Origin of the sequence: Lewinella sp. IMCC34183 (assembly GCF_003390915.1) — a bacterium.
GTDB lineage: Bacteria > Bacteroidota > Bacteroidia > Chitinophagales > Saprospiraceae > Neolewinella.
On the sequence record NZ_QMEM01000006.1, the window covers coordinates 57,488 to 115,158 of the forward strand.

Genomic DNA, 57,671 nt, shown 5'->3' on the forward strand with positions numbered 1-57,671 from the left:
CTCGACTTTTCCTACGGCGACGGGCCGCGGCATGCGGTCCTCCACCCCGACGGCGACCACCTCATTGTGAACTGCGAACACCGGGGCCGGGTGGCCCTGGTAGACCTGCGCGGCGACCGGCCCCGCGAGGTGGCCAACGTGCCCTCCCTGCCCGAACGCGCCGTGGAAAACGCCAGCGGCGCGGCCGTGCGAATTGGCGGCGGGGGGCGCCACGTCTACGTCAGCGAACGCAACTATAGCGTGATCACCGACCTGCGCGTCGAGACCGACCGGCAGGAACTTCGCCTGCGCGACACCGTCCCCTCCGGCGGCGAGCGGCCGCGCGATATCCTGCTTTCTCCCGACGGACAGTGGCTGCTGGCGGGCAACCTGACGAACCACAGCATCGGTGTATTCCGGGTAGGGCCCGGCGGCGGCCTGCGACTCAACCACGTCGTACGCAAGGTGCCCAGCCCCACCAGCCTATGCTGGATGCCGGGGGTATAACGTGGTTGCCTAGGCGATCCGGCGCATACGCAGCGTAAGGGTATAGCCCGAGCGGTCGTCGATCGTCAGCTCCGCGCGCAGCCGCTGGGCGCGCATCCGCATATTATCCTTTCCCTGCCCCTTTTTCGGCGTGAACCGCGTACTCGAGTAGACCGGGTACTCGTCGCTCTCCTTGCCCTTGCCGTTGTCACGGATAAACATCTCGAACGTCTGGGCATACTGCTCGAGCTCGATCTCCACGTAGGTAGCATTGCTGTGGCGGGCGACGTTGTTGATCGCTTCCTTGTAGATGAAGTACAGGTCTTGGCGGACGTTACCCGCCAGCTCCCGCTCGTTGATGAATCCCTTGGCGGTAAAGTCGTAGCGGATGTCGAGGGGCAGCAGCACCTCGTCCGCGTGTTCCTGCATGCGCTGCAGCAGGTTGCCGATGTTGTCGCGCCGGCTGTCGATGCTCCAGATCACGTCGCTCATTTTGGACATCGCGTTGCGGCCGGCCTCGCCCACCGTCTGTAGGCGGGTGCGTAATTTCTCGTCGTCGGTCCGGTGCTGCAGAAGCTCCGCCTGGAGCGTGATGCCGGCAAGCAGGCCGCTCACCTCGTCGTGAATGTCGCTGCTCAGCTGGGTACGCAGTTGCTCGTTCCGGAGGCGCTCGCGCAGCTTAGCCTGAAGGATCAGGAAAAACAGGCCCACGATCACCGTGGCGATCAGGAACTGAAACCACGTACGTTCAATAAGGTACTGCCGCACCCGGATGTTGAGGGTACGCATCTGTTGCCCGTAGTTGCCGTTGGCACCGGCGGCCTGTACGAGGAGGCGGTAGTTGCCGGAGGGAAGGTTATTGTAGCGTACCGTACGCTCGTTGCGCAATTCGCGCCACTCCTCGTTAAATCCTTCCAGCTTGACGCGTAATTGCGTGCGGCTCGGCCGTTGGCCTACGGGCAGCGCAAAGGATATAGCGATGCTTTTTTCATTGGCGTACACCTCGATGTGCGTCATCGTGTCCAGGTTCCGCGTATAGGGCCTGCTGTTGTTCCGGCCGTAGATGACCACCTGGGTAAGCATGACGTCGGAGCCAGCCTTTTCAGCGCTCAGGTCGCTGTCGCGGAATACCGACAGGCCCGACTCACCCCCGAAATAGTACCGCCCGCTATGGTCGCGGTGAAAGGCGTAGCGGTTGAAGGCATCGCTGGCCAGCCCGTCCTCGGTGTAGTACCGCCGCAGGGTGCCCTTGCGGATCTCGGCGGGCAGGTGGACCAGCCCGTTTTTAGTGGACAACCAGAAGCCACCCGTAGAGTCAGGTACGATCCCCACGACGTAGTTATTGCTTAGGCCGTCCTGTCGGGTATAGCTGACCGTGGTGCTGTCGGCGGGGTTGATCTGCCAAAGCCCGGCCTCGGTGCCGATCCACCAGTTATCGGCCACATCCTCGTAGATCACCTTCACTTTTAGGGCATTCAGCTCCACCGGGCTGTCGCCCATGGGGTCGGTCCGGCTGTGCATCTTCACCTCCCGCGTACGCGGATCGAAGCTGAGGAGGCCGAGGCGCTCGGTACCGATCAGCAGGGTGCCCGTTCGGGAGTAGTACAGGTAGTTCACGAGCACGCTGCGGCCGAAGGGGCGGTTGAGCGGCGCGTCGAAGAGCTCGGTAAAGGAGCCGGTCTCGGCGTTGAAGGAGAGGATCCCCATCCGGTCGGGGATCGCCGCACCCACGTAAATGTCGCCCTGCGGGTCCATCGTCAGGCAGTTGAGCGAGTAGGCCGAGCGGTACGCCTCCGTGGTGCCCGTGGCCACGTTGTACCGCAGCAGCAGCCCGCCGCGGTTGCGGCCGCCCGGGTGCCCGACGGCCCACACGGCGTTGCGGATCGGATCGAACATCAGCTGCTCGGGCCGGCGGATCGTTACCCTGGTGCTGTCGATGTCGCGCAGCACCATTTTCTCCGGTTCCAAGGCCGTCCGGGGCATGCGGTAGAAGCTACCGTCCTGGGTGGCCACGTACACCGTTCCGGCCGTGTCCTCGGCGATCCCCTTCACCGAGGAGCCGTCGCCGGTGATATCCGCTTCGGTCAGGTAAGTAGCGATGGGCTTGACGTTCCGTTCGATCACACCCAGACCCTCCCGCAGCGCGAGGTAGCAGGTTTCGTTGAAGTTGACCGCGGCTACCTCCGACACCAGCCGGTTCGTAGGCAATTCGCGGTCGAAGAGTTTCAGGGTACCGGAGGTGTCGATCAGGTAGTATTCATCGGGATAGCGCTTGCCCAGGAAATCCTCGGTGCCGAGCAGCAGCAGCTGGCCCAGCTTGTCCTTGAAGATCTGCGTGTACCGCAGCCCGTCGTCGGGGTTGGGCACGGGACTCGGATCGCTGCCGGATCCCACCCTCCAGCGGTAAAGCGGGTATCCGCCGCGAAAGCTCAGGTAAACGTAATTGTCGGGCCCCTCGATCATCTTGTACAGGTACCGCCCCTTGCGGGCGATGCTGTTGAAACTGCCCAGCAGTTCGCCGTTGGCCGACAGCCGCCGGAAGCCGTGCTGTTCGTCGTAGAGGAGAAACTGTCCGTTGCTGAGCGGCAACAGGTCGATGCGGGGGGCAATGGTCGTCCACCCCTCGTCCGCTGCCTGGAAGATCCGCTTGAACCCCTCCGGGGTGTATTCGTACAGGTTGGTGGTGTCCTTCCAGACGGTCACCACGAAAGTGCGGCCCACCGTATCGGTCTCGATCGCGCGGGGATACCCGTTCACGCCGTTGCTGGGCACCATGGCTACTTGCTCGCTGCGAAAGCTCCGCGGATTGAACCGATCAAAGTAGCCGGAAAAATCGACGAAGGTGAGCACCAGGTTACCCTCGATGTCAGCGTTGATGGTTTCGATGCCCCCCCGGCTCAGCCCCGGGCCGTCGGTAGGGTCGTTGTACCCGAAAGTCAGAAAGGAATGGCCGTCGAAGCGGTTGAGCCCGTCCAGCGTCCCGACCCACAGGTAACCGTCGTCGCCGATGTGCAGATCCGTGATCTCGCGGGTGCTCAGTCCGTCGTTGACCGTAAAGTACTCGATGCGCATGGCCTGCCCGCCCAGGGACAGGGAGCACAGAAAAAGGGATAAGATAGAATAGAACTTCACGGGAGGGCCGCAGGTGGTTTACCTAAGGTAAGGTGTTTCAAGAGAGACGGTTACGCTAAGGTACGCCTCCCGCCGCTTCCCGACCAAGCGGGTGCGCGGCTAGAACGTCAGCGTCAACCCCAGCCCGTCAGCCGTGACGCCGAGCAGGGGGGCGTAAGCCTCCGTCCGCCCCGCCGCAATGAAGTAGTTGACCAGGTCGAAGGCCAGCAGAAAACCACCCTGCAGCGCCACGCTTCTGCCGTAGCCGCGCAGGCGGTCGTTGTCGGCCTCGGGGCGTCGGGCGCGTTCCAGCAGGTAAAGGCCCCCGGCGATGTAGCCCACGTCAAGGCCGGCATTGAACAGCAGGACCTTTTGTAACCCGAAGTTTTCCTGCAGGCTTTCGAAGGCCCCCAGCGCGCCGGGTTCCTGCCGCAGCACCGACACCAGCCCGATACCGGCGATGCCGAGGTTTACCGTGTTCCAGATCGCGTTCATCTCGTGGAATCGCCGCAGAGCACCGGTAGTCCGCGACCGCAGCGTCAGCCCCAGTCCGATATTCGCCACCGCCCAGCCGCCAAGAAGGTACATGGCCGTCCGCTGGTGGTGCAGGCGGGCGGTTTCCAGCTCCAGCGGTGCTTGTGGGGTGGCCGTTGTTTGCGCCGGCGCGCAGGTGCAGCAGAACAGGACAAGGAGTAGAGCAAGCGGGTTCTTCATCTCCTGCAAAACTCCGTCGCCGGCAGATGGTTCTCCCGGTACCCCACGCCAGCTATTTGCCAATGTTTACCCGACTTACCGGTCACTACGAAACCATTGTCCCCCATCTCCTCGACCGCCCGACGATTAATTACCGCCGCGAGCGGGTCGATACGCCCGACGGTGATTTTCTGGACCTGGACTGGTACGACCACCCCACCGATGCCCGTCGCCTTGTCATCCTCAGCCACGGGCTCGAGGGCAGCAGCCAGGGAGCGTACATCGTCAGCGCGGCCCGCTACTTCGCACGCCACGGCTGGCACGCGCTGGCCTGGAACTGCCGCAGCTGCTCCGGGGAGATCAACCGAACCCGTAAGCTCTACAGCCACGGACAGAGCGAGGACCTGGAACACGTCGTTAACCACGCGCTGGCCACGGGGCGCTACGACCGGATCGTCCTTGTCGGCTACAGCATGGGTGGCAACCTGACGCTGAAGTACCTCGGCACCGCCGGGCGCGACGTACCCGCCGAGGTGACCCACGGGGTAGCCTTTTCGGCGCCCTGCTTCATCGAGCACAGCGTCGACAGCCTCGAGCGCCCCGACAACTGGATCTACAAGCGGAAGTTCTACCGGGCCCTAGCGGCCAAAGTGCGGGCCAAGGAGGCCCAGTTCCCCGGCCTGGTCGACCTCACCGCCCTGGACCGCATCGGGGTGTGGCGCGACTTCGACCGGGCCTTCTCCAGCGTCATCGGAGGCTACGATGACCTGGAGGAATACTACGCCTATCTCTCTTCGGGAAATTACGTCGGAGATACCGCCGTGCCGGTGCTCATCGTCAACGCCCTGAACGATCCCATCGTTCCGGAAGCCTGTACGCCCTGTGCTCTCGGAAAGACCCACCCCCTCATCACCGTCGAGCAGCCGCGGCGGGGCGGTCACGTGGGCTTTCCGCTGCGGGGCCGGCCGCACAACGGAATGGACGAGCGCGCGCTGGCTTTTGTTTCCCGACGCTAACTATTTTGGGGGGTGTTACGCTTCTCCCTTCTCCTGCTCTTCCTGCATCCGCTGCCCCTCCGGGCCCAGTTCGTTGCCCCACCGGCCAGTCAGGCCGCCGTCGCCGCGGTGACCGTGGGCTACACCGATCTGGGGATCGACTACCACCGCCCCTCGGTACACGGACGTATCGTTTTTGGCGAACTACAACCCTTCGGAACGGTCTGGCGCGCGGGGGCCAACGAGAACACCCTGCTGCGCACGTCCCGGGACGTTTGGGTAGACAATCATCGCGTTCCGGCGGGGACGTATTCCGTCTACCTTATGCCGCGGGAGAATGCACCCTGGACCTGGATACTCAACTCCGACACGACCCACTGGGGGGCCACCGCTTACGATCCCCGGTACGATGTTCTCCGCTACGATGCCCCCACCGCACGCCTGATGGAGCGTACCGAGACGCTGGAGTACCGCTGGATGGACCTCCGCCACGACCGGGCCACCCTGGCACTGGAGTGGGAATGGTACCGGGTTCGACTTCCGTTCACGCTGGCCACCCACGCCCAGCTGGCGGAAGCAGCCGAACGGCTATTGTCTCCCGCCACCCATTCCGATGATTACTATGAGGTCGCGCGCTACTACCTGGAAAGCGACAGCGTCGCCCGGGCCAAGGAATGGATAGACCGGTGGGCGGCCGCGGCACCCCCGCAGTTTGGTCGCACGCGGCGTCGCGCACTCATCGAGTGGGAACTTGGAAACGAGTCCCTGGCCCGTTCCCTGCTTGATACCAGCCTGCAACTGGCCCGCTCGGCCGGTAACGATCATTACGTTCGCCTCAATGAGCAGACACTCCGCGACTGGACCCGCACCCCCCTACCCCTGCCGGCCGACAGTTTATTGGCGGCCAGCATTGCCTACCACGACCCCGAGAGTCGCTGGTTGACGGAGCCGCACGCATTGCGGATCTCCGAGAGCCGCCCCGGCGGCGGTGACCGCTACACCCGGCTACTGCTGAACCCGGGTGGCGGTCCCTTCACCGTGGAACGCACCGGCGGGGGCGGGCAGGTGACGCTGGAGATCCGGCAGGACGGCTATGCCTTCACCGCCGATGGGCAATCCGTAACCGACGACTCCCTGCAAATGGCACTCAACCTGACCCCCGACCGGGTAAAGGTCCTCCGCGACTATTATGGCTACCTGTGGGGCCTACCCATGAAGTTGCGCGATCCAGGCACCCTGATCAGCCCCACCGTGTACCAAGTGTACTACCACGGGCAGCGGGCACTGGAGATCGAGGTGCGCTACCGACCCGAGACGGGCGGAGACGTATGGCATTTTCTCTTTGACCCGGATACCTTTGCGCTTATCGGGTACCGCTTTTACCATGACCGTGATGGCGACGGACCCGGGACCGGAGAATACATTCTCCTGGAGGACGAGGTCCTGCAGGACGGCATCCGGTTTCCCGCCCGCCGCCACTGGTACCGTACGGCGGATAAGCTGTTTTTGGGAACCGACACATTGCTTCTTCCGGGTAAAAACTGAACACAATGCGCGGCAATCTCTTTAGACAGTATAAAACCCGTGTAAATACATCAAATTATGGCTGCCAAGATTCTCATTACCTTCTACTCCACCTACGGACACACCTTCAAGCTGGCCCAGGCCGTACAGCGCGGCGCGGAAACGGCCGGTGCGGAAGTACGCCTGCGGCGCGTCGCCGAGCTGCCACAGGCGGCTGAGGCCATGAAAAACGACGAAAACTACCAGGCCGCCCAGCAATCCATGTCCCACCTGGAAGAAGTCACCCACGACGATCTTCGCTGGGCCGACGGTATCGCCTGGGGTACCCCTACCCGCTACGGAAACATGGCCGCCCAGGTCAAGCAATTCATCGATACCACCAGCCCCCTGTGGTCGAAGGGCGAGCTGGAAGACAAGGCATCCGGTGTCTTTGTCTCCACGGCTACCCAGCACGGCGGGCAGGAGTCGACGATCCTCTCTTTTCACATCCCGCTGCTCCACCTGGGTATGATCCTCGTCGGCAGCCCCTACGGCCAGAACCCTACTCTCTTCAACGTCGAGAACATCCACGGCGGCAGCCCCTACGGCCCCAGCACGATCGCCGGTGGCGACGGATCGCTGCAGCCCAAGGAAGGCGACCTGGAAATGTCGATCAAGTTGGGTACCCGCCTGGCGAAGGTATCGGAGCGGCTTGCTTCCCTGCGCGGCTAATTACCAGCCGGCTACCGTGCGAAGCCGGGAATCGACTATAAAAGCTTCCCCGTCACCCGATGTCGTGATCAGGCGGGTACCGTCGGGCTTCCACGCCAATCCCCATAAATAACGGTCCCGCAGTCCATGCCGAATTTGCTCGCCACCGGGCGTCCACAGACGAATCCCGTCGCTGGCGCTGGCGAGTAAATTCCCCGTGGGGCTCCACGCCAGGTTGCGAATTTCCACCCGGCTCGAAGAGTCACGACCTATCAATTTTCCATCCGCCGACCAGTACTGTAGGTAGGGTGGCCTTTTTTTGTCTGGTTGCCCGTAATCACCGGTCGCGTAAAGCGCTCCTTCGGGATGCCAGGCTACGCTTAGCATTAGCACCTCCTGCTCCCGGGCGGGGCGGTGGGTATACCTGTCGTTGGCAAGTTCGTAGCGGGCGATCCCCGACCCTACCGTCAGAATAATCTGACCGTCGGGGTGCCAGGACAGCGCCGTGATTCCCTTCGGTTCAACTTTCCTCCTCCGCTGCAAACGTCCTTCGTAGTCGTAGAGGAGAAGATAACCGTCATTATCGCCCACCGCGAGTAGTTCTCCGTCCGGGCTCCACCCCAGACCACGAGCCCCAGCGGCGGAGATACTATCCAGGTAGCGTTTTTCTCCACTCCGCAGGTCAAAGAGAAAGGACCCCTCCTCTCCGGCTTGCAGGGTCACGGCCAACCGTTCCTTCCCAGGGTGCCAGGCTACGCCGGTAACGGTGTTACTTGTGGGTATGGTGGAAGTGATCGCATTCCCAAGTGGCGAATAGATGCGGACGTCGGGGGAATTTCCGCCGGTGACAATCTCGTTTCGCGGGCCGCCCCAGTCGGCGGTCCAGAGAATGTCTTCGTAGTCGTAGGATTTTAAGGCCACCGTACGGCAGCCACCGGAGACCACTCCGAGCAGGAGAATCAGAAACAGCGGACCGGAAATGGTTTGCCTCATTGACGGGAAGGTTTTTTCGTTTCCCAGCACCCCGGCAACGACGAGCGGATCACCCCGCAGTTGCAGGCTTAGTTCTCACCGCTTCCTGTCTTCTTCACGAATACGTTCGTCGAGATCGCACCGAGCGTTACTTCTCCACTCATGGTATCAGTTGCGCGTCCATCGGAGTCTACGCGATCCCCATCGACGACCTGTCGCCACTCCCCCTCGGGCAGCGTATGCCGGTGGCGAGTCTGGTAACCGTTGAGTACGACGTATATATCGGTCCAGTCGTCGCCGGGGGCGTTCTGCAGCCGGTAGGCAATCAACTGGTCGTCACCCGCGTCGGTAAAGGTGAGGTGGCGGGCGATCAGTGCGGTTTCACCGATCCGGAAGGCGGGGTGTGCCTTACGCAGGGCGATCAGGTCCCTGACGTAGGCGACCGTGCGCGCGTGCTGTCCTTTCTTCTCCCACTTGATGGCGTTGACCGCATCACTACTCTGGTAGCTGTTCTCGTCACCACCCTTTGACCGCAGCATTTCCGTACCGGCGTGCACAAAGGGAATGCCCTGGCTGGTGAGCACCGTGGCCAGGGCCAGACGCTGCATGCTTTCCCGCACCCGGGGAGGATCGCCGGGGTTGCTGAGTTGCAGGCGGTCCCACAGGGTATGGTTATCGTGGCAGCTCACGTAGTTGACGCACTGCGCGGGTTGCCTGGCCCAGGGGGCGTGGCTGTAATTCACGCTATCGTAGCTGATCTGGGGATGGGCGGTTGCCCCTACGATGCCGAACCGAACGGATTCCGCCACGTCGGTGGCCCCGCTCACGAATCCCCGTTCTTCGGCGTCAAACACGCTGCCCTTGAGGGCGTCGCGCACGTCGTCGCTGAAGGCCGCGATGTTGATCAGCTGCGGGGTATGCACTTTCGTGGCCTGCTGGCTCTCCGGCAGCGGACTGTCGCCCGCCGTCCACCCCTCTCCGTACAGCAGAATGGAGGGGTCGATCCCGTGCAGCGTCTCGCTGATGTCGTTCATCGTGGCAATATCGTGGATGCCCATCAGGTCGAAGCGGAAGCCGTCGACGTGGTACTCGTCCGCCCAGTATTCGACGGACTCACGGATGAACTTCCGGACCATGGGCCGCTGGCTCGCGATCTCGTTGCCGCATCCGCTGGCGTTGCTGAACGTACCGTCGGCATTGAACCGGTAGAAGTAGTCGGGCACGAGCAACTGAAAGGAGCTGTTCTCCGTACGGCCGGTATGATTATATACCACGTCCATCACCACCCGGATGCCGGCCGCGTGCAGTGCCTGGACCATCTGCTTGAACTCGCGGATACGGACCTTGCCGTCGGATGGATCGGTGGAGTAGCTTCCCTCGGGTACGTTATAGTTCTGCGGGTCGTACCCCCAGTTGTACTGAGTGGAGTCGGAGCGTGCCTCATCAACGCTTAGAAAGTCAAAGCTCGGCAGCAGGTGGACGTGAGTAACGCCCATTTCAATAAGGTGATCCAGCCCGGTGGTATCGCCGGTCGGTGTGGTGGTTCCGCGCTCCGTCAGGCCCAGGAACTTACCCTTGTGGGTGATGCCGGAGTTGGGATCCATGCTCAGGTCGCGTACGTGTAATTCGTAGATGACCGCGTCGGTGGGCTTGCCCATTACCGGACGGCGGTCGTTCTCCCACCCCGGGGGATCGGTGGCAAAGAGGTCCACTACCTGTCCCCGCAGGCCGTTGGTACCGGCGGCACGGGCGTAGGGGTCGGTGGCTTCCGCCAGCCAGCGGCCGTCGCGCTTGATCTGGTAGGTATAATAGGTACCGTCGAGGTCTCCGGAGACGGAAACCGCCCAGGCCCCGTCGCGGGCCTCCATGTCGAGCGACTCTCGCGGTTCCGTACCTGGCCGGTCGTCGGCGTAGAGGTGGACGCGGGCCGCTTGGGCGGCGGGCGACCAGAGCTTAAAGGTCGTGGAGGCGGAGGTATACGTGGCGCCCAGGTCGGCGTAGGGGTATACGGGGTAGTCTTCCAGCGTATCGTACTGGGGCCGGGGGTCGGAGCAGGTCACGAAAAACAGCGTTGAGCAAACGAGAAGTAGGACTCTCAAGTAATTAGGAAGTTGACGGTCGGGCTTAGTCGGCGACCCGTAGGACCGTTTCGGTGAACCGGGGGTCTAAGATAACACCGCGGTGGCCCGACTCGGGCAGTTCGATCAATTCAACGCGCCCGGGGGCGGCCTCGTATATTTCCTCGGACATGGAATACGGTATTAGCTCGTCGCGCCGACCGTGCAGTACCGTTACCGGGCAGCGGGCCGCGGCCACGTTGTCCAGGGTGTTGAGGGGATACTTGAGGATGAAGTCCGGGACCATCCAAAACCACAGGTTCTTCATGGCGGTAATGCTGACGTAGGGGGCCGCGAGCACCAGGTGGCGGGGGGTATTGTGGGCGGCCAGGTAGGCCCCCATGCCCGTACCCAGGGAGTAGGCGGCGATCACGATGTTTGACTCCGCGTAGCGATCGAGCAATACGTCGTACACCGCCTGGGCGTCGGCGAAGAGCACCTCTTCCGAAGCGATGCTGCCCCCGCTTTTCCCGTAGCCGCGGTAGTCGAAGAGGTAGACGTCGTTTGGCCCCCGGAGGAGCCCTTCCGTCTGCCGGAGGCTGCGCCGGTTGCTTCCGCGGTTACCGTGCAGAAACAGGATGGCCCCGCGGGCACCGGGCTTCCGGAACGCCAGGACGTTCAGGGGCGTCCCGTCCGCGGCATCGACGGTCAGTTCCTCCCCGGTCCCGAAAGCGTAATCGGCGGGAAGTTCCCGGGGATGAAAGATCAGCCGCTCCTGGAAGACGTACAGCAGCAGGCACAGCACCACGTACGTGCCGGCCAGAAAAATAGCAATACGCTTGATCCACTTCATGAGGTCAGGTTGGGGCGGGTGCTAGTCCGGCACCGACCGCAGCAGCCCCATACCCGTGATAAAGAAGATCCCGCCGACGATGGCCACGCCCCAGGCGTTCTGCCCGAGCGCGAGCTGGCCGGGGTTGAAAATGGCCAGCACGCCCGCGGCCAGGGCAACGGCACCCACGATGGTAAAGACAAGGGCCAGGGTACGCTTCATGCGGAAAATTTTTCCAAAGATAGCACGGTCGCCATTCGCGGGCTCCCGGAGCGTCGGTACCGATTGAGTATCTTGCTGACCGCCAAAACTACCCGAACCCAGTGCCCCACCTGAACCGTCGCCAGTTTCTTACCCTCGCCGGCCTGCCGGTGGTGTTCGCTGCCCGGCTGCCCGCCGGAATCTCGCTACTGGGCCTGCCGGACCCTCCCGAAGGCCTGCCCGGCAAGGACCCCGGACTCATCGTACTCAACGACCGGCCCGTCAACGCCGAGACCCCCGCCCACCTGCTCAACCCGCGGGTGACCCCCGCCGACCGCTTTTTCGTCCGCAACAACGGACTGGTGCCCCGGTCGATCCTGGACGGCGAAGCCGTCGATCCGGCCGCCTGGACGCTGACCATCGGCGGAGAGGCGATGCCGCGGGAGGTAACCTTTACCCTGGCCGAGCTGCGCGACCGGTTCCGCCACCATGAATACCACCTCACCCTGGAATGCGGCGGCAACGGCCGCAAGGAGTTTAACCCACCCGCCTCCGGCAACCAGTGGGGTACCGGTGCGGTGGGCTGTGCGAAATGGACCGGCGTACGCCTGAAGGACGTGCTCGAAGCGGCCGGCTACGACCGGGAGAAAGCCGTCTACATCGGCTACTACGGCAAGGACACCCACCTGAGTGGTGACCCCGACAAGGTCGTCATTTCCCGGGGGGTACCCATCGCCAAGGCGCTCGAGGACGAGAGCCTCATCGCGTGGGCCATGAACGACGAACCCCTGCCGCCCCTCAACGGCTACCCGCTGCGGCTGGTCTTCTCGGGCTACCCGGCGAGTTGCTCCGGCAAGTGGCTCTCGCGGATCGTCGTCCGCGACCGGGTGCACGACGGAGAGAAAATGGGGGGCGCCTCCTACCGCGTACCCTGCAAGCCGGTCGCGCCCGGTGCCGAGGTGGCCGACGCCGATATGTGCATCATCGAGGAAATGCCGGTCAAGTCACTGATCACCAGCCCGAAGACGGGAGCCATCGTGGAGAGCGGTCGCAGCCTGTCCCTGGCCGGGCACGCGTGGTGCGGTGCGGGCAAGGTCGCCCGCATGGAGTACAGCATCGACTTCGGAAGCAACTGGGAATCCTGTACGCTTACCGCCCCGGTAAACCGCTACGCCTGGCAACATTTCGCGGCGGACGTGACCTTTCCCGAGACGGGCTACTACGAAATCTGGGCCCGGGCCACCGACGACCGCGGCAACGCCCAGCCCATGGTCATCCCCGCCTGGAATCCCCGCGGATACCTCAACAATGCCTGTCACCGCATCTCCATCAAAATCGTCTAATATATGCCGGCCCCTTTCCGCTATTCGCTGATCCTGCTTGGCTTCGTCCTAAGTGCACTCGGGCTATCCACCTGCCGGGACGACTCCGCCGGTGAGCCAAGCACGGCACCCGCGGCCCCGCCCCCCGGGGTGGTGGGTGGCGTGGATACGCTGACCGGCCTGATCGCCGAAGGAGACTACCTACTGGTGAAGGGAAACTGCCTGGCCTGCCACAGCGCCAAGCTGATCACCCAGAACCGGGCCGATCGCCAGGGATGGTTGGACATGATCCACTGGATGCAGGAGACCCAGGGCCTGCAGGATCTCGGACCCCACGAGGGCCCCATCGTGGACTACCTCGCGACGTACTACGCCCCCGAGGAAACGGGCCGGCGCCCGCCCCTCGGAGACGTAGAGTGGTACATTCTGGAGCAGCCTACCGATTGATGACGTTCTTGAAGCGGGGGCGGCGGGGAGTGACGTCTCCGCGTTCGGCCTTCTTGGTGGCCTCGTACTGGGAGTAGTTGCCTTCGAAAAAACGGATATTGCCCTCGTCCTCGAAACTGAGGATATGGGTGGCGAGGCGGTCGATGAACCAGCGGTCGTGACTGATGACCAGCACGCAGCCGGCGAAGCTGTCCAGCGCGTCCTCCAGGGCGCGGAGGGTATTGATGTCGATGTCGTTCGTCGGCTCGTCGAGCAGTAGCACGTTGCCGCCCTCGCGGAGGGTCATGGCCAGTTGAAGCCGGTTGCGCTCCCCCCCGGAGAGTACGCCGACCTTCTTCTGCTGGTCGGCCCCGGCGAAGTTGAAGCGGCTGAGGTAGGCGCGGGCATTGACGGAGGTGTTACCCACCTCGATCATATCGTGGCCCTGGCTGACGACATCGTAGATCGTCTTGTTGCCGTCCTGTAACTGGGTATGGGCCTGGTCAACGTAGCTGATCTCGACCGTTTCTCCGATGTTGATGTCGCCGGCGTCGGGCTCCTGCTCGTGGACCAGCAGGCGGAAGAAAGTGGACTTACCCACCCCGTTCGGCCCGAGGATGCCGACGATGGCGTTCTTGGGGATGGTGAAGGTGGCATCGTCGAAGAGTACGCGGTCGCCGAAGCCCTTCTTGAGGTGCTGCACTTCGATGACGACGTCGCCGAGGCGCGGTCCGGGCGGAATGTAGATCTCGAGGTTCTTTTCGCGTTCACGGCCTTCTTCGCCGACCAGCTTGTCGTATGCGTTGAGGCGGGCCTTGCCCTTGCTTTGCTTGGCTTTCGGGGCCATGCGGATCCACTCCAGCTCCCGCTTGAGTGTCTTCTGCCGCTTGGACTCCTGCTTCTCCTCCTGGGCGAGGCGCTGCGACTTCTGCTCCAGCCAACTGGAGTAGTTGCCTTCCCAGGGGATGCCTTCGCCGCGGTCGAGTTCGAGGATCCAGCCGGCCACGTTGTCGAGGAAGTAGCGGTCGTGCGTCACGGCGATGACCGTACCGGGGAAGCTCTGCAGGTACTGCTCGAGCCAGTCGACGGATTCGGCGTCGAGGTGGTTGGTGGGCTCGTCGAGGAGGAGGATATCGGGGTTGCTGAGCAGCAGGCGGGCCAGGGCGGTACGGCGGCGTTCACCACCGGAAAGTACGTCGACCTTTGCGTCGTCGGGCGGGCAGCGGAGCGCTTCCAGGGCGGTATCGATGCGGTTCTCGAGTTCCCAGGCGTTGCGGTTCTCGAGCTCCTCCATAAGCTCGCCCTGCCGCTCGATGAGCTTGTTCATCTCGTCGTCGCCCATGGGCTCGCTGAACTTGAGGTTGACGGCCTCGTACTCCTTCATCAGGTCGACCGTTTCCTGTACGCCTTCCTCGACGATCTCGCGGACCGTCTTGTTGGGGTCGAGGGTCGGTTCCTGCTCGAGGTAGCCGATCTTGTAGCTGCCGTCGAAGACGACGTTGCCTTCGTAGTTTTTATCGACGCCGGCAATGATCTTCAGCAGAGTCGATTTGCCGCTGCCGTTGAGACCGAGTACGCCGATCTTGGCGCCGTAGAAGAAACTGAGCCAAATGTTGTTGAGGACTTTCTTATTCGCTCCGGGGAAGGTCTTGGAGACCCGCTCCATGGAAAAAATGATCTTGTTATCGGCCATAGTGGGTGAGTTGTAGGTGAGAAATTACTCGCGGTCGTCGTCCTGCTCGGTGGCCCGCTCCCACGACTGCTCGCTGATGAGCAGCTCGAGGCGGTCCAGGAAGCGCTTGAGGGCGGGGGGGGCACCGCCGTAGACCTTGATGGAGCGGGGGTTGCCCTCGAGATCCGGCAGGGTGACCAGGCGGTAGGGAATATCGGTGGGTATGGGTGCTTCCTCGGGATAGACCGGGGCGAGGTCGAGCCCGCGCAGGCTGTCGATGGAGTTGTTTAGGCGGTCGTAGTCGATGGAGTACAGTTGCCGGTTGTAGAGCCCCTCGGCGATCGCGCCCTGGTCGACGCGCAGCGAGGAAAGCCCGCCCGTACGCAGGTCGAAGGTGTAGGCTTCGCAGTCGCCGTAGCAGTTCGATTTCTGGAAGGTCATCAGAGGAGCCCCCCCGGAGGATTCCGTCTTGGGCAGCGCGCTACCGCTCAGGTCGGCCTCCCCTACCGCCCCCTGGTTTTCGATGCGGGCCGTCTCGTTCTCGGCTAGGTCGGTACCCGCGGGTACGGCGGCGGGTGTCGTGGTGCGTCGCGTATTGCGCAGCGCCTTCACGTCAGCGGGTTGGGGCACCGCGGTACTGCGTTCCGGAGTTTCCATCACCCGCTGGCTGGCGTCGGGCCGTTCGGCCATGGCCTGCTCGGTGCGGGGGTCGGGCGTCGCCGCGTCGGATTCGGTGGGCGGCGCGATGACGGTATTCGAGGAGCCGGTGATGCCCACCGGCTGACGGGTGCAGGAGAGGATAAGGGCGAAGCTCAGGAGCAGCCCGGTAACTAAGGGTTTCATGACGAGGACTTGAACTAATCAAAAGCGATTCGGCCCCGTAGGTTGACTCCGGCGGGTCGGTCGGTCGGCTTATTTGCCTTTCTTGGACTGGGCGGCGGCCTGTGCCCGTTGCTGCTCCTTGAGCGCCTCCTGCAGGCGGGCGCTGAAGCCCGATTTTTTCTTCGGCTTTTTCTTGTTCTCCTCTAGCTTGGCGCGCAGCTTGTCCTGGTCGATGATCAGGTTCTTGGTCACCAGTGTCTGTGTGATGTTGATCACGTTACTGAAGAACAGGTAGCAGGTGAGGCCGGCGGCGAAACTGTTGAAGAAGCCCAGGAAGGCCAGGGGCATGATGTACTGAAAGTACTTCATCATGGGCTGGGCGCTGTAGTCCATGTGCTGGCTATTGTAGAAGGCGTAGATGACGGTCGTAACGGCCCACAGCACGGCAAACAGGCTCAGGTGGCCCTGCATGAAGGGAATCCACTCCGGCAGGCGGAGGATGCTGTCGTAAGTACTCAGGTCGTTGGCCCACAGGAAATTCTCCTGCCGGAAACTGATCGAGGCCGGGAAGAAGCGATAAAGGGCGAACCAGATGGGCATCTGCAGGACCATCGGCAAACATCCGCCGAGCGGGCTTGCCCCGTACTCCTGGTAGAGCTTCATGGTTTCCATCTGGGCGGCCTGCGCGTCGTCCTTGTGCTTGGCCTTCAGTTTGTCGATCTCGGGCTTCAGCACCTGCATCTTCGACTGGCTGACCAGCATCTTGTAGGTGAGCGGGTACACCAGCAATTTCACCAGTAGGGTAAGGACGAGGATGGCGATACCCATATTGCCAATGAAGCTCGACAGGAAATTAAAGACTGGTCGGATGATCCACCGGTTGATCGATCCGAAAATGGAGGAGCCGAAGCTGATCACGTCGGACAGGTCGTAACCGATCGCCCGCAGGCGCTCGAATTCGTTGGGGCCAACGTAGAGCGACATGCCGAAGGTCTCCGAGGGGGACGTGCCTACCGGCAGCTGCAGGTCGCTGATGAGCACCTTGAGCTGGTCGTCGGGCAGGCGGTCGCGGTCGGCCACGGTGGTGAGGACCCCGCCACTGAAGCGATCGTCGGCGATGAGCGCGGAAGTAAAGAACTGCTGGCTGCCGGCTACCCACTTGAGCGATTGCCCCTGCAGTTCCTCGGTATCGTCGCTGGTGCACGAGCAGTAATCGGTGTCGTCGTCGACCGGCTTGTAGTAGAGGGTCGAGTAGCGCGATTCGTAATCGCTGTTCCGCTCGATCTTGTCCAGGTGGTTCTCCCAGTGCAGGCGCACGGTGCCCTCGGTATTGGCCAGCACGGTGTTGAGGCCCTCGAAGCGTACGTCGTAGTCGATGAGGTAGGTATCGTCGGGGAGCGTATATTTCTGTTCGAAGTAGCCGGAACCGCCGCTGATCGGAGCCCGCAGGATCACGGTATTACCCTCCACCGTGGGAGTAAAGTAGAGGTCGCTGGTCTTGACGCCTTCGCCGGAAACGCCGTTCACGGGCAGGGTGTACTCGAATTTGTTGCGCTCGTCCTCCAGGAGCAAAAGCGGCAGGTGTACCTCCTCGTCGTCGTCCTGCTCCACGACCTTGTCGTAGTTTTTCAGCTCGGCCTGGCGGATCGTCCCCCCCTTGGTGGACAGGGTCACGCGCATCACGTTGTTTTCGAGCACCACGTCCTCGGCGGTTCCGGTTGCCGCGGCGGCGAAAGCACCGAAGCGGCCGCCGTACTGGGCTACGCGGGCGGAGTCCGTGAGGGAAGCGTCGTTGTCCGGGGCATCCTGCGGAAGCAGGTCGTCACCGGCCCGCAGTTCCGTTTCGCTGAGGGCGGCGATCGAATCCTGGTAACGCTGTTCCATTTCGATCTCCGCGGGGCTCGGCGCAGCCACGTACTGCCACGCGACGAAGAGCAGCATGATGAGGACGATACCAATGATGGAAGTTCTGTCCATCTCCATAGCAGAGTCTTTATTGTTGTAAGCAGAAAACCCGACGCTCCGCGCCCGGTTCCTTTGGGGCCGCAAAGGTACGCAGCAAAGTGTTATGCCGAACCCGCCCTCCGATCAATCAGCTTCCTTACCCGACGAACGGCTGGCCGCCGCCTACCGCAACGCCCGCTATGTCTTCAATGGGTTTGCCCTGCAAATAGATGTCCCCCACCCCGATTTTGACCGTTGGCTGGCACACGAAGGCTACCACGACTACGCCTTCCTCACGGCCTGCAACCCCCGCTCCAAGCCGTTGTCCGCCACCAGAAACCTCGCCCGGCATGGCCGCCTGCTGGCATTGACCGGCTCCCTAACCCACCGCGGGGCCACCGGCACAGATCCGGATGGCCGCTGGCCGGACGAGCCGGGTCTTCTGCTCCTCGACGCGCCGCGTGAGAAGGTCCGCGACCTGGGTCGGCGGTTCGGTCAGTACGCAATCGTGGAGGGAGAGGCCGGCGGCAGTCCGCGATTGTACTGGCTATAATCGGTCGTGAATCGCCTGAATCACGGCCACTACGGTACGCCCCTCGGCTCCGGTGGTGGCCACTTCCGCGCGCCCGTTGCGCACTTCCACCACGTTATCGATCACGAAGTGGTGATTGGCCGCGGAGCCCTGGTACGGTCCGTAGTTGTTGGCGGGGGGGCTTTGCGGGAGCGCGGGTGGGGTGACGTTCCGGGCGTGGCAATAGCGCACTTCGTTCATGTACTGGCCTCCGAGTTTAACCGTACCCTCCTCCGCAATGACCGTAAGGGTGGACTCGAAGTTCTGGTCCCAGACCACCGTGCTGAAGTTGAGGCTGCCCAGGATTCCCCCCGGCAGGTCAAATTGCACCTGCCCCGTATCGGCAAAGGGGTAAAGCTCCCCGCCGTGTTGCCGCGCCAAGCGCCCTCCGGCGACCCGCGGCGCCCCGAATACCCAGCACAGCAGATCTATGAAATGGGCAAACTGGGTGAAGAGTACGCCACCGTCCAGCTCCGCGTCGCCGTGCCAGGGGTGGGGCCGGCCGCTTCCGTCGCGGTAGTAGCGCGCGTCGCGGTTCCAGAAGCAGTCCAGGTGTACCTGCCGGATCCGGCCGAGGAGACCGGCATCGACAATGTCCTTGAGCCAGGCGGACGCCGGGCTGTACCGGTTTTGCATGACGCCGAAGACCCGGCGGCCGGCACGGTCCGCGGCGGCGAGGATAGCGTCGCAGTCGGCTACCGTCAACGCCAGCGGCTTTTCCACGACGACGTCCAGCCCGGCATTCAGGCAGCGGATGGCCTGGTCGGCGTGGTGTCCGTTGGGCGTACAGATACAGGCCACCTCGACGGGAACGGTGGAGAGCAAATCAGCGAGTGAGGGAAAAAGGGGGAGGTGGGGGGCGACACCGGTGGGCCAATCCAGGGCGGCACGCGGGCGAGTGTCGCAGACAGCCGCCAGTTCCGCGCCGGGGTGAGCGGCGATCAGGGAGGCGTGGCGGCGGCCGATGTGGCCCAGCCCGATGACGGCGAAGCGAACAAGCATAGTGGGCGGCGAAGGTAACGGCCGCAAGTAACTTCCCGGGCGCCCCCGTGGGATCAGGCCCGGCGCACTACCCCATCCTCGAGCAGGTACGGGCCGGTTTCCGGACAGCGCGCCCGGCCGGCCGGGTCGAAGGAGAGCGCATGCCCCGCCTCGCTCCGCCAGCCCGTCTGCCGCGCGGGATTGCCCGTGACGAGGGCGTAGGCCGGTACGTCCCGGGTTACGACGGCGCCCGCCCCCACGAAGGCGAAGGCGTGCAGCGTGACGCCGCAGACGACGGTGGCATTCGCGCCGATGGTGGCCCCGTTACCTACCCGCGTAGGGAGATATTCGCCCCGCCGATTGACGGAAGCGCGCGGGTTCTTGACGTTGGTGAATACGGCGGAGGGGCCGACGAATACGTCGTCGCCCAGCTCCACGCCGGTGAACAGACTCACGTTATTCTGCACCTTACAACCCTTCCCGAGGCGGACCCCGCCCGCCACGAAGACATTCTGTCCGAGGCTGCAACCGGGCCCCACCTCACAGTCGGCCATCAGGTGGCAGAAGTGCCACACCTTACTGCCGGCACCCAGGCGGGCGCCGGGATCTACTACCGCCGTAGGGTGTACAAAAGGCGGTTCCATATCAGAAAAAGATGAGCAGGCCCAGGCCGCCGACCAGCAGAACCTTGATTTGGGTACTAAGCCGGTGGTAGTCGGGTTGCCGGCGCGCGATCGCGAGCTGGCCGACGATGACCACCACCGCCAGCAGCAACAGGCCGATACAGATCAGCATCGGCGGCTGCATGAAGGCCGGCCAGCCCAGCAACACGGGAAACAAAATCGCTACGCTGACGATGCCCCCCAACGCCATGGCCAGCCGCCGGGCCGTGGTGACTCCGAGCAGGACGGGCAGGGTCCGGCGCCCTTCCTGCCGGTCGCCCCGCAGGTCCTCCAGGTCCTTGACCAGCTCGCGCAGCAGCGTGGCCACGAAGGCGAAGACCATGAACAGAATGCAGACGCGCAGCGTACTGGCGGCCAGGGCGGGGTTGAGGGAACGAAGCTCCGCGAGGGCGTCGCGCTCGGCCACCACCAGGATGCCGGTAACGCCGGCACAGTACAGCGCAACGAGGAAATTGCCGACGAAGGGCAGTCGCTTCAGCGTGGCACTGTACAGTGCCAGGGTACCGATGGCCAGTGGGAACAAGAGCAGCAGCTGCCGCTCACCCAACCGCAGCGCCAGCAACAACGCGAAGAGGTAGCCTACGAAGACGATCGCGGCAAAGATCCACTGAACGTTCTGCCGCCCCAGCTTGAGCACCATATTCTTGCCAGGGTGATTGATGGCGTCGATACGAACGTCGCGCAGGTCGTTGATCACGTAGCCCGAGGCGGTGATGGCCACCGTAACCAGGCATAACTCGAAAAATTTCCAGGGGCGCAATACCCCGGCCAGCCCCTCTTCGGTCAGCGCCGGAAGGACTATACGGTAGTACACCAGTAGCTGGGTCAGTACGACAACTACAAGATTCTGTACCCGAACCAGCCGAAGCAGATCGACAAATGGCAAACGTTGCATGGGGGCAAGATACACGGAATGGCCGTCCGGAGTTCTACCCGCGCAGCAGTTCGCGGCTGATCACCAGGCGTTGGATTTCCGACGTCCCCTCCCCGATCGTGCACAGTTTGCAGTCGCGGTAGTACTTCTCCACCGGGTAGTCCTTCGTAAAGCCGTAGCCGCCAAAAATCTGGACGGCATCGTTCGCTACGCGGACGCTGGTTTCCGACGCGTAGAGCTTGGCCATGGCGGATTCGCGGGTGACCGACTGTCCGGCGTCCTTCAGCCGGCCGGCGTTGCGGGTCAGTAACTCGGCGGCCTCGATCTCGGTGGCCATGTCGGCCAGTTTGAAGGAGATGCCCTGGAACCGGCTGATCGCCTTACCGAACTGCTCGCGTTCCTGGCTGTAGGCCAGGGCGGCCTGCATGGCTCCCTTGGCGATGCCCAGGCTGAGGGCGGCGATACTGATGCGGCCACCGTCGAGGATCTTCATGCTCTGGATGAAGCCTTCGCCCACTTCACCGATGATGCGGTCCGCCGGCAGGTAGCAATTCTCGAAGATGATCTCGGCGGTTTCGCTGGCGCGCATGCCCAGCTTGTCCTCCTTCTTGCCGCCGCGGAATCCTTCGTCGCCGCGCTCGACGATGAAGGCCGTCATGCCGTGACTGTCGAGCAACTCGCCGGTGCGGGCGATGACGACGCAAACGTCGCCGCTGATGCCGTGGGTGATAAAGTTCTTGGCGCCGTTGAGCACGTAACCACCGTCGTCCTGCTTCTCGGCTACGGTCCGCATGCGGCCGGCGTCCGAGCCGGTATTGGGCTCGGTGAGCCCCCAGGCACCGAGGTGTTCCCCGCTGGCGAGCCGGGGCAGGTATTTCTGCTTCTGCTCCTCACTGGCGAAGAGCAGGATATGGTTGGTACATAGGGAATTGTGAGCCGCAACGCTGAGACCGATACTGCCGCAGACCTGGGCGACCTCGTCGATCACGGTGATGTACTCGGCGTAGCTGAGGCCGCTTCCGCCGTACTCCTCCGGTACGAGTACGCCCAGGAAGCCGTACTCCCCCATCTGGTGGAAGAGTTCGCGGGGAAATTTCTGGCTCTCGTCCCACTCCATCACGTGCGGGGCGATGTGGGTACGGGCAAAGTCAGCGGCACTTTGCCGGATAAGTTCGAGTTGTTCTTCGCTGGCGGAGGTGGGGGCCGCCGAAGTCATATTTGCGGTCATGCGATGTGGTGGTTGGTGAAAGGGCTACCGATAAAATGTTAAAGTCGGCATTTTGTTAGCAGAACGGCTGTCAGAGCGCCGACGGCAGGCATTTGGCAAAATTTAACGGCGGAGATTTCTCTATTGCCTGATTTCACCTATTACCAACGTAAATTCTAAAAACTAGTGTGAAGCCGATATTGATTTTATAAATCTCCTGCGAATATAAGTAAAACCAATATTAATTCGGTTTTCCAAGACGCAACTTGCCCCCATCTTCGCCGTTCCACGACTACTGATTACCCTGACCGACCGACCAATTTTCGCTTATGCGTTGCTTCCTTTTGCTTTCTCTCATTTCCCTGACCCTGCCCCTTTTCGGGCAGTCGATCTTCGACCTGCTCTACCGGGCCCCCGCCACCGAGGCCGTTGACGTGGTACTGACCCTGCCGCTCGATAGCCTGCAGGCCACCACCCGCGGACCGCAGGTCGCCACCCTGGCCTTCGCCGACACCACCGGCGATACCCGCTACCTGGGGCTGAAGGTGGAACTGCGCGGCCGCTTCCGCCGCTCGCGCTGCGCCACCCCACCCCTGAAACTCAACTTCTCCAAGGGCGAGCTCCGCGACGCCGGCCTGGCCGAATTCGATAAGCTCAAGCTCGTCAACACCTGCTACGACGATTCCACCGCTACCGCCCTCCTGCTGAAGGAATATCTCGCCTACCGTGCCTACGCCCTGCTCAGCCCCGATGCCCACTACCGCACGCAGCTGCTGCGGCTGACGTACCGCGACGCCGCGGGCCGCACCCCTGACCGGACCGGCTACGCCTTTATCCTCGAAGACACCGACGAGATGGCCGCCCGCAACGGCGGCAAAGAGGTCGATGCTCCGGCGGGCCTCACCTCCGAGCGCTACGACCCCGTGGCCGAAGCGACCCACGCCCTGTTTCAGTACCTGATCGCCAACGGCGACTGGAGCCTGCCGCTGCACCGCAACGTCAAGGTGATCGCGGACGCCGACGGGCGCCTCGTGCCGGTCGGCTACGACTTCGACTTCAGCGGCTGGGTGGGCGCGCCCTACGCCAGCCCGGCGGCCGACGTGGGTCAGCAGAGCATCTTCCAGCGGGTGTACCTGGGCTTCGACCAGAGCGACCGCACCCTCCGGGGCGTCAACCAGTCCTTTCGAAGCAACCGGCGTACCCTGCTCCGCCTCATCGATGACTTCACCCTCATCGACGTGCGGGAACGCCGCGTACTGCAGCGTTTCGTACAGCGTTTCTACGACGACCTGGCCACTATGAGCTCCTCGACCAGCGTACTGATGTACGACCAGCTGCGCGGCACCACCGCCGACATCATCCCCTCCGGCGGCCGGGCCGCCGATTACGGGGCAAGCTCGCGACGCTAATTACCTTTGCCGCATGATGCAGCCCTCCCAAAACCGCACCCGCGCCCAGGAAAGCCGGGCGGCCGTACAGCGCCTCTATATCGCCATGCGTCACCTACTCCTCCGCGGCAGCTACAAGCCGGGCGGTATGAGCGGCAAGACGCTAATGGACAACCTTATGATCCTGCGGCCCGAGATCTACGGTTCCATTACGGACAGCGAGCGCGTCGAGCTCAACGGGTTACACTACGTATTCCAGCGCCTGCCGAAGGGCGTGGAGGAGTGCCGCTTCATCCGCCTCATCACGCGTGAGGGCTACGAGAACAGTCACTTCACCCCGATCGTGCCGCCCAAGCGCCGCCGCGAGGCCTACCGGATCGATACCCACGAGATGTACATCGAGATGACCCGGGGGCGGAGCGATATCTACGACATCCTTACGCACCTGACCTTCCTGTACGCCGAGGCCAACAAGATCTACCGCAACAGCCTCGATAGCAAGGGCCGGCAAAAGCGCGAGTGGCAGCTGCTGGCCGAAATCGCCGACAAGGAGCAGCGGGGCGAAGACTTCAAGATCGAAACCGCCTACACCTACCTGAGTACCCTGCTGGGCCGTACGTACGACGAGGTTGTGGCCGCCTGCCGGCGCTTTGCCGACGAGGAGATGGTCAGCAGCCTCTTCCACATCACCTACTGGCTGGGCCAACTGGCCAAGGAGGAACTGGAAAACGATCAGGACCGGGAGGTTTCCTTCTCCAGTTCCCTGCGGGAAAAGACCGGTCACCACTACTTCGGCGAGCTCTGGGCGGATGCCGTCAAGGATATTCTGCTGGAGCGCGAGCTGTTCGACCGGCCGCTGCACGTGATCAGTGCCAACCTCCACAGCGTGATGAACGCCCTCTTTGCACCCGCGGCCACCGCCCAGAAACTGCGCGTGGGTGGCTCGGTCTACGACGTGGCCCGCGCCCTCTCCCAGCCCGAAGGGCGCCCGCTGCGCGAGTCGGTCACCAAACTGGCCCTCAAGAACGGCATGGTGGAAGTCATCGACACCAGCGGCAGCAACATCGGCGTACAACTCTTCGATACCGCCGCCTGCGACCCCGAGCTGATCAGCGCCGAACTGGGCTTCCGCCCCTACGACGACCCCAGCCGCGCGCCCGTCCTGCTCGTCATGGACTACGCCTTCGGCGAACAGGCCTACGAGAGCATGGACGAGCTGCTGCGCCCCTACCACGTACCCGGCAGCAAGGAAGTGCACCAGATGCCGGTCGAAAGCATCAACGTAATGGGCAAGGCCGGCATCCTGGAGGGCATCAAGGGCGACCTGATGATCCCCGACGCCCACGTATTCGAGGGGACGGCCGACAATTACCCCTTCGCCAACGACTTCACGGTAGAGCAATTCGAGGGTAACGGCCTGGGCGTGTACGGCGGCCCCATGGTGACGGTACTCGGCACCAGCCTGCAGAACCGCCAGATCCTGGAATACTTCCTCGACAGCAGCTGGCGCGCCGTGGGGCTGGAGATGGAGGGCGCCCACTACCAGAAGGCCATACAGGCGGCCACCCATATCCGCAAGAGCGTCAACCCGAACCTGAAGCTGCGCTACGCCTACTACGCCAGCGACAACCCGCTGGTGACCGGCCACACGCTGGCCAGCGGAAGCCTGGGCGTGGACGGCGTAAAACCTACCTACCTGATCACGGTCCAGATACTTAAAAGCATCTTCGCAGCGTAGAAGATACGATCGTTTTTACCTGCCCAACCGTCCATGAGCGTACGTTTACTTCTCGCCCTGCTGCTGGCGACCGCCGGCCTTGCCGGACAGGGTCTCCGACTTGACTCCATATTCCGCTCCTCCGAGCGCTACGCCGTCAATCCGCTCGTAAGCCTGCCGGCCGTCGCCCTGGGGGCCTACGCCAGCCAGGAACGGCTGCTGAGCCTGCAGGACAAGCCCCGCATCTCCCAGGAAACCCTGGACGCGCTCAACCCCGACGACGTCAACGGCTTCGACCGGGTGGCGCTGCGCATCAACGCCGACCGGGCCAAGGCGGCCGTGATTCGGAGCGACTACTTCTTCAATACCGGGCAGTGGCTACCCTTCGGACTCTTCCTCTGGAAGAAGTACCGGCGCGACTGGTTCGACATCACCATGATGTACCTCGAGGCGCAGGTGACGCAGGGGCTGTTCTACGGCTATGCTCCCTTCGGTCCGACGGCCGTCGACCGCTTCCGGCCGCGCGCCTACTTCGCCGATTTCCCGATCGACGACCGGCAGGACGGCAACCAGCGCAATAGCATGTTCAGCGGTCACGTATCGACCATGTCCACCGGCTTCTACTTCTTCGCCCGCATGGTCGACGACTACAACCCGCAATTCAGCGGCACCCAGCGGGCCCTGCTCTACGCGGGCGCTACGGTACCGGCCCTGTACGGCGGCTGGCTGCGCGTGCGCAGCGGCAAGCACTTCCCCTCGGACGCCTTGGTCGGCCTGGGCGTGGGCGCACTCAGCGGTATCGGTATCCCCAGCGTACACAAGTGGTGGAAGCAGCGTCACCGTAGCCGCCTGACCGTCAACCCCGTATACGGCGGCGGTGCCGGGGGGCTGACACTCGTGCTGCGGTACTAGCCGAACCCCCGCTCACGGCTCCGGTTTTACCTATCCCCTTCCAACGTTACACTCACCACATGCCCCGACTTTACCTGCTGCTTTTCGTCCTCCTTCCTTTACTTCCTTTACGCGCCCAGTCTCCCGCACCGCTCGATCCCGAAACCGAGTCGGTCTACCGCGTACGCACCCTCTGGGAGGGGCTCGGCGGGCTGGCGGTGATGTCGGGCTCCACGGTGGGCATCGACCTGCTGCGCAAGAAAGACCCCATCCCCGACGAGACGCTGCGGCGGCTGCAGACGGCAGAAATCGGACGCCTGGACCGGTGGGGGCTCGAGCAGGACGCGCTCAAGCGGCGCAAGAGCGAGGAGGTTAGCGACTACTTCTTCAACGGCTCCGTCCTGCTACCCGTCGTCCTTATGGTCGATCGCAAGTTTCGCAAGGACTGGCTGGACATCGGGGTGCTGTACCTCCAGGCCCACGCCCTCTCGGCGGCCACCTACGCCTTCAGCCCGCTGGGCCCCCAGGTGATCGACCGCTACCGGCCGGTGGCCTACTACGACGAGCTGAGCTTCGACGAGCGCCGCTTCGGCAACAACCGCAACAGTTTCTTCAGCGGCCACGTCAGCACCACGGCGGTCGGCACCTTCTTCTTCACCAAGGTACTCTCGGACTACAACCCCCAGTGGACCGGCGGGCACCGCGCGATCGCCTTTACCCTCGCTACCCTGCCCCCGGCCTTCGTGGCGGTACAGCGCGTGCGTGCCCTGAAGCACTTCCCCACGGATACCGTAGTCGGCCTCGGGGTGGGCGCCTTTTTCGGCGTCATGGTCCCCCACGTGCACAAGAACTGGGCCCGCAACCACCGCAGCCGCCTGTCCATCGGCGGCAGCTACGGAGGGGGCGCGGGCGGGGCCGGCTTCACGCTTACCTTCTAAATAAGCTGCGGGGGCGTACACGCAGGTGCGGTGAATTCCATTTGACAGGCTATCTTTCCCGGCAGCTAACCCAATGCTCATGCTAGACCTGTCCATTCATGACCGCCCCAATGTTGACATCAGCTACCGCCACGTGGGCAGTACCGACGTAACGCGCTACGAAAAGATGCACGTGGAGGTATTCCGCGATTCGGCCCAGGCGTCCATCGCCGTGGCCCACGAGATCGCCGACCTGATGCGCGCCAAAGCCGGGCAGGGAAAGCCCTGCGTACTGGGGCTGGCCACCGGCTCCAGCCCGATCCGGGTGTACGCCGAACTGGTGCGCCTGCACCGGGAGGAGGGGCTGGACTTTTCCCACGTTATCACCTTTAACCTCGACGAGTACTTCGAGCTGCCCCGCGGCAGCCGCCATTCGTACTGGTACTTCATGCACGAGCACCTGTTCAACCACGTGAACGTGAAGCCGCGCAACATCCATATCCCCCAGGGCAACCTGGCACTCGACGAGGTCTACGAGCAGTGCATGGCCTACGAGGAGATGATCAAGCAGGAGGGCGGACTGGACTTCCAGCTGCTCGGTATCGGCCGCACCGGCCACGTGGGCTTCAACGAGCCGGGCTCCCACTCCCGCTCCCTCACCCGCCTCATCACACTGGACCACCTGACCCGCGTCGACGCCGCCGGCGATTTCCAGGGGATCAGCAACGTACCCACGCGGGCCATCACCATGGGCATTCAGACGATCAGCCAGGCCCGGCGCATCGTGCTGCTGGCCTGGGGGCACAAGAAGGCGGAAATCATCCAGAAAACGATCGAGGGCGAACGCACCCCGGAAATTCCCGCTACCTACCTGCAGGACCACCCCAACGTGACCATCCTGCTCGACGAGGAATCCAGTGCCGATCTCCGGCGCTTCAATACCCCCTGGCTGGTGGGGCCGTGCGACTGGACGGAAACCCTGGAACGCAAGGCCATCATCTGGCTCAGCCGCCACGTAGACAAGCCCATCCTGAAACTGACCGAGCGCGACTACAACAGCAATGGCATGTCGGACCTACTGGCCCTCCACGGCTCCGCCTACGACCTCAATATCCGCATGTTTAACCAGCTGCAGCACACCATCACCGGCTGGCCCGGGGGCAAGCCCGGCGTGGACGATTCGCAGCGCCCCGAGCGCAAGGACCCCGCCCGCAAGCGTGTCATCCTGTTCAGCCCTCACCCGGACGACGACGTCATCTCCATGGGCGGAACCTTCGCCCGGCTGGTGGACCAGGGCCACGACGTCCACGTGGTCTACCAGACCAGCGGCAACATAGCGGTGACGGACATTGACGCCCTGCGCTACGCCGAGTTCGCCCGCGACCTCACCGATAGCATGGGCGGCGGGAACGCCCGCCTGGAGTTCATCATTCAGGAACTGTCGTCCGGCAAGAATGAGACCGGCGTGGACCCGGTCGACGTGCGTACCATCAAATCCCTCATCCGCCGCGGGGAGGCCATTGCCGGGGCCCGCTTCGTGGGCCTGGACAACGACAATATCCACTTCCTGAACATGCCCTTCTACGAAACCGGTAAGAGCATCAAGGAAGATCTCGGACCCGAGGACATCCGCCTGGTGCGGGAGGTGATCGAACGGGTACAGCCCCACCAGATATTTGCCGCCGGCGACCTGGCGGACCCCCACGGCACCCATAAGGTATGCCTCGACGCCATCTTCCGCGCCCTCGAGCAACTGGAGGCCGAAAACCCCGACGCGATCGCCGATACCTGGCTGTGGCTCTACCGGGGGGCGTGGCAGGAGTGGCCGGTCCACGAGATCGAGATGGCCGTTCCCCTCAGCCCCGCCCAGGTGGAGGCCAAGCGCAATGCCATCTTCTTCCACCAGAGCCAGAAGGACGGTGCCATGTTCCAGGGTGAGGACCAGCGGGAATTCTGGCAGCGGGCCGAACAGCGCAACCGCGAGACCGCCCGCCTCTACAACCAGCTGGGCCTGACGGAATACGAGGCGATCGAGGCCTTCCGGCGGTGGCACTTTCGCTCGCTCGACCCACCCGCCACCGCTCACTGATCCCTACCTCCAAGCCTATCCCCGCCCCCCTTATGAGTTACTCCCTTTCCGGAAAAATTGCCGTCGTCACCGGCGGAAGCAGCGGCATCGGCCGCAGCATCGTGGGCGCCCTGCGTACGCAGGGCGCCCGCGTGTACCTGCTTGACACTCGGGGCGACGACGAGGACCTCCGCCGCTGTGACGTGACCGACCAGGCCGCCGTCCGGGAAGCCATCGACGGGATTGCCGCCGGGAGCGGACTTGACGTGCTCGTCAACAACGCGGGTATCGGCTTCGTAGGCTCCCTCGAGAATACGGCGGAGGCCGACCTCGACCGCCTCTACGCCGTCAACGTAAAGGGGGTATACAATTGCGCCCTTGCCGCGGTACCCCACCTGAAGCAGCGCGGCGGCGTGATCATCAACATGGCTTCCGTAGCCGGCACGGTAGGCATCGCCGACCGGTTCGCTTATTCCATGACCAAGGGAGCTGTCCTGAGCATGACCTACTCGATCGCCAAGGACTACCTCACCGCGGGGATCCGCTGCAACAGCATCTCTCCGGCGCGGGTCCACACGCCGTTCGTGGACCGATACCTGGCCGACAATTATCCCGGCCGAGAGAAGGAGATGTACGCCACCCTCGCCGCTACCCAGCCGATCGGCCGCATGGGACGGCCGGAAGAGGTCGGCCAGCTGGTCGCCTACCTGTGCTCCGACGCGGCGGGCTTCATTACGGGGACGGACTTCCCCATCGACGGCGGCTTCATCCGGCTGAACGCCTAGTCGTACCGACCCGGCGGAGGAAATTACGCGGGAAAATAATTTTCCGGTCGCCGAAACAGTTAGTAGAGCAGAGCTCGCGCTCCGATCCCCTTTTATTAAAGCTTTAGGGATCGGAGGTGACTATTGTCCGTCTCTCATCTACCTACGCTGTGTTTTCACGTACCGCCACCCGGTGCCTGAGCCTCGCCTTCTGTGCGGTGCTCCTGTGCCCCTCCCTGTCCGCCCAGGACGACTGCTCCTTCCCCTCAACCGTCAGGTCGTTGCTGCCCAACCCCTCCCTGGAGGAGTTTCACTCCGGGCAGGACGGATGCGCCTCCCAGCAGCCCAACGGCCTTCCCGACGGCAGCAATCAGGCAAATTGCCTGGTGGGCTGGCAGCGGGTATCCAGCGGCACCACGGACGCCTGGAACGCCTTCACGCTGCCCGGCGCCGCGCCCAGCTTCCCCGCCGAGCTGCCCCAGCCCATGCCCAGCGGTACGAGTGCCGCGGGCTTCTGGATCGGCATCAAGGACACCGACGGCAAGCAATTTCACAACGGCGACCGTACCTGGGCTACCCACTACCGCGAATACCTGGGGGCCTGCTTCGGGGAGGGCGAGGGCCTGCAGCGGGGGCTCGACTACCGGCTCACCTTCTACCTCGGGTTCATGAAGGAGCAGAACTACGCTTACCTCGGCCACGACGTCAACATGGCCTCGCCCTCCGGCGTGGAACTGGCGGTTTACGGCGTTCGTGAATGCAGCCAACTTAACTATGGCAGATTTTACGACTGCCCGGAGACCGCCGGGGCGCCGGGGTACGAACTTATCGCCACCGTGACGGTAGACGGGGAGCCCGGCACCTGGACGCCCGCCACCGTAGACTTTATTTCTCCCAATGACTACGCGGCCTTCGTTATCGGCGGATCGTGCGCGGAGGACATCAAGCGGGAGGACTCCGAGTACTACCGCAACTACTACTTCATCGATGATATCATCGTCAACCGGACTTCCTTTTTTGAGGAGCCCGTCGCCGGCCCGGTTTCCGTAAGCGGGCAGAGCGTGTGCGCCGACGAGATCATCCTTTCCGGTACCCCCGCCCCGGACGCGACCTACCAGTGGTTTCAGGACGGCGTGGCACTGGAGGGAGCTACCGATCCTACGCTCTCCCTGACTCCTTCTCCCAGCCTGGACGGAGGCTATACCCTGCGCATCGAAACCCCCGCGGGCTGCGCCACCACCGAACCGGTCAACATCCAGCGGCCGGTGATCCACGACCAGTTTCCCGACTCGGTAGCCCTGTGCAGGGAAGGCGGTCAGGTTACGGTTTTTCCCTCCGAGCGCACCACGGGCAGCTATACCTGGAGCGACGGCAGTACGAATGGCTACCTCACCGTTACCGAGCCCGGCACCTACTCGGTGACGATCAGCTCGTCCTGCCAGGACCGGGTGGAAACCTTCACCGCCGTGGAAACGGCCGACATCTCCTACCGCTACCGGATGAGCCCCGAACAACCTTGCGCGGGCGATACCGTCGAGGTTACCCTGGAGACGGGCTGGTACGCTCCCATGGTGATCTTCACCCTATCGGACGAGCGGCGGTTCTACACGATTCCGAACCAGCCCATTCAGGTAGTCGCCGGGGAGACCGACTGGATAGAGGGTTTCATCGTCACCTCCTGCAACATGTACTCCGATACCGTGACCGTTTCCGCCCTCGAACCCTACGTGGCGGAGGCTCACGTCCGCGACCTGAACTGCGTGGGCCCGGACGGCAGCATCAGCCTGGATATCGGGGGCGAGCAGCCCGACCGCTACGCCTGGACCGGCCCCGACGGATCGCCCCTGCCGGCCACCGGGCCGGAGATCACGGCGGACCGGAGCGGCGACTATACCGTCTCCCTCACCGGACCGGGGCGCTGCCCCACCCCCCTGACGGTTTCCGTCGCGGACCGGGAGTTCACCGCGGACATCCTTACCACCGACGCCAGCTGCGGCGGCGACGGCACGGCCAGCGCGTTGCTTTCCGGTGGCACCCCACCCTACTCCCTGGAGTGGCTGGCCACGGCCGACCAGCCGTTACTGGCCGGACAAACCACGGTACTGACCGACCTGGACCGCGGCAGCTACCTCGCGCGGGTACGCGACGGGGGCGGCTGTGAAACCATGACCGAGTTTACCATCGACGGGCCGGATCCCCTGCAGATGCGGGCGGAGGTGGACGTCACGGGCTGTTCACCCGAAACTATTGCCACACTGGACATCACCGCATCCGGCGGCACCGCCCCCTATACTTACGCGGTCAGCGGCCTGCCGCTACAGACCTCGGCCACCATCACCGACCTCGACGCCGGAGACTACTCCGTACAGGTCATCGATGCCCATAACTGCACCACCATGCCGTGGAACACCACCGTGACGCTGCCCGATCCCGTCGCCGTAGCCCTGCGGGGGGCCGACCGCGTCAACCTGGGCGCTACCGCGGCCCTCACCCTGGACATCACCGGCACCGATCCTGACGAAGCCCTCATTTTCTGGGATACCGACACGGAGATCGAGTTTCCCGACGGCCCGCTGGAAGGAGTGATCGCTCCCGAGGCCGCGGCGACCATTGCCGTGGAGGTCGTGACGCCGGACGACTGCATCTATACCGACAGCCTCCACGTCAGCGTCTTCGACGGGGCACAGACCTACGTCCCCACGGCGTTCAGCCCCAACGGCGACGGGAACAATGACCGCTTTGAAATCTACCCCAACCTGGGCGTAACGGGAGTCGAGCACTTCCGGGTGTTCGACCGCTGGGGCGGGCTGGTCTTCGAGCAATCCGGTGAGGAGGTCGCCTGGGACGGTACCGCCAACGGAAGCCCCCTCAACACCGGCACCTATTTTTACGAGGGGGCCATACGGTTGCGCCGGGGTGCGATCGTCCCCCTGAAGGGCACGATCTTACTGACCCGGTAACCCCAAAAAAACCGGGCGGCGGCGCGAACAAGTGAATTAGTTCGGGTATATATTGTGTAGAGCGTATAACTATTGTTATATTTGCTCTGCGTTCTATAACACTTTGAACTAAACACATACACTGTGACAACCGCCCAGTTTGTCCTCTTGATGAGGACTTGGGTGTTGCTGCTAACCTTCTTATTAGTTGGTCCCTTTTTATCCGCACAAGAAATCTGTTCCAACGGCATCGACGACGATGGTGACGGCCTGATTGACCTGAACGATAAACAAGACTGTAGCTGCGCTCTCTCATCTAACACGATTTCCCTTCTTCCCAACCCCTCGCTTGAAGCCTTTGATGGCGGACAGATCGGTTGCACCTCCCGCCAGCCCGGCGGGCGCCCCGATGCCGTCAACCAGGCCAACTGCCTAACCGGCTGGCAACGCGCCTCCCTCGGCACCACGGATGCCTGGAACGCCTTCACGCTGACCAATGCCGGTCCCTACTTCCCCGCTACCCTGCCGCTGCCGCTGCCCAGCGGAACGGGCGTTGCCGGTTTCTGGGTAGGCGTACACGATACGCCGGATGCCACCTTCACCAACGGCGACGGCTCCCGCACCACCCAGTACCGCGAGTACCTGGCTGCCTGCCTCACCGACGACCAGCGCATGCAGCCCGGCCAGAAGTACCGCCTCACCTTTTCACTCGGCTTCATGGAGCCGCAGCTAGCCCGGGAAGACACCTCGGTGGTCGATATCCGTTCGCCGGAATCCGTCGAGCTCAGTCTGTACGGCGTCCGCGACTGCGGGGAACTCAACTTCGGGGCCTTCTATTCCTGCCCGGAAGCCTCCGGTGCCGCGGGTTACGAATTAATTACGAACGTCACCGTCACCGGTACCGCCGGCAACTGGACCTTCCAGGAAGTCGATTTCATCTCCCACGGTAACTACGCCGGTTTCGCCATCGGCGGCTCCTGCGCCCCCGACAACGTGCGGGCCGACGGCGGGAACTACCGCAATTACTACTTCATCGACGACCTTATTCTCAACGTACCGGAGGCCTTCGCGGCCCCCGTTGCCGGCCCCGTGGCAGTCGACGGCCTTACGGCCTGCGACGAGCGGATCACCCTGACCGGTTCTTTCCAGGCCGGCGCCACCTACCAGTGGTTCCGTGACGGCGTGGCGCTGCCCGACGAGACCGGTCACGTCCTTACCCTGACGGGCGGGCCCGCGGTAGACGGCACCTACGTGCTGCGCGTCAGCACCGCCGCCGGCTGCGCCCTGGCCGATCCGGTGGTGATCCAGCGGCCCGTGGTTTCCGATCACTTTGCCGAAACCGCCGCTCTCTGCGTAGGGGCGGACTCGGTCAAGCTTTCGCCCCGCCGCTTCACCGGCGCCACCTTCCGTTGGTCGGATGGCAGCACGGGCAGCAGCCTCACCGTGGGTGCGGAAGGTACCTACGCGGTCACCGTAACCGAGGCCTGCGTGACCCACTCCGAAGAGATCCTGGTAGTGCGCGCCCTACCCTTCGCGTACGACATCACCCGGACTCCCGAGCGGGCCTGCGTAGGCGATACGGTCACCATCCGCGTTACCAGCAATGCCCCCGAGCCCCGCTACTATTTCCGTGACCTGGCTACCGGCCGCACCCTGCCCGCCAGCAACGGCATCCTGCACGTGGTGGCCGGGGAAACCGAAGATGTCCTGGCCTTCCTCGGTGACGATTGCGGGATGGAATCGATCCTCATTCCCGTGGGGGCCTATGCCCCCTTCCCGGAGCCGGTGGCGACCATCGAGCCCCTCGACTGCGCCAGCGGTAGCGGCCGGATCGCACTTACCTTCGACGGGACGGACCCCGCCCCGACCTACAGCTGGACCGACGCGGCCGGCCGGCCCGTCGGAGACGGCTCCGCCGTCCTTACCGCTACCGCGCCGGGCGACTACTCCGTTACCCTCACCGGTCCCGGCCACTGTCCGCTCGTCCGCACCTATACCGTAGGCGGCAGCCGGCCGCTCACCGGCCGGCTGGTGACCACGGCGGGCAACTGTACCACGGGCGGCAGCCTTTCGGTAAGCGGCCTGACGGGTACCGGACCGTATCGCTATCGGTGGTTCCGCGACGGGGCACCCGATCCATCCCAAGAAAACCTCGCACAGCGTACCAATCTGCCCGCCGGCACCTACGGCGTCGAGGTAACGGACGCCAGCGGCTGCAGCTTCTACGAAGAGGCCGTCATCGAGGGCGGCCGGCCCCTGACCGTCGAAGCCACCACGGCTTTCGCGGACTGCAACGACCCCATGAGTGGCGTCATTGACGTGCGTACTACCGGTGGCCGGGGTCCCTACCGCTTCGAGCTGGCGGGCTACCCCGCCCAGGCTACGTCCACCTTTACGGGGCTGGCCGCCGGCACCTACCGCTTACAGGTTACCGACGCGGCGGGCTGTACCTCCGCCGCCCGCGTGGTGACCCTCGAGGAAGTGCCGCTGCTCGACCTGGGCCCCGACCTGACCATCCGCCCCGGTGACTCGGTGGTACTTTCGCTCTTCGACGGTCCGCTGGACCCCGCGGCCGGCACGCTCACCTGGTACCCGGAGGACGGAAATCCCGCCTGCACCGGATGTACGGAAGGTAGCCTGGGCGTGTCCCCCGCCTTCAGCACCGAGTACCGGGCTACCTACACCACCGCCCAGGGGTGTGCGGTGACCGATCGCGTGCTGGTTACCGTGACCGACGATCCGCGGGTCTATATCCCTACCGCCTTCAGCCCGAACGGTGACGACGTCAACGATGCTTTCCGCATTTACGTGGGCGACGGCGTGGGCGCCGTCAGCAACCTCATGGTCTTCGATCGCTGGGGTGAGCTGGTCTACCGGCAGGCCGACGATACGGAAGCCGTCTGGGACGGCACCTTCCGCGGCAAGGTGCTGCCCACCGGCGTATTCGCCTACGTCGGGCAGGTTCGCCTCACCAACGGCGCCGTCCTCCCCCTGAAAGGATCGGTTACGCTGGTCGATTAGCCGACAGGCCGCGACGCAGGCCCTCCAGCTCGGCCAGGCCGCGCATGCGGCCATAGAGGCTGTAGCCCGGATAGGTCTGCCGCTTGCGGTCGTCAAAGAGGGTGAATCCGTGATCGGGCCGGTAGGGTACGTCCGCCCCGGCGCGGAGCAGCTCACCCACTACGGCGGCCATATCCACGTCGCCCTGCAGGTGGCCGCTCTCCCGGAAACTGGCGTGCGGGCTCCGGGCTACGTTGCGGAGGTGAACGAAATGGATGCGGTCCAGAAACTTGCGGGCCATGGCCGGCAGATCGTTGTCCTCCCGCGCGCCCAGCGAGCCGGTGCACAGGCACAGGCCGTTGGCCGGGTCGTCGACCATCTCGGTAATCTCCTGCAGGTCGTCGAGGGTGGATACGATGCGCGGCAGGCCCACGACCGGCCACGGCGGATCGTCGGGGTGTACGGTCAGTTTGATCCCCTCGCGCGCGGCCACCGGCACCAGCTCCTCCAGGAAGCGTCGCAGGTTGTCCTTGAACTCCGCCCGCGAAATGTGCAGGTAGGGCGCGATAGCCTGCTTGAAGGTCGCCAGCTCGAAGCTTTCCTCGGAGCCCGGAAGTCCCTTGAGCATGTTTTCGGTGACTTCTCCCTTGTCCTCCGCCGACATCGCCTCGAAGTGATCCGTGGCCAGCTCCACCAGTTCGGCGGGGTAATCCTCGGCGGCATGGGCCCGTGCCAAAATAAAGATGTCGAAGGCGATCAGGTCGAGGCCGTCCAGGGCCACCGTCGTGCCACCCGGCACCGGTACCCGCAGGCGGGTGCGCGTCCAGTCGAGCACCGGCATGAAGTTGTAGCATACTGTGGTCACGCCCTCGGCCGCGAGGTGCTCGAGGGTCTTGCCGTAGTTCTTCAGCAATTGGGGAGCGGCGGCGGAGTTTTGCTTGATGCCCTCGTGCACCGGCACGCTTTCGACCACCGACCAGGGCAACTCGCCCAGTTCTTTCTTCCGCTTCCGGATCTCCTCGCGGCTCCAGACCTCGCCGTTGGGCACGTGGTGCAGCGCCGTCACCACCCCCCGGATGTCCAGGGCGGAAACTTCGTCGATCGTAATGGGGTCGTTAGGGCCGTACCAGCGCCAGGTAGGATACATAATTAGGATAGTTAGTTACCGTTTACGCCGCCAAAGTACGCTTTCCTCACCCCTCCTGGTGTTCGATCGCCACTTCCCGACCGCTCTCCGCGCTCTCGATGATGGCGCGGATGACGGCGATATCTTTCTTGCCCAGGGTGCCGGGGGCGATGAATTCGGTACCGTTCATGATGGCGAGGGCGTCGTCGTCCATCTGGATCGACTGCTGGTTCGCCACCGCCGGGCCGAGTAGTTTCCCGTCGCTGGTTTCCCCCGTCACGCCGGTATAGGGCTGCATGGGGTCCATCTCGTACCAGCCGTCCTCGGCTTCGATGTGCAGTTCGTTGTAGTTGGTGACCACGCTGGTCTTCCCCTCGGCGGTCATCCCATCCGGGTAGCGCAGGGTATACTCGGTGGTGAGGTCGACGGCGTTGGCGTGGTCCTGCCGGGTCTGGGTAGCCTTCACGACGGCTTCCGGGGCCATCTGGGTGCCGTAGCGCAGCCCGTTCACGGAGTACACGCCCATGTCGTAGAGGGCCCCGCCACCCATATCGCGCTGTCCGCGCCAGTAATCGGTGGCGGGCGGCGATCCTCCGTAGCCGGCGTAGGCGTGGGCTCCGGTGAGGGCGCCGTAGGCGCGTTCCTTGGTCAGCTCAATGAGCTTGCGGGTATTCGGCTCGTGCATCATCCGGTAGCCGATGGCCAGGCGGACGCCGTTGCGCGCGCAGGCGTCGATCATTTCCTGACACTCCTCGGGGGTCATGGCCATCGGCTTTTCGCACCAGACGTGCTTGCCGGCATTGGCGGCCTGCACCACGAAGTCGCGGTGGGTCGCCGTGGGCGTGATCACGTAGATGACGTCGATGTCGGCGTTGTCCGCGATCCCGTCCATCGTATCGTAAGTGTAGGTGTTACCGTCGGGTATGTCGTACTTCCGCTGCCACTCGGGGAGTTTCTCCGGGCTGCCGGTGATCAGGCCGCGCAGCTTACAGTGCTCGGTGAGCTGCAGGGCGGGCGCGATCTGCCCGGAGGCGTAGCCACCGAGGCCGAGGATGGCGACACCCAGGGGGCCGCTTTGTCCTTCCGCGGGGGGCGGGGACGCGGGCGCGGTGTCCGTCCCGGAAGCCGCGTTGCCGGCCGGGCTACAGCCGATCAGTCCCGGTACGAAAAGGAGGCCCGAGGCGGCGACGGACTGGCGGAGGAACCGGCGGCGGGTGGTGGTAGAGTTGGATTCAGCCATGCAAGAGGTTGTTTGGAGTGCGACGTTTTAGGTAATCCCGTTTTGTAGGTGTTGTTCACGGCCCGGCTCCCCTACTCCCTTCGTACCTACCTTGGTGACCGGAAAACACCATCCGCATGCCCTATGACTTCATCGGCGACATCCACGGTCATGCCGACGCACTCGAGCAACTCCTCCGTCGGCTGGACTACCGGCCCGACGGTGACGGCTACCGCCACCCCGCCCGGCGGGCCTTCTTCGTGGGCGACTTCATCGACCGGGGGCCCGATAGCCCGGGCGTATTACGTACCGTGCGCGCCATGGTCGAAAGCGGGGCCGCCCGCGCCGTGATGGGCAACCACGAGTACAACGCCATCCTCTACCATACGCCGCGGCCCGACGGCAACGGCTACCTGCGCCCCCACTCCGCCAAGAACCACGCGCAGCATGCCGCCACCCTGGAACAGTTTCGCGACCGCCCCGCCGAACTGGCCGATTACCTGCGATGGTTCCGCACCCTACCGCTGTACTACGAGGAAACGGATTTTCGCGCCGTTCACGCCTGCTGGCACCCGCTCAGCATCGGCCGCCTGCGCGAGCGGCTGCCCGACGACCGGCTGCCCGACCCCGTGCCCCCCGAACTCGAAGCCCTGGAAACCCCCTTCGCCCGTGCCATCGACCGGGTACTTAAGGGCCCGGAATTCGACCTGCCCCACGGACACTCCTTTCTGGACAAGGACGGTCACCGTCGCCTGGCCCTCCGCAACAAGTGGTGGCGAGACCCCCGCGGGGCCACCTACGGCGACCTGAGCGTACACGGTACCGGCCCCGAACTGGAAAGCTTGCTGTACACCGGCGAGGACACCGATTACTACGGCGTCACCGAAAAGCACGTCTTCTTCGGCCACTACTGGTTGCGGGGGACGCCTACCCTGTTCCGCCACAACGTCTGCTGCCTCGATTACAGCGTGGCCCGCGACGGACAACTGGTCGCCTACCGCTTCGACGGGGAAAAAGAACTGGAAGTTAATAAGCTGGTAGCCGTATAGACGCTTGCGGCAAACTTCGCCGTAACGACGGCGGTGCAGGATCCTCGCAACCCGACGGCGTCTGTCCCTGTTCCGGCACCACCGCACCCTGTCGGGTATGGGCTGTGATGGCAGGGACTACCCCATTTACCGAACCGGACACGGAGCGTCCTCCCCCGGGAGTACGGGGCGGGGAAGCGCAGGCGGTGAACCCACAAATTACTCCCGTTACTATACGTAAGACGCGGAACCACCCTGCCGGACGGGGCCGCAAATTGCCTCCTGGATCAGTGATAAAGCCATACGGTAAGCTTCTGCTCCGCATCCGCACCACCACAACCACGGATTTCTTCCCCACACGGTATATAATAAATGACACCGACTACGGCCACCGCGCGCCGGGCCGTCGCTTGACACCTGAAATGGGACATCCTGTATACCCTGCTTACCCGCCCCGCTTTCGCAGCCAAAGCGCCAGTCCCAGACACGCTACGATCAGCGCCAGGTTGTAGAACCACGGCAGTGCGCCCCCGAATACTCCGTATTTAAGGCCGAAGTAGCTACCGAAATAGACGGCGGTCATCAGCAGGAAAAGCCCAATACTGGGTTTATCTTTTTTAATAGGTTCCATGGCGGGGGGGACAAGGCTGCCGACCGGCAGCGGGGGCCCAAAATAAAGAGACCCGGGCAAACGGCCCGGGTCCTTGTTATACGACTGTGTTGTCCACAGCGTCTCTCATGAAAAATAAACCTAATCGTTGTAGCCAGAACCTAGAGGTTGGCGACGCCGCTAAGGTACGACGATTGTGTTTTATGATATTTGGCAATTTGCGATTCAACACGCATTGCCACTTATCGAATATCGATACAAACCCGTTGGGTTACGATAAACCGATTTATTAATCTCGTTTACGTGATGCCCTACCGGAAGGTTCATGCCGGGTGCGCAAAAATTGCTTTTTAACATTATAAATGTAGAAATAGTTAAAATACGTACTGCCCCATCTGCGCCAGTTGCTCGTATTTCTGGATCAGGTTGCGCAGGTAACCGAAGTACTGGGCGGCGTATTTGCCCGAGTCAGCGTGCAGGGCGCTACCGTGCTCGACCAGGTTATCGAACCACACTTGCGCTTCCGCGCACAGGTCGGGATCTGAGGTGGCCACATAATTGGGCGTCAGCAGCGACGTGAACAGGAAAGGACGGATATCCGACTTCACCAGTACGAGGTTGCTGGTATTGGACAATTCATTGTGGTAGACCCGGAAATCGCAGCTGCTGGGCTGGGGGCCGTCCTTGAGGGAAAAACGCTTCCCGGTGCGAACCATCCGCTCCAGGTGGTTCACGATCTGGTGGAGCTCGGAAAAAATGCGCTTCAGATCGCCGGAATCGGCGAATTTGCCCACTTGCGCCATGTAGTTGACCTGCCGCAGGGTAACGTCGAGTACCCCTACCGACCAGAGTTCGCGGGCCGGCACCCGGTAGTGGTCGGCTACCGTCACCTCCACCAGCCGGTGAAGGCTATCGGATATCAGGTCGGTAGAAAAATTCCGGTTCTTCCACTTCTCCAAGTTCCAGGTGGTGATACCGAACATGAATATCTTGAAGGCCCGCAGCGTGGGGGTCGCGAGCTCGTAGTACATCGGCAATTCCGGGGAAGCGAAATCGAAGCTGGCCCCCGGCAACTGATTGAGGTGCTCGAGCCGCTGGTGCAACTGGGTAAAGTAGTCGAACTCACTGCGGACTATGCCGTGGCCGTCCGGGTACCGAAGGGCACCGGCCCTTTTCTTGCGGGAGGAGCTCACTTCGGTGCGCAGGTGGTATATCTCCGCCAGCCGCATCATCTCGTCGGCCGTCAGGGAGGTGTCGCCCCGCAGGCGGCGATAGATAGCATCACGGCCTACGTGCAAATCCTCAGACAAAGCCTGTACAAGCGCACTGCGGGAAGGGAACCGCTTTGCCAGTTGCGCAAAGAAGTCATGTTGGTAACTTTGGTTATCCTCATTCATGATATGTGTTTATCGTTCATAGTGCAAGCCGCGGGTGCCAAAAGGCCCCGATTAAAACATAAAAGCCAAAATGCGGGGTTCAACTTCCCCTAAATCACATAGTAAGGTACGCCATTACGGCAAAGCCAATTGTTTGAAATAAACTTTTTTAAAACAAAATATTTGCTTTCCCGTTATTCCTCTCGTTACTTTGTCCCGAGAGAAACACTACTCATTACGTACAGCAGGGCGGGGCGGACATAGTCCTTCCCCGGTTTAACATCAGTTTTTACTTCGCGGCTCGTTTGGGACCGCGCTTTGTTCTTCACGCATACTCACGAAAACATGTCACTATTTCCCCCACCGGGCGGGGAAGCCGTTCCGGCTTCGCCCTGTTCTGCCCTGCCCTCCCATGACCTTTCCTTCGGCCCCCCGGGTGTTCCCGCCCCCCGCAACTGAGCGGCCATGCACCTCAGTTGCCATACTTCCTTCAGCCTGCGCTACGGCGTCCTCCCCCCCCAACAACTAGTCGAGAAGGCGGCTGCCTGGGGCGTGGAGTGCCTGGCCCTGGCCGACAATAACAATACGAGCTGCGCGGTGGAATTCGTCACCGCCTGCCGCCGGCACGGCATCAAACCCATCCTCGGCATCGGCTTCCGCGACGACGAGGGGCAGTGGCTCTACACGGGGCTGGCCCGCAACGCCGAAGGCTGGCACAACCTCTGTCGCTTCCTGAGCGAACACTCCCTGGAAGACCGCCCCCTGCCCAAGGTACCGCCGCGGATGGAGCACGTCTGGATCATCTACCCCCGCCTCTGCAAACCGATCCGCGACTTTCGCGCCAACGAGCTGCTCGGCATCCGCCCCCAGCACGTAAACCGCCTGTTCAGCCACGAGCTGCGCCACCACCAGGACAAGCTCGTCATGCTGGCCCCGGTCGTCGCCATCACCGAGGCCGACTACGACCTCCACCGCACCCTGCGGGCCATCGACCGCAATACCGTACACACCAAGCTTACGCCCCGCGACCTGGCCAACCGCGGCGACCGCCTCCTGCCACCCGATACCCTGCGGCAGTTCTACCGCCCCTACCCCGCCATCGTCCGCAATACCCAGCGCATTATCGACTCCTGCACCGCCGAACTGGAAACCGGCCTGCAGATCAACCGGCAGACCTTCACCGGCTCCAAACACGGCGACTACCAGCTGCTCGAAAAGCTCGCCCTGGCCGGCGTGGCCCGCCGCTACCCGCCCGGGCCCCGCTTCCAGAAAGCCCGCCTCCGCACCGAACGCGAGCTGGCGGTGATCCGGAAGCAGGATTTCTGTCCCTACTTCCTCATCACCTACGACATCGTCCGCTACGCCCGCATGGCCGGTTACCAGCACGTAGGCCGCGGCTCGGGCGCCAACTCCATTGTCGCCTACAACATCGGCATCAGCGACGTAGACCCCCTGGAGCTAGACCTCTACTTCGAGCGCTTCATCAACCCCTTCCGCGCCAGTCCGCCCGACTTCGATATCGACTTCAGCTGGGACGAGCGCGACGACGTCACCGACTACATCTTCAAGCGCTACGGCCGCGAGTACACCGCCCTGCTGGCCACCTACTCCACCTTCCAGGGCCGGGCCGCCCTGCGGGAAGTAGCCAAGGTCTACGGCCTGCCCAAGGAGGAAGCCGATCAGCTCGTCCGCGACCCCCACGGCCGCGCCGCCGAGGATTCCAAGGCCCGTACCGTACTCGACATCGCCCGCCGCCTCGTCGGCCTGCCCAACCACCTCAGCATCCACGCCGGCGGGGTGCTCATCACCGAGAAACCGATCTACTACCATACCGCACAGCGGCTGATGCCCAAGGGATTCCCGGTGGCGCACTGCGATATGTACCACGCCGAGGACATGGGCCTGCACAAGTACGACGTGCTCAGCCAGCGCGGCCTCGGGCACCTGCGCTCCGCCGCAGAACTCGTCCGCCGCAACCACGGCAAAACCGTCGATCTCCAGGCCCTAGACACGATCAAGAACGACCCAAAGGTGCGCGCCATGCTCAAGAGCGGCCGGGCGCTGGGCTGCTTCTACATCGAATCGCCGGCCATGCGCGGCCTGCTCACCAAGCTGGGCTGCGACAACTACGTACACCTCGTGGCCGCCTCCAGCATCATCCGCCCCGGCGTAGCCAAGTCGGGCATGATGAAGGAGTACATCCGCCGCTACCACCACCCGCACAGCTTCGAGTACATCGACCCCGTGTTCCAGGAGCACCTCGGCGAGACCTTCGGTATCATGGTCTACCAGGAGGACGTGATGAAGATCGTCCACCACTTCGCCGGACTGGACCTCGACGAGAGCGACGTCCTGCGCCGCATCATGTCGGGCAAGAAGCACAGCGGCGACACCTTCGAGAAGCTGCGCGAGAAGTTTTTTGCGGGCGCGCAGGTGCGGGGCCATTCCGCAGAAACCGCGAAAGAGGTCTGGCGGCAGGTCGAAAGCTTCTCGGGTTACTCCTTCTGCAAGGCCCACTCGGCGAGCTTCGCGGTGGAGAGCTTCCAGAGCCTCTACCTGAAGGCCTACTACCCCCTGGAATTCATCACGGGCGTGATCAACAACTTCGGCGGCTTCTACAAGACGGAGTTCTACGTCCACGAAGCCCGCATGGACGGCGCCACTATCCACGCCCCCTGCATCAACCGCAGCGACTTTCTTACCGATCTGCACGGTACCGACCTCTTCCTGGGCTTCATTCACCTCAAGGGCGTCTCGGAGCAGCTCATCCACCGCAGCGTCCTGGAGCGGCAGCAGCGCGGCGACTTCCGCGACCTCACCGACTTCTGCGGTCGCGTCGACGTGGAAAGTACCCAGCTTGAGCTGCTGATCCGCATCGGCGCCTTCCGCTTCACCGGCAAGACCAAGTCGGAGCTGCTCTGGGAGAAGAACGCCGTCTTCAATCCCCGCCTCAAGCGTGAATCGTCCCTCGACCTCTTCGTTACCGTGGCTCCCGAGCAGGACTTCCAGCTCGACGCCCCGCCCAACCACCGCCCCGGCCACCGCCTCACCGGCCGCCAGCTCGACCAGGCCTTCGACGAACTGGAGCTGCTGGGCTTTCCGCTTTGTTCGCCGTTTTGGCTGGTGGAGTGTACATCGGATGTGGAAACGGTCCGGGAGCTCACATCGGATGAGCCGGCTGCGCTGCGCTCCGCCGGCGCATCCGATGAGGCTCCTGCTAATTCCTGGGGATTGGGATCCGGCACGTCCGACGGGGCTTCGTCCCTTAACGCACCTCAAGTGAGCCTTCACCCCCTCCACAGGATCCCCGACCGCGGCTCTACCGAGTTGCTCGCCTACTTCGTCTGCGACAAGGTCGTCCCCACCGTCAAGGGCGAGCGTATGAGTTTCGGCTGCTGGCTGGACAAGCACGGCCGCTACTTCGACAGTGTCCACTTTCCCGACACCTACCGCAACTTCCCCTTCCGGGGGGCCGGCGTCTACCGCCTGCGCGGCAAGGTGACCCGCGAGTTCGACTTCCCCTGCCTCGAAGTAGCCCACATGGAACGACTCCCCTACCTGCGCGACCTCCGCTTCACCGATGAAGCCAAGGGCAGCGCGGCCACCGAGGGACAGACGAAGACCATCCGCGTGGATCTCGCTTCCCCCCCCGCACCGGTTATTCCGCCCGTCGTCCCCTTCTCCCCGCGCCCGCCTACGCCGGTGCCCGTGCCCGCCCCTCCGGAGAAGCTTCCCCGCATCCGCTCCCTCCTGCAGGAGTTTCGACGTTCGGCTGCGGTGTTGCTGGTGGGTTGGTAGATTCTGAGTTGGTGAGTTGGTGAGTTGGTGAGTCACTGAATTGCTGCGTTTTCCCGCACTACCCCGAACCCACCCGAGCGAAGCGAGGGGCAAATGCCCTGCGGAACAACGCAGCAATGCACCACTCCAGCAACGCACCACTCCAGCAACGCACCCGAGCAAAGCGAGGGGCAAATGCCCTACGGGAAAACGCAGCAACGCACCAATCCAGCAACGCACCACCCCCCCCCATGACCTACCAAAGAGCTATCCTACACCTAGACATGGACGCCTTCTTCGCCTCCGTGGAAATCAAGAAAAACTCGGCCTTGGCCGGCATTCCCCTGCTGGTGGGCGGCAGCGGCGGGCGCGGCGTGGTGACCTCCTGCAGCTACGAGGCGCGGCGCTTCGGTATTCATGCGGGCATGCCGATGGCGATCGCGCTGCGGCGGTGTCCGGACGCGAGGACGATCCGGGGCGACTACGAGAGCTACGAGCAGCACTCGCGCATCGTGACCGAAATCATCGGGGAGGAGGGACCGGTCTTCGAAAAAGCCTCCATCGATGAGTTCTACGTGGACATGACGGGCATGGACCGCCACGTGGGCTGCGTGAAGTGGAGCGGGGAACTGCGGCAGCGGATCATTCGGGAGACGGGTCTGCCGCTGTCAGCAGGACTATCGATCAACAAACTGGTGTCGAAGGTACGCGCCGGCGAGGCCAAACCCAACGGCTCCGGCTGGGTAGCTCAGGGGGCCGAGCGGGCCTTCCTTTCGCCCCTTCCCGTGCGCAAGATCCCCAGTATCGGCTCCGTGACGGCCCGCAAGCTCAGCCTGATGGGCATCCGCAAGGCCGGTACGCTGAGCCAGGTGCCGATAGGATTACTGGAGCGGGAATTCGGCAGCATGGGCCGCGAGTTTCATCGCCGCGCCAACGGCATCGACCACCGGCCGGTAGTGCCCTACAGCGAGCGGAAGTCCTTTTCTTCGGAGTCCACCTTCCAGACCGACACCATCGACGTGGAGTTCCTGCTGCGCAAACTCCGCCACCTCACCGCCCAGCTGGCCTTCGACCTGCGCAAGGCCGGCCGGCTCACGGCGCGGGTGACGGTGAAGATCCGCTACACCGACTTTAATACCTACACCCGCGCCCGCCGCATCGACTACACGGCCCACGACCAGCAGTTGGTGCCGGTAGCCGAAACCCTCTTCCGCGAGCTCTTCACCCGCCGGCAGTGCATCCGCCTCATCGGCGTACGCTTCGACCTCCTGGCCGGCGGCCATACCCAGCTCGATCTCTTCGAAGATACCCAGGAAAACAGCCGCCTCCTACTGGCCCTGGACAAAGTGCGTAACCGCTTCGGCAAGGGCGCCATAGCCGTAGGCTAGTACAATGCGGCCTCCGGCCGCGGAAGTATAATGCGGCCTCCGGCCGCGCGAGTACAATGCGGCCTCCGGCCGCGCAGTAGAAGGTACGCCCATAAGGCTTCAACCCTCACCGTATCCGGTACGTAGCTCCTACCCCGCTCACCCCCCCGATCCCCGCGCTCAGCGAACACCGACTGCGCAGCTGGTACTCGAAAGTGACCTGGGGCACCGGCAGAATTCGGCTGAAAAAGTTACGGTTCTCCATCACCGAGGTAGTTACCGGCTGCACGGCTACGGGCTCTCCCCCCACCAAAAAACTGCGGCGCCCCGCTCGCTCGTACACCTGCCCGAGAAGCTGCAGGCCCAGGTTTATCCGGAACCGGCGGCGGCGGTTGATGGTGTACTGCGCGCCCAGGGTGATCCAGTGGGCGTACCAGTTCTCGCTTTGAATATGGACGAGCCGATATTCTCCGCTGCCCAGGCCCCGGGCGTAGGCGGGATCGGACGGGTCGAACCGCCCGCCCTCGTTGGAGTATACGGTACCAAGGCTCAACCGGAACCCCGAGGGAAAGCGACGCGCGACCTCGACCCCCACCATCAGGATGCCCGGCCGGGAATCGTTGATGGACGTATTGGTTTCCCGGTCGGAGTACAGAACGAGCGGCGGACCGCTCGCCTGCGTGAAGGCCCGGTAATCGCCCGCCCCATTAGGAGTCGTACTGAATCCCTCGTAGTGCCCGTACCGCCGGATACCGGAGGGCAGCACCCGCGCGCTGATTTCCCACACGGCCGGCACCGGCTGCTCACGCGGCAGCGGCACGAAGTGCCAGGCTTCTTTTTTGGTGACCACCGGGGGAAGTACCTCGACGGCGTGCGGCAGGCCGTACCCCTCTCCACCCGATATGACGGACGGCGGGAACGGCGAGGTCAGGGGCGCCACCCGGCGGACTTGGATCAACGCTGGATCGGCACCCGATTCCGGCAGCGATGGATCGGCCACGGGAGCAGAAGGCCACTTGCCGACGGACCGGGAGCCAATGGGCGAGGGAACGGCGGTAGCCACTGCCGGGCGGGGTGCCGCAGGGCGCGCCGGCACCACCCGGGAAGCTCCGCCCGCCGTGGAGGTGACCGACAGAGTAGCCCCCTCGGCAGCGGACAATACGGGGGCGGGTGCAGGACGTGGCGCGGCGGGGGCCAGCCTGCCCATATTCTCCCGGTCTTCCGGCTGATCCGACCTGACGACCTGATCCGCCTGAACAGTTCGGGCGGTCTGGGCGGTCTGCGTACCGTAATGGGCGAGAAGTAATCCGAGCAGGCTCAGGAGCAACAACGCACCCAGCCACGGACCGACGGTCCGCCGGGCGGGCGGCTGTTCGGCTTCCAGGCGGCGTTGCAGCGCTTCCCAGCCGTCCGCGGGGGGATCGATACTCCCCGGCGGGGGAGACTGGTCGTAAACCGTCCGGAAAAAGCGTTCGAGCCTATTCATGGGGCAGAAAGTGAGTCAGGTGGAGGTAAGTGCCTACGAGCGGGCGGAGCAGTTCGCGGGCCCGGAAGAGGTAGGCCCGGGAAGTGCCGGCGGAAATCCCCAGTCGCTCGCCGATCTCCGGGTGGGTATACTCCTCGAAGACGTAGAGCGTAAAGACCATCCGGCAGGCCGGGGGCAGGCGCTGCAGCAGCCGGATACAATCGTCCCGTTCTAATCGCAGCGGGGCCTCGTTCGGTACGTTTCCGGGGGCGAGTTCCGCATCGAGCAGCTCTACGGGGCCGGTCCGCTCCCGCCGGTAGTGATCGATGCCGGCGTTGACCACGATCCGGCGGAACCAGGCGGCGAATACCCCGCGAAAAACTTCGCGGCGGAGGGCGTTGAAGAGCTTCACGAAGGCATCCTGGACGATCTCTTCCACCGCCGCGGAATCACGCCCGTAGGGCAGCGCCTTGCTGCGGGCGAAGCCGTACCACTCCCGGTAGAGCCGACGCTGGGCGTCCGCCTCCTGCCGGTGGCAGGCATCCAGCAATTCAGCAAGATCGTCAGGAAGTGATGACACGGGAGCGGGGACGCTACGATCAGTAGGCGTATACCCGGAAGGTGCCCCGCAGGCGGTGCCCGTCGCCGTCGGTCACCTCCGACTCGAAGCTGCCGATAACGAGGTCGTCGGCGCCCCAGCTAGTAATGGTGATCGTCCCCGCCAGCTGCGTGGGCTCTCCGACCAGGTGGGGACAGCCGGGTGCTTCATTGGTGTTGAAGGTGGTGTAGGCGATCGTCACGTCCTGCGCCGAGCCCCCGCAGGTACCGGCATCGGTTACGAAGGACTTGGGCAGTACCGCCTCCTTCAGGCTGCAGTCGCCCAGGTTAAGCTGGATCACGTGCGCGTGGTCGGCCGTCGAGCGCTGCACTTCCAGGCTTTCCCACCCATTTGAACTCCGGAAGCGGGTGACCGTCCGTTCCGGTCGGGCATTCATCAGGTACTCCTGCTCGCCGATCTGCAAGCGAACAAAATCCTCCCCGGAGGTGGCCAATTCGTAGGTTTCCTCGGATGCGCAGCCGAGCAGCGTGGCAATCAGTAACAGGGGCAAGAAACGTAGCATGGGCAAGGTGTTTACAGAGTAGACGAAGCGTGTACTCCAAAGCGTTGCCCCGGATGAAAGGAATTTACCAGCTATGAAGTACTAGTTGCTAGTTGCTAGTTGCCCGCACTACCCCGGCCGTGGAAACAGGACCCAGAAATATCGCCTAATCCCGGAGCGAAGCCAAATTGTAAATGGTAGTTGGTAATTGGTAAATCGTATATCCCCTCAAGATGAATATACCATGTGCCATCTACGAAGTACCAGGTGCCAGTTACCAGTTACCCACGATACCCCAGCCGTGGAAAACCAGGCCCAGGCCTCTTACCCGATCCCGGAGCGAAGCCAAATTTTAAATTTCACATCTAACATTTAAAATTTAAAATTCACTCCGTCCCCCGCGGGATCAGCGTACTAGGAAATACCACCACGCTCTCATTTCCATCTTCACTGACCGAGGAGACACCAAAGAAGTAGTTGTCCACGACGATATTCTCGAGGGTATGGTCCAGCGTACCGGCGGGAACGAAAACCTTGTGTTCCCAGCGTGGGGAGGTGGTCAGGCGCCAGTGGACGTAGTAGCCGGCGACGGGCGTATTGGTTTCGGGGGCTTCCCAGCGCAGGCGGGTACTGGGCTCCACGGCTCCGCCGATCATCACCAGCGGCGGCGGGGGCGGGGCGGCGGCCAGACCGGCCAGGCTGATGGCGTTGACGCCGGTCAGCTTGGCGGCGTAGGGGAAGTTGACGTGCTCCAGCTTGTCACCGTACTCGATCCCGTTTTCGGTGCGGATATCCTGGTGCTGCTGGGTATAGTTCTCGTGGGTCTCCATGATGCGCACGCCGGGAAAGCCCGCGTCGTTGAAGGGGCGGTGGTGCCCCCCGCGGCCGAAGCGGTCCAGGCGGTAGACCATCATCGGTTCCAGGTTGGTGGTGTACTGCCGCGTCTGGGCGTCGATGTAGCGGGCCAGCTGCCGGCTGGGGCCGTCGACCTCACCGCCGAAGAAGCGACGGTAGATATTCTTGCGCTCGTCCTCCACGTCGTCGGGGTAGAACGGCTCGGAGAAGATGCGGAAGCTGGTGTTGTCGGTCACCCCGTCCACGCCGGTGATGTTGCCGATCATGTCGTTGTTGAGGGTACCCATGAGGTTCCAGTCGCGCTCCTGCACCCACTCGGCCATTCCCTTGCCGCCGAAGAGTCCCTGCTCCTCGCCGCTTAGCCCCACGTAGAGAATGGAACCGGGAAATTCGTACTGCGTCAGTACGCGGGCGGCCTCCAGGGCACCGGCCATACCGCTGGCATTGTCGTTGGCGCCGGGACTGTCGCTGGTACCGTCGAGGGCGTCGCTTACGCGGCTGTCGATGTCGCCGCTCATCATGATGAAGCGGTTGGGGTCGGCCGTGCCGCGCTGTACCGCGATGACGTTCACCACCCAGGTGTCTTCCTTGATCCGGCTCTCGGGGTCGCCCTCGACGAGGTTCCGCTGGTACATCACCTCGAGGCAGCCGCCGCAGGCGTCGCTGATGCGCTGAAACTCATCGTAGATCCACCGGCGGGCGGCCCCGATGCCGCGGGTATCGCTGGTAGTGTCGCTCAGGGTATGGCGGGTACCGAAGTTGACCAGCGTGGTCACGTCGGCCTCGATGCGGTCGGGGTCCGGGGCATTGGCGATGTCGTACATCCGCGGGTCGGTGGCGGGCGGCGGCGCGACGGGTGCGGTGTCCTGGGAAATGGCGGAGCCTACAGGTAGGAGGAGAAGAAAGAACAGGTAGTGGCGCATGGGGCTATCTTGAGGAAGCGTTAAGATAGCGTACCCCCGATGAGATACCGCCTCGCCGCCGTCCTGCTGTTGTTGTTTGTCGCCCACGGCCTCAAGGGCGTCGCCGATACCCTGCAGTTCCACTACGATGACTCGCCCTACGCCCGCTTCGGCGATGCTGCCTTCTGGGACCCCGACCAGTCGTGGAAAGCCAAGTACGCCCGCGACGAAAGCGGCGAACTCCTCCGGCCGTTGCGCGAGGCCTTTCCCGGCTCGAGTACGGTGTTCGTAGCGGTGACCGATGCCTGGCACCTGAGCCAGAGCCTGCAGTACGCCTGTATTCGGGCGGCGGTTTGCGTAGTGCTGGTGCCGCTGATGGGGTGGCGGGGATGGGAGGCGTACGTAGGGGTGTTTGCCGGGCTGTGGGTGGTGCAGGTGTTGGGGTTTTGGTTGTTTTATTACTGAGGGGATGATACCCGCGCGCTCGGAGAGCGCATCGGACTGCGCTGCCGGAGGCAGCATCGTACTTTAAGGGGACACCCGCGCGCTCGGAGAGCGCATCGGACTGCGCTGCCGGAGGCAGCATCGTACTTTAGGGGACACCCGCGCGCTCGGAGAGCGCATCGGACTGCGCTGCCGGAGGCAGCATCGTACTTTAGGGGAACACCCGCGCGCTCGGAGAGCGCACCGGACTGCGCTGCCAGAGGCAGCGTCGTACCTTGGGAGGCCCAAAAGCCGTGACCAATGAAACGTTTTCTACTCCCCCTGGCCCTGCTGTTGCTCGTGGCCGCCGCCGCCACTACCGCCGCGGACCTCACCGCCGAACAGGTGAAGGCCGCCGCTGCCGTGCTGGGGATCGACTTCCTCAACGACAAGGAAATCGAGCTGATGCTCCCCGACCTGGAGGAAAACCTGGCAACCTTCGACACCATCGGTAAGACCGACATCCCCAACGCGCTTTCGCCGGCGCTGGTCTTCAGCCCCGTGCTGCATCCCGACCAGCTTCCGGCGGATACGAGCGTCACCGCACCCGCGACCCCGCCCGAGCTGCTCAACGCCGGAGCTGCCAACCTGGAGGGGCTGGAATGGGCGACCGTGGAGCAACTCGCCTCCCTGATCTACCACCGGAAGATCACCAGCCGCGAACTGACCGAATTTTTCCTCGACCGCCTGCGGGAGTACGACCCCACCCTGCACTGCGTGATCACCCTCACCGAGGAACGCGCGCTGGCCAAGGCCGACGAAATGGACGCCGAGCTCGCCGCCGGCAACTACCGTGGCTACCTGCACGGCATCCCCTACGGTGCCAAGGACCTGCTCGCCGCCCGTGGCTACCCTACCACCTGGGGCGCCAAGCCGTATGAAGGACAGACCATCGACCAAGACGCCGCCGTGATCGAGCAACTCGATGCCGCCGGTGCCGTGCTCTGCGCCAAGCTCAGTATGGGTGCCCTGGCCATGGGCGACGTCTGGTACGGCGAAAAGACCCGGAATCCCTGGAACGTGGAGCAGGGCAGCAGCGGCTCCTCCGCCGGCTCGGCCAGCGCGGTCGCCGCGGGGCTACTCCCCTTCGCCATCGGTACCGAGACGCTCGGCAGCATCGTAAGTCCCAGTACGGTGTGCGGCACGACGGGGCTACGGCCCACCTTCGGGCGGGTATCGCGGTACGGGGCCATGGCCCTGAGCTGGTCGATGGACAAGATCGGCCCGATCACCCGTTCGGCCACCGATGCCGGACTGGTGCTCGCCGCCATTGCCCACTACGATCCGCGCGATGCCCACGCCATCCGTGCCGGCTTCCAGTTTACCCTGCCGGCCAACCCGGAAACCCCCAAGCGTATTGGTTACCTGAAAGGCAGCTTTGCCAACAACTACGCGTTCGCGGAGAATGATTCGGTTGCCCTCGCGCAACTGCGGAACCTCGGATATGAACTGGTAGCGATCGAACTGCCCGACGCGCCGGATATCGGCTTCCTGCTCGGCGTCGAGGCGGCGGCGGCCTTCGAATCCCTGACCCGGAGCGGCGACGATGACTTGCTCACCCGACAGCAACGCAACGCCTGGCCGAACAGCTTCCGGACCGCCCACTTCGTACCGGCCGTGGCCTACGTACAGGCCAACCGACTACGTCGGCAACTGATGGAGGACATGGACGCGCTCTTTGCCGCCCACGACATCGATGCCTACGTGAATCCCAGCTGGAACTCGAGCAGCCTGTTCATTACCAATATGACGGGCCACCCCTCGATCACCGTACCCAACGGAATGTACGAAGGCACGCCGACCAGTATCACCTTTACCGGACGCCTCTTTCAGGAGCAGAAGCTGGTGAATGTCGCCGCGGCCTACCAGCAAGCTACACGGTGGGATGACCTGCATCCTGAAGCGTTCTGAGGTAAGCTTCGAGCTGCGCCATCGCGCGGGCGCGGTGACTGAAGCGGATCTTCTCGTCTTGCGTCATTTGCCCGAAACTGCGCCCGTCGCCTTCGGTAGGGATAAAGATTGGGTCGTAACCGAAGCCACCCTGGCCGGTAGGGAAGGTGGCGATCCGCCCTTCGCACTTCCCCTCGAAAAAGTGTTCCTGCCCGCCCTGCAATAAACAGATAACGGTACGGAAACACGCCAGGCGATCCTTGCGGTCGCCCAGTTCGGAAAGCAGCTTCATGTTGTTGTCCTCGGCACTGCGGTGCGGTCCGGCATAGTGAGCCGTGCCGACGCCGGGCGCGTGGTTGAGTGCGTACACCTCCAGGCCGGTGTCTTCGCTGAAGCAGTCACTTTTGTAGTTGTCGAATACGTGGCGCGCCTTCAGGCGGGCATTGCCCTCCAGGGTATCGGCGGTTTCGGGGATAGCCTCTGTACAGCCGATGTCCTTCAGACTCCGAAAAGTGTAGCGCTTACCGAGCTGACGCTGGATTTCGGCAATCTTACTGGGGTTGTTGGTGGCAAAAACGAGCTGTTGCGGCATGGTATTTTTCACGTTAGACGTCTAAAAATAAGAAGACGTCAACGCGGGAGAGCAAAAAAGCTTCCCAAAAGGGCAAAAAAAATGGGCAAGCACACCAGTCGCTCAACCTCCTACCCTTGCTGCATTTCTGCCCTGGGGGGATTCAGAAGGAGCTGACCGTGTGCCGCCCAAGCCACAAAGGTAGTGGCTGCTCGTGGATTTAAAAACTTTTCGGCGATAATTCGGGAGCCGGGATCAGATAATATTCCCCTGGTCGTCCCACTGGATCTGTTCGGTGCGCTTTTCCTGGTCGACGTAGAGGGGAAGCCATTTGGGATCGTAGGCCAGGCCGTGCTTGTCGAGCACCTCCTGGGGAGGGCCGTCCCATACGTTGGCCTGGTTACCGACGTAGCCAAGGTCGTCGATGCCCTGCCGGCTGGTGTAGTAGGCGGTCAGGGCCATATAGCGCGCGTGGTTGAAGAACTGTACGCCGGGCGGCTGGGTCGTTGCTTCCGGGTCGGGATAGGCGATCTCATCCACGATGGCGATCCGCTGCTCGTCGTCCAGTTCGGTAAAGGACTTGCCGTCGTAGCGGCGGCTGCTGTCGGCGTTCAGCCAGGCCAGGCCGCCGCGTAGCCGCGTGGCGTGGACGGCCGGTTGGTCCTTGGCCATGAATTCGCAGAATTCGCTGAATCCGCTTTCCTCAACGCCGGGGATGATGATGTTGCCCAGTACGGCGAGGGTTTGCAGTTCGTCGTCGGAGAAGAAGCGCTCGCTGCGCAGGTTTTCCTCCCGCTCGGCCTCGTAAGCGGTGCGCAGTCCGTAGCCTTCCGTTTCCGCCTCCACGGCGGAGGCCGGCACCGGGTCGCCGTTGCGGTCGCAGCCGGTAGTGGTTCCGATAAAGGCCGTGCCTACGGCACCGCCCAGGAGGGTCTTGAGTGTTTTGCGACGGTCCATCAGATATTCATTTTTTTGAGTTCCTCGACGATGTGGTCTCCCTGCCGCCAGGCGAGGGCGAGGATGGTCCAGGTGGGGTTCTTGTCGGCCTGGCTGGCAAAGGTCGCCGCGTCGGAAATGAAGACGTTGGGCGATTCGTGCAGCTTGCCCCAGCGGTCGGTGACGCTGGTCTTGGGGTCGTCACCCATACGGGCGGTGCCGACCTCGTGGATAATCTCACCGGGGGCGAGCAGGCCGTACTCGCGGTCCTTGCCGGGTTCCGCGGAAACCAGTTCCGCGCCCATATCGTCCATGATCGAGCGCAGGGTTTTCTGGGCGTGCTGGGCCTGCTTGTATTCGTAGTCGGTCCAGTTGTAATTGAAGCGAAGCGTGGGGATGCCCCATTCGTCCACCTTACCACTGGGGTCGATCTCGCAGTAGTTGTCGTACATGGCGACCGATTCGCCGCGCATGGCCATGCCGACGTAGGCGCCGTAGTAGCGGTTCATCTCGTCGAGCATCTTGCGGCCGTAGCCACCGACCCGCTCACCGACGGCGCGCTGCATCTCCAGGATACCCCCGCCGAAGCCGTAACTGGGCATGCCCATACCGCCCCACACCTCGATGTGGTAGCCGCGGGGGAAGTCAAGCTTCTTATTGTCGCCCCACCAGGGAGCGTAGACGTGCAGTCCCCCTACCCCGTCCTCGTTATACCGCTTGCGGTCCATGAGGCTGGGCACGAAGCCGCTGACGTTGAGTCCCGTGCTGTCGTGCAGGTAGCGCCCCACCACCCCGCTGCCGTTGCCGAGGCCGTTTTCCTGTCCCGGTGCGTGGCTGTTCAGCAGGAGCCGTGCCGTTTCGCAGGAGCCGGCGGCCAGTACTACCACTTTGCCCTTGATGGTGTATTCCCGCCGGTCTTCCTTGCTGACGTAGCTGACGCCGGTGGCGCGGCCGGTACTGTCGGTGATGACTTCCCGGGCCATGGAGTTGGTATACAGATCGACCTGTCCCACGCTGTTCATCGCGGGGATCACCAGGGCGCTGCTGGAGCTGAAGTCGGCCTTGACCATGCAGCTGCGGCTGCACTGGGCGCAGTAGAAACAGAGGCCGCGCTCGTCGTTGACCTTCTTGGTCACGATGCTCAGGCGGCTGGGAATGAAGGGAACGCCGACGTTCTTGGCGTGCTTCGAAATCAGCATTTCGTGCAGGCGGGGCTTTGGCGGGGGCAGGAAGAAGCCGTCGGGGTCGTTGTGGAGGCCTTCGTTGGTACCGAAGACGCCAATCAGCTTGTCTACCTTTTCGTACCAGGGCTTGATCTCGTCGTAGGTAATGGGCCAGTTGGCACCCAGTCCGTCCTTATCGTAGTGCTTGAAGTCGTCCGGACCGAAGCGCAGGCTGATCCGGCCCCAGTGGTTGGTCCGGCCGCCGAGCATCCGGCTCCGGAACCATTCAAAGCGGGTACCCGGGGTGGTGGTGTAGGGTTCGCCGGGGATGTCCCACCCCCCGAAGGCGGCGTTAAAGTCGCCAAAGGGACGGGTGGTAGAGGCCCCCCGACGCGGGCTTTCGTACGGCCAGCGAAGCTGGGTCCGCATCTCATTGTCCTGGGGGTCGAAGTAGGGCCCCGCCTCGATAATGGCGATGTTCAATCCGTTCTCGGCCAGCCGCCGGGCGGTCATACCGCCACCGGCACCCGAACCAACGATGATGGCGTCGTACTCCTTGTCGTTCTTCTTGATCTGCACGAAACGTAGTTGTAATGAGTTAGCAAGATACTAATACGATTTACTTCTTTGCCCAGACCGGAGCGAGATGGGGCGAATGATCTTCGGGGAAGGTTCGTAGAAGTCAAAAAAATGGGGGCACCTTCCTGGGAAGGTGCCCCCATACGGACGGTCGATGATCGCCGATAGAATCAGTTCTTGGTGAATACCAGGCTGAAACCAAGGGGTGCTACTTGGCATCCTCCGTCGCTCGCCCAATCGTTGTACTCGATGGTGAAGGTGCTGTCATCGGTGAGGTCAAAGCTAGCCGTACCGTTCTGTTCGGCCGCAATGGTACCGCTACCACAGCCCGCACCGGAATCGATCGCACCGGAAGTGACCACGTCACAGGCAAACTCCAGCGTCACGTTGCCAGGATTGAAACTATAGTAGGGCTGCAGGTAGGCACCGGGGTTAAAAGTTCTGCGGGTCGTCGAGCCTTCTACCAGTCCAAGGGTGACCGTACGGCTGAACGGTGGATTGCCGAGGGCCTGGATCGGGGTATTGCCAAAGGGGTCGATCTCGTCGTAAACGTATCCGTAGGTGATAGTGTACTCTCCCGTAAACATATCGTCCGGTAGCGGGCAGGTGGCTACGATATTAAAATCGAAGATACCGTTGAAGGCGCTGGTGATGGCGGGGGTGGAGTTTCCGGATCCGAAAACGCGTCCGTCGGTCTTGACTACTTCGGTGGTCACCTGAAAGCGGTCACCGGAGAAGATCGAGTCGAGGGGTACGCCCGCGAAATTAGCCGCTTCGGTGAAGGGGATCACCACGTCGATGCCGAGGTTGCCGTTGGGTCCGGCCCGGAAGTCGGAGGGCTCGTAACTGCGAAAAAGGGTGGATTCGGTGGAGTAATCTTGCCGACCGCCGGAGGTGCTGTTGTCGTCAAAGGCGATGTATACGTTGTACTGGGCCACATCGGCGCCCTCGGCGTTGTCGACGAAGTCCACTTCCATTTCGTAGCTAGACCCCTGCAGATCGTCCAGGTCAAACTCCCCGGTGCGCAGCTCGATGAGCCGGGGAAAAGCACCGAAGAGCAGGTTGTCCTGCGTCACGATCGGCGCCAGGTCCTCGTCTTTGCATCCGGTAACGGCCAGCGCAACCATCGCAAAGAAGAATAGTGATTTGTTGAACATATTTTATGATTTGGCCGTCCCGCGGGACCGCGGGACGGCTAAAGGTTGATGTATGGTTTTCCGCTGCCCTAGTAGTTACAGCTGGCGTCGTTGGTGTCCCAAAAGACCGGATCAGTGAAGCTGGTCTTCTGCTTTGCGTTCACGTTGCGGTTGACATGTACCGAGGGGTACAGGGCCGAACGGATGAACTCACCCGGGTTGGGGTCGATGGCCGGCTGAACATCGCCGGGGAGGCAAGTACGACGGTAGAGGTTGTAGGCCTCCAGTCCGTTGCCCCACAGGGCGATGATGTACTCCCGTGCTACGATCCCGAGGCGGGCCTCGTCGTCGGCAGCGTCGTA

At 63.2% G+C, this 57,671-nt stretch carries 46 protein-coding genes and 1 other RNA gene (2 of these 47 running past the window's edge); 20 read left to right on the forward strand and 27 right to left on the reverse strand.

Annotation, left to right across the window (positions count from 1 at the left end; translation table 11 throughout):
* Positions 1–486, forward strand: the end of a protein-coding gene (locus DQG19_RS13935; protein ID WP_116126892.1) for a lactonase family protein. 567 nt of this gene lie to the left of the window's left edge; only the last 486 of its 1,053 coding nucleotides appear in the window; the start codon falls outside the window, past its left edge; the stop codon is at positions 484–486.
* 9 nt (positions 487–495) lie between these two features.
* Here DQG19_RS13935 and DQG19_RS13940 read toward each other — a convergent pair whose 3' ends face one another.
* Positions 496–3,597, reverse strand: coding sequence for a triple tyrosine motif-containing protein (locus DQG19_RS13940; RefSeq protein WP_116126893.1), 3,102 nt, complete (start codon positions 3,595–3,597; stop codon positions 496–498).
* Between the two features lie 99 nt (positions 3,598–3,696).
* Positions 3,697–4,290 carry a DUF6992 family protein gene (locus DQG19_RS13945; protein WP_116126894.1) on the reverse strand — a complete coding sequence of 198 codons (594 nt, stop codon included), beginning with the start codon at positions 4,288–4,290 and terminating at the stop codon, positions 3,697–3,699.
* A gap of 62 nt (positions 4,291–4,352) precedes the next feature.
* Here DQG19_RS13945 and DQG19_RS13950 point away from each other — a divergent pair, with 62 nt between their 5' ends.
* Genes DQG19_RS13950 through wrbA form a run of 3 tightly spaced genes read left to right on the forward strand, consistent with a single transcriptional unit; the run spans position 4,353 to position 7,499 of the window.
* Entirely contained in the window at positions 4,353–5,285 is a 933-nt protein-coding gene (locus DQG19_RS13950; protein ID WP_116126895.1) for a YheT family hydrolase, read from the forward strand.
* A gap of 12 nt (positions 5,286–5,297) precedes the next feature.
* The gene (locus DQG19_RS13955) at positions 5,298–6,809 is read left to right on the forward strand and encodes a DUF6503 family protein (protein ID WP_116126896.1); all 1,512 of its coding nucleotides are present in this window, start codon (positions 5,298–5,300) and stop codon (positions 6,807–6,809) included.
* Between the two features lie 57 nt (positions 6,810–6,866).
* Positions 6,867–7,499, forward strand: coding sequence for an NAD(P)H:quinone oxidoreductase (gene wrbA, locus DQG19_RS13960; protein ID WP_116126897.1), 633 nt, complete (start codon positions 6,867–6,869; stop codon positions 7,497–7,499).
* Here the strand turns inward: wrbA and DQG19_RS13965 are convergent, their stop codons facing one another.
* From DQG19_RS13965 to DQG19_RS13980, 4 genes are all read right to left on the reverse strand, one after another.
* Positions 7,500–8,471 (reverse strand): WD40 repeat domain-containing protein, encoded by a 972-nt coding sequence (locus DQG19_RS13965; protein ID WP_116126898.1) that lies wholly within the window; start codon positions 8,469–8,471, stop codon positions 7,500–7,502.
* 68 nt (positions 8,472–8,539) lie between these two features.
* Entirely contained in the window at positions 8,540–10,549 is a 2,010-nt protein-coding gene (gene pulA, locus DQG19_RS13970) for a type I pullulanase (RefSeq protein WP_116126899.1), read from the reverse strand.
* Between the two features lie 25 nt (positions 10,550–10,574).
* On the reverse strand, positions 10,575–11,360 hold the full coding sequence (locus tag DQG19_RS13975) for an alpha/beta hydrolase (RefSeq protein WP_116126900.1): 786 nt from the start codon (positions 11,358–11,360) through the stop codon (positions 10,575–10,577).
* Between the two features lie 21 nt (positions 11,361–11,381).
* Entirely contained in the window at positions 11,382–11,561 is a 180-nt protein-coding gene (locus tag DQG19_RS13980) for a hypothetical protein (RefSeq protein WP_116126901.1), read from the reverse strand.
* Positions 11,562–11,662: 101 nt separating this feature from the next.
* Between DQG19_RS13980 and DQG19_RS13985 the strand changes: the two genes are divergently transcribed.
* Together DQG19_RS13985 and DQG19_RS13990 are read left to right on the forward strand one after the other, a co-directional pair.
* Positions 11,663–12,883 (forward strand): sulfite oxidase, encoded by a 1,221-nt coding sequence (locus DQG19_RS13985; protein WP_232826527.1) that lies wholly within the window; start codon positions 11,663–11,665, stop codon positions 12,881–12,883.
* A gap of 3 nt (positions 12,884–12,886) precedes the next feature.
* Positions 12,887–13,309: a monoheme cytochrome C gene (locus DQG19_RS13990; RefSeq protein WP_116126903.1), complete on the forward strand. Its 423-nt coding sequence runs from the start codon at positions 12,887–12,889 to the stop codon at positions 13,307–13,309.
* Here the strand turns inward: DQG19_RS13990 and ettA are convergent.
* The 3 genes from ettA to yidC all read right to left on the reverse strand — a co-directional run bounded on the left by ettA (position 13,299) and on the right by yidC (position 17,765).
* A complete protein-coding gene (gene ettA, locus DQG19_RS13995) occupies positions 13,299–14,981 on the reverse strand; it encodes an energy-dependent translational throttle protein EttA (protein ID WP_116126904.1) in 1,683 nt (560 codons plus the stop codon). The genes DQG19_RS13990 and ettA overlap by 11 nt on opposite strands.
* Positions 14,982–15,005: 24 nt before the next feature.
* Positions 15,006–15,803 (reverse strand): DUF6438 domain-containing protein, encoded by a 798-nt coding sequence (locus DQG19_RS14000; protein WP_116126905.1) that lies wholly within the window; start codon positions 15,801–15,803, stop codon positions 15,006–15,008.
* A 69-nt stretch (positions 15,804–15,872) separates the two neighbouring features.
* Positions 15,873–17,765: a membrane protein insertase YidC gene (gene yidC / locus DQG19_RS14005; RefSeq protein ID WP_116126906.1), complete on the reverse strand. Its 1,893-nt coding sequence runs from the start codon at positions 17,763–17,765 to the stop codon at positions 15,873–15,875.
* Positions 17,766–17,850: 85 nt separating this feature from the next.
* Between yidC and DQG19_RS14010 the strand changes: the two genes are divergently transcribed.
* The gene (locus tag DQG19_RS14010; protein WP_116126907.1) at positions 17,851–18,279 is read left to right on the forward strand and encodes a DUF3293 domain-containing protein; all 429 of its coding nucleotides are present in this window, start codon (positions 17,851–17,853) and stop codon (positions 18,277–18,279) included.
* Here the strand turns inward: DQG19_RS14010 and DQG19_RS14015 are convergent.
* Genes DQG19_RS14015 through DQG19_RS14030 form a run of 4 tightly spaced genes read right to left on the reverse strand, consistent with a single transcriptional unit; the run spans position 18,274 to position 22,063 of the window.
* Entirely contained in the window at positions 18,274–19,299 is a 1,026-nt protein-coding gene (locus DQG19_RS14015) for a Gfo/Idh/MocA family protein (protein ID WP_116126908.1), read from the reverse strand. The two genes, DQG19_RS14010 and DQG19_RS14015, sit on opposite strands and share 6 nt — an antisense overlap.
* 53 nt (positions 19,300–19,352) lie before the next feature.
* The gene (locus DQG19_RS14020; RefSeq protein ID WP_116126909.1) at positions 19,353–19,922 is read right to left on the reverse strand and encodes an acyltransferase; all 570 of its coding nucleotides are present in this window, start codon (positions 19,920–19,922) and stop codon (positions 19,353–19,355) included.
* Between the two features lies 1 nt (position 19,923).
* Complete coding sequence (locus DQG19_RS14025) at positions 19,924–20,856, reverse strand: UbiA family prenyltransferase (RefSeq protein WP_116126910.1); 933 nt, start codon at positions 20,854–20,856, stop codon at positions 19,924–19,926.
* Between the two features lie 34 nt (positions 20,857–20,890).
* The gene (locus DQG19_RS14030) at positions 20,891–22,063 is read right to left on the reverse strand and encodes an acyl-CoA dehydrogenase family protein (protein WP_232826528.1); all 1,173 of its coding nucleotides are present in this window, start codon (positions 22,061–22,063) and stop codon (positions 20,891–20,893) included.
* 308 nt (positions 22,064–22,371) lie between these two features.
* Here DQG19_RS14030 and DQG19_RS14035 point away from each other — a divergent pair, with 308 nt between their 5' ends.
* From DQG19_RS14035 to DQG19_RS14070, 8 genes are all read left to right on the forward strand, one after another.
* Complete coding sequence (locus DQG19_RS14035; RefSeq protein ID WP_157974510.1) at positions 22,372–23,451, forward strand: hypothetical protein; 1,080 nt, start codon at positions 22,372–22,374, stop codon at positions 23,449–23,451.
* Positions 23,452–23,464: 13 nt separating this feature from the next.
* Positions 23,465–25,168: a DUF6909 family protein gene (locus tag DQG19_RS14040; RefSeq protein ID WP_232826529.1), complete on the forward strand. Its 1,704-nt coding sequence runs from the start codon at positions 23,465–23,467 to the stop codon at positions 25,166–25,168.
* Positions 25,169–25,201: 33 nt separating this feature from the next.
* Entirely contained in the window at positions 25,202–26,059 is an 858-nt protein-coding gene (locus DQG19_RS14045) for a phosphatase PAP2 family protein (RefSeq protein ID WP_116126912.1), read from the forward strand.
* A gap of 59 nt (positions 26,060–26,118) precedes the next feature.
* The gene (locus DQG19_RS14050; protein ID WP_116126913.1) at positions 26,119–26,976 is read left to right on the forward strand and encodes a phosphatase PAP2 family protein; all 858 of its coding nucleotides are present in this window, start codon (positions 26,119–26,121) and stop codon (positions 26,974–26,976) included.
* A gap of 79 nt (positions 26,977–27,055) precedes the next feature.
* On the forward strand, positions 27,056–29,044 hold the full coding sequence (gene nagB / locus DQG19_RS14055; RefSeq protein ID WP_116127106.1) for a glucosamine-6-phosphate deaminase: 1,989 nt from the start codon (positions 27,056–27,058) through the stop codon (positions 29,042–29,044).
* A gap of 32 nt (positions 29,045–29,076) precedes the next feature.
* Complete coding sequence (locus DQG19_RS14060; protein ID WP_116126914.1) at positions 29,077–29,808, forward strand: SDR family NAD(P)-dependent oxidoreductase; 732 nt, start codon at positions 29,077–29,079, stop codon at positions 29,806–29,808.
* Between the two features lie 149 nt (positions 29,809–29,957).
* Positions 29,958–32,747, forward strand: a complete 2,790-nt coding sequence (locus DQG19_RS14065) for a gliding motility-associated C-terminal domain-containing protein (RefSeq protein ID WP_157974511.1) — start codon at positions 29,958–29,960, stop codon at positions 32,745–32,747.
* A 123-nt stretch (positions 32,748–32,870) separates the two neighbouring features.
* A complete protein-coding gene (locus tag DQG19_RS14070; RefSeq protein ID WP_157974512.1) occupies positions 32,871–35,747 on the forward strand; it encodes a gliding motility-associated C-terminal domain-containing protein in 2,877 nt (958 codons plus the stop codon).
* Here the strand turns inward: DQG19_RS14070 and uxuA are convergent.
* Together uxuA and DQG19_RS14080 are read right to left on the reverse strand one after the other, a co-directional pair.
* Complete coding sequence (uxuA, locus tag DQG19_RS14075; RefSeq protein ID WP_116126917.1) at positions 35,731–36,873, reverse strand: mannonate dehydratase; 1,143 nt, start codon at positions 36,871–36,873, stop codon at positions 35,731–35,733. The two genes, DQG19_RS14070 and uxuA, sit on opposite strands and share 17 nt — an antisense overlap.
* Positions 36,874–36,919: 46 nt before the next feature.
* On the reverse strand, positions 36,920–38,092 hold the full coding sequence (locus DQG19_RS14080; RefSeq protein ID WP_116126918.1) for a Gfo/Idh/MocA family protein: 1,173 nt from the start codon (positions 38,090–38,092) through the stop codon (positions 36,920–36,922).
* A 116-nt stretch (positions 38,093–38,208) separates the two neighbouring features.
* Between DQG19_RS14080 and DQG19_RS14085 the strand changes: the two genes are divergently transcribed.
* Positions 38,209–39,120: a metallophosphoesterase gene (locus DQG19_RS14085; protein WP_116126919.1), complete on the forward strand. Its 912-nt coding sequence runs from the start codon at positions 38,209–38,211 to the stop codon at positions 39,118–39,120.
* Between the two features lie 424 nt (positions 39,121–39,544).
* On the opposite strand, the gene DQG19_RS14090 is transcribed toward DQG19_RS14085, so the two are convergent.
* Both DQG19_RS14090 and DQG19_RS14095 read right to left on the reverse strand, forming a co-directional pair.
* Positions 39,545–39,730 (reverse strand): hypothetical protein, encoded by a 186-nt coding sequence (locus DQG19_RS14090; RefSeq protein WP_116126920.1) that lies wholly within the window; start codon positions 39,728–39,730, stop codon positions 39,545–39,547.
* Positions 39,731–40,083: 353 nt separating this feature from the next.
* A complete protein-coding gene (locus DQG19_RS14095) occupies positions 40,084–41,007 on the reverse strand; it encodes a hypothetical protein (RefSeq protein ID WP_157974513.1) in 924 nt (307 codons plus the stop codon).
* 543 nt (positions 41,008–41,550) lie between these two features.
* Between DQG19_RS14095 and DQG19_RS14100 the strand changes: the two genes are divergently transcribed.
* Complete coding sequence (locus DQG19_RS14100; protein WP_116126922.1) at positions 41,551–44,883, forward strand: DNA polymerase III subunit alpha; 3,333 nt, start codon at positions 41,551–41,553, stop codon at positions 44,881–44,883.
* 230 nt (positions 44,884–45,113) lie between these two features.
* Positions 45,114–46,250, forward strand: a complete 1,137-nt coding sequence (gene dinB, locus DQG19_RS14105; RefSeq protein ID WP_116126923.1) for a DNA polymerase IV — start codon at positions 45,114–45,116, stop codon at positions 46,248–46,250.
* Positions 46,251–46,356: 106 nt separating this feature from the next.
* Here dinB and DQG19_RS20925 read toward each other — a convergent pair whose 3' ends face one another.
* The 4 genes from DQG19_RS20925 to DQG19_RS14125 form a co-directional block, all read right to left on the reverse strand.
* Complete coding sequence (locus DQG19_RS20925; RefSeq protein ID WP_157974514.1) at positions 46,357–47,715, reverse strand: hypothetical protein; 1,359 nt, start codon at positions 47,713–47,715, stop codon at positions 46,357–46,359.
* Positions 47,708–48,274, reverse strand: a complete 567-nt coding sequence (locus tag DQG19_RS14115; protein ID WP_116126925.1) for an RNA polymerase sigma factor — start codon at positions 48,272–48,274, stop codon at positions 47,708–47,710. The genes DQG19_RS20925 and DQG19_RS14115 overlap by 8 nt, the downstream gene beginning before the upstream one ends.
* A gap of 19 nt (positions 48,275–48,293) precedes the next feature.
* Positions 48,294–48,815, reverse strand: coding sequence for a hypothetical protein (locus DQG19_RS14120; protein ID WP_116126926.1), 522 nt, complete (start codon positions 48,813–48,815; stop codon positions 48,294–48,296).
* A gap of 365 nt (positions 48,816–49,180) precedes the next feature.
* Entirely contained in the window at positions 49,181–50,572 is a 1,392-nt protein-coding gene (locus DQG19_RS14125) for a M28 family peptidase (protein ID WP_116126927.1), read from the reverse strand.
* Between the two features lie 39 nt (positions 50,573–50,611).
* Here DQG19_RS14125 and DQG19_RS21535 point away from each other — a divergent pair, with 39 nt between their 5' ends.
* Positions 50,612–51,016: a hypothetical protein gene (locus DQG19_RS21535; RefSeq protein ID WP_116126928.1), complete on the forward strand. Its 405-nt coding sequence runs from the start codon at positions 50,612–50,614 to the stop codon at positions 51,014–51,016.
* A gap of 279 nt (positions 51,017–51,295) precedes the next feature.
* Entirely contained in the window at positions 51,296–52,945 is a 1,650-nt protein-coding gene (locus DQG19_RS14135; RefSeq protein WP_116126929.1) for an amidase, read from the forward strand.
* On the opposite strand, the gene rdgB is transcribed toward DQG19_RS14135, so the two are convergent.
* The 6 genes from rdgB to DQG19_RS14165 all read right to left on the reverse strand — a co-directional run.
* Positions 52,908–53,516, reverse strand: a complete 609-nt coding sequence (rdgB, locus tag DQG19_RS14140; RefSeq protein WP_116126930.1) for an RdgB/HAM1 family non-canonical purine NTP pyrophosphatase — start codon at positions 53,514–53,516, stop codon at positions 52,908–52,910. The genes DQG19_RS14135 and rdgB overlap by 38 nt on opposite strands.
* 76 nt (positions 53,517–53,592) lie before the next feature.
* An RNA gene (gene ffs / locus DQG19_RS14145) (signal recognition particle sRNA small type) lies at positions 53,593–53,689 on the reverse strand.
* A 61-nt stretch (positions 53,690–53,750) separates the two neighbouring features.
* Positions 53,751–54,452 carry a gluconate 2-dehydrogenase subunit 3 family protein gene (locus DQG19_RS14150; protein ID WP_116126931.1) on the reverse strand — a complete coding sequence of 234 codons (702 nt, stop codon included), beginning with the start codon at positions 54,450–54,452 and terminating at the stop codon, positions 53,751–53,753.
* Positions 54,452–56,173 (reverse strand): GMC family oxidoreductase, encoded by a 1,722-nt coding sequence (locus DQG19_RS14155; protein WP_116126932.1) that lies wholly within the window; start codon positions 56,171–56,173, stop codon positions 54,452–54,454. The genes DQG19_RS14150 and DQG19_RS14155 overlap by 1 nt, the downstream gene beginning before the upstream one ends.
* 170 nt (positions 56,174–56,343) lie before the next feature.
* Entirely contained in the window at positions 56,344–57,330 is a 987-nt protein-coding gene (locus DQG19_RS14160; protein ID WP_116126933.1) for a hypothetical protein, read from the reverse strand.
* A 68-nt stretch (positions 57,331–57,398) separates the two neighbouring features.
* Positions 57,399–57,671 carry the 3' portion of a SusD/RagB family nutrient-binding outer membrane lipoprotein gene (locus DQG19_RS14165; RefSeq protein WP_116126934.1) on the reverse strand. 1,446 nt of this gene lie beyond the right edge of the window, so 273 of the gene's 1,719 nt are visible here — the last part of the coding sequence; its start codon lies off the right edge, out of view; the stop codon is at positions 57,399–57,401.

Bases quoted from the DNA above. Each gene is read 5' to 3' on its own strand.
- DQG19_RS14015 (WP_116126908.1), bottom strand. From the start codon at position 19,299: ATGCTTGTTCGCTTCGCCGTCATCGGGCTGGGCCACATCGGCCGCCGC.
- DQG19_RS14025 (WP_116126910.1), bottom strand. From the start codon at position 20,856: ATGCAACGTTTGCCATTTGTCGATCTGCTTCGGCTGGTTCGGGTACAG.
- DQG19_RS14085 (WP_116126919.1), top strand. From the start codon at position 38,209: ATGCCCTATGACTTCATCGGCGACATCCACGGTCATGCCGACGCACTC.
- DQG19_RS13975 (WP_116126900.1), bottom strand. From the start codon at position 11,360: ATGAAGTGGATCAAGCGTATTGCTATTTTTCTGGCCGGCACGTACGTG.
- DQG19_RS14010 (WP_116126907.1), top strand. From the start codon at position 17,851: ATGCCGAACCCGCCCTCCGATCAATCAGCTTCCTTACCCGACGAACGG.
- DQG19_RS14080 (WP_116126918.1), bottom strand. From the start codon at position 38,092: ATGGCTGAATCCAACTCTACCACCACCCGCCGCCGGTTCCTCCGCCAG.
- DQG19_RS14030 (WP_232826528.1), bottom strand. From the start codon at position 22,063: ATGACCGCAAATATGACTTCGGCGGCCCCCACCTCCGCCAGCGAAGAA.
- DQG19_RS14150 (WP_116126931.1), bottom strand. From the start codon at position 54,452: ATGGACCGTCGCAAAACACTCAAGACCCTCCTGGGCGGTGCCGTAGGC.
- DQG19_RS14020 (WP_116126909.1), bottom strand. From the start codon at position 19,922: ATGGAACCGCCTTTTGTACACCCTACGGCGGTAGTAGATCCCGGCGCC.
- DQG19_RS14035 (WP_157974510.1), top strand. From the start codon at position 22,372: ATGCGTTGCTTCCTTTTGCTTTCTCTCATTTCCCTGACCCTGCCCCTT.
- dinB (WP_116126923.1), top strand. From the start codon at position 45,114: ATGACCTACCAAAGAGCTATCCTACACCTAGACATGGACGCCTTCTTC.
- DQG19_RS13965 (WP_116126898.1), bottom strand. From the start codon at position 8,471: ATGAGGCAAACCATTTCCGGTCCGCTGTTTCTGATTCTCCTGCTCGGA.
- DQG19_RS14045 (WP_116126912.1), top strand. From the start codon at position 25,202: ATGAGCGTACGTTTACTTCTCGCCCTGCTGCTGGCGACCGCCGGCCTT.
- DQG19_RS14040 (WP_232826529.1), top strand. From the start codon at position 23,465: ATGATGCAGCCCTCCCAAAACCGCACCCGCGCCCAGGAAAGCCGGGCG.
- DQG19_RS14050 (WP_116126913.1), top strand. From the start codon at position 26,119: ATGCCCCGACTTTACCTGCTGCTTTTCGTCCTCCTTCCTTTACTTCCT.
- wrbA (WP_116126897.1), top strand. From the start codon at position 6,867: ATGGCTGCCAAGATTCTCATTACCTTCTACTCCACCTACGGACACACC.
- DQG19_RS13990 (WP_116126903.1), top strand. From the start codon at position 12,887: ATGCCGGCCCCTTTCCGCTATTCGCTGATCCTGCTTGGCTTCGTCCTA.
- DQG19_RS14135 (WP_116126929.1), top strand. From the start codon at position 51,296: ATGAAACGTTTTCTACTCCCCCTGGCCCTGCTGTTGCTCGTGGCCGCC.
- nagB (WP_116127106.1), top strand. From the start codon at position 27,056: ATGCTAGACCTGTCCATTCATGACCGCCCCAATGTTGACATCAGCTAC.
- uxuA (WP_116126917.1), bottom strand. From the start codon at position 36,873: ATGTATCCTACCTGGCGCTGGTACGGCCCTAACGACCCCATTACGATC.
- ettA (WP_116126904.1), bottom strand. From the start codon at position 14,981: ATGGCCGATAACAAGATCATTTTTTCCATGGAGCGGGTCTCCAAGACC.
- DQG19_RS21535 (WP_116126928.1), top strand. From the start codon at position 50,612: ATGAGATACCGCCTCGCCGCCGTCCTGCTGTTGTTGTTTGTCGCCCAC.
- DQG19_RS14120 (WP_116126926.1), bottom strand. From the start codon at position 48,815: ATGCTACGTTTCTTGCCCCTGTTACTGATTGCCACGCTGCTCGGCTGC.
- DQG19_RS14090 (WP_116126920.1), bottom strand. From the start codon at position 39,730: ATGGAACCTATTAAAAAAGATAAACCCAGTATTGGGCTTTTCCTGCTG.
- DQG19_RS13945 (WP_116126894.1), bottom strand. From the start codon at position 4,290: ATGAAGAACCCGCTTGCTCTACTCCTTGTCCTGTTCTGCTGCACCTGC.
- DQG19_RS20925 (WP_157974514.1), bottom strand. From the start codon at position 47,715: ATGAATAGGCTCGAACGCTTTTTCCGGACGGTTTACGACCAGTCTCCC.
- yidC (WP_116126906.1), bottom strand. From the start codon at position 17,765: ATGGAGATGGACAGAACTTCCATCATTGGTATCGTCCTCATCATGCTG.
- rdgB (WP_116126930.1), bottom strand. From the start codon at position 53,516: ATGCCGCAACAGCTCGTTTTTGCCACCAACAACCCCAGTAAGATTGCC.
- DQG19_RS14100 (WP_116126922.1), top strand. From the start codon at position 41,551: ATGCACCTCAGTTGCCATACTTCCTTCAGCCTGCGCTACGGCGTCCTC.
- DQG19_RS13980 (WP_116126901.1), bottom strand. From the start codon at position 11,561: ATGAAGCGTACCCTGGCCCTTGTCTTTACCATCGTGGGTGCCGTTGCC.
- DQG19_RS13950 (WP_116126895.1), top strand. From the start codon at position 4,353: ATGTTTACCCGACTTACCGGTCACTACGAAACCATTGTCCCCCATCTC.
- DQG19_RS14160 (WP_116126933.1), bottom strand. From the start codon at position 57,330: ATGTTCAACAAATCACTATTCTTCTTTGCGATGGTTGCGCTGGCCGTT.
- DQG19_RS14060 (WP_116126914.1), top strand. From the start codon at position 29,077: ATGAGTTACTCCCTTTCCGGAAAAATTGCCGTCGTCACCGGCGGAAGC.
- DQG19_RS14000 (WP_116126905.1), bottom strand. From the start codon at position 15,803: ATGAAACCCTTAGTTACCGGGCTGCTCCTGAGCTTCGCCCTTATCCTC.
- DQG19_RS14125 (WP_116126927.1), bottom strand. From the start codon at position 50,572: ATGCGCCACTACCTGTTCTTTCTTCTCCTCCTACCTGTAGGCTCCGCC.